Source organism: Streptomyces maremycinicus (genome assembly GCF_001184025.1).
Lineage (GTDB): Bacteria > Actinomycetota > Actinomycetes > Streptomycetales > Streptomycetaceae > Streptomyces > Streptomyces maremycinicus.
On sequence record NZ_BBYG01000020.1, the window covers coordinates 228,069 to 285,739 of the forward strand.

At 71.2% G+C, this 57,671-nt stretch carries 47 protein-coding genes (2 of these 47 cut by a window edge); 26 read left to right on the top strand and 21 right to left on the bottom strand.

Annotated features, from left to right (window positions below; all coding sequences use genetic code 11):
• Window positions 1-286 carry the 5' end (the start) of a helix-hairpin-helix domain-containing protein gene (locus tag AOQ37_RS31485; protein ID WP_062649380.1) on the bottom strand. The gene continues 752 nt to the left of window position 1, outside the view, so the window shows 286 of its 1,038 coding nt (coding positions 1-286); its start codon is at window positions 284-286; its stop codon lies beyond the left edge, outside the window.
• A 171-nt stretch (window positions 287-457) separates the two neighbouring features.
• Here AOQ37_RS31485 and AOQ37_RS31490 point away from each other — a divergent pair, with 171 nt between their 5' ends.
• A complete protein-coding gene (locus tag AOQ37_RS31490) occupies window positions 458-1,987 on the top strand; it encodes an Eco57I restriction-modification methylase domain-containing protein (RefSeq protein WP_063781198.1) in 1,530 nt (509 codons plus the stop codon).
• 66 nt (window positions 1,988-2,053) lie between these two features.
• Here the strand turns inward: AOQ37_RS31490 and AOQ37_RS31495 are convergent, their stop codons facing one another.
• Complete coding sequence (locus tag AOQ37_RS31495; RefSeq protein ID WP_062649382.1) at window positions 2,054-3,700, bottom strand: M4 family metallopeptidase; 1,647 nt, start codon at window positions 3,698-3,700, stop codon at window positions 2,054-2,056.
• Window positions 3,701-3,891: 191 nt separating this feature from the next.
• On the opposite strand from AOQ37_RS31495, the gene AOQ37_RS31500 reads away from it, so the two are divergent.
• The 7 genes from AOQ37_RS31500 (at window position 3,892) to nirD (ending at window position 13,983) form a co-directional block, all read left to right on the top strand.
• Window positions 3,892-4,326, top strand: a complete 435-nt coding sequence (locus AOQ37_RS31500; protein WP_062649384.1) for a gamma-glutamylcyclotransferase family protein — start codon at window positions 3,892-3,894, stop codon at window positions 4,324-4,326.
• 226 nt (window positions 4,327-4,552) lie between these two features.
• Window positions 4,553-5,134: a GVDTG sorting domain-containing protein gene (locus AOQ37_RS31505; RefSeq protein ID WP_062649386.1), complete on the top strand. Its 582-nt coding sequence runs from the start codon at window positions 4,553-4,555 to the stop codon at window positions 5,132-5,134.
• Window positions 5,135-5,314: 180 nt separating this feature from the next.
• Window positions 5,315-5,941 (top strand): class F sortase, encoded by a 627-nt coding sequence (locus AOQ37_RS31510; protein WP_062649388.1) that lies wholly within the window; start codon window positions 5,315-5,317, stop codon window positions 5,939-5,941.
• A 242-nt stretch (window positions 5,942-6,183) separates the two neighbouring features.
• Window positions 6,184-9,438: an eCIS core domain-containing protein gene (locus AOQ37_RS31515; RefSeq protein WP_234437060.1), complete on the top strand. Its 3,255-nt coding sequence runs from the start codon at window positions 6,184-6,186 to the stop codon at window positions 9,436-9,438.
• 380 nt (window positions 9,439-9,818) lie between these two features.
• The gene (locus AOQ37_RS31520) at window positions 9,819-11,033 is read left to right on the top strand and encodes an NAD(P)/FAD-dependent oxidoreductase (RefSeq protein WP_062649390.1); all 1,215 of its coding nucleotides are present in this window, start codon (window positions 9,819-9,821) and stop codon (window positions 11,031-11,033) included.
• A complete protein-coding gene (nirB, locus tag AOQ37_RS31525; RefSeq protein ID WP_062649392.1) occupies window positions 11,033-13,636 on the top strand; it encodes a nitrite reductase large subunit NirB in 2,604 nt (867 codons plus the stop codon). Before AOQ37_RS31520 ends, nirB begins: the two co-directional genes overlap by 1 nt.
• Complete coding sequence (gene nirD / locus AOQ37_RS31530; RefSeq protein ID WP_062649394.1) at window positions 13,633-13,983, top strand: nitrite reductase small subunit NirD; 351 nt, start codon at window positions 13,633-13,635, stop codon at window positions 13,981-13,983. Before nirB ends, nirD begins: the two co-directional genes overlap by 4 nt.
• A gap of 285 nt (window positions 13,984-14,268) precedes the next feature.
• Here the strand turns inward: nirD and AOQ37_RS31535 are convergent, their stop codons facing one another.
• The gene (locus AOQ37_RS31535) at window positions 14,269-15,207 is read right to left on the bottom strand and encodes an oxidoreductase (RefSeq protein ID WP_062649396.1); all 939 of its coding nucleotides are present in this window, start codon (window positions 15,205-15,207) and stop codon (window positions 14,269-14,271) included.
• 238 nt (window positions 15,208-15,445) lie between these two features.
• On the opposite strand from AOQ37_RS31535, the gene AOQ37_RS31540 reads away from it, so the two are divergent.
• The 4 genes from AOQ37_RS31540 (at window position 15,446) to AOQ37_RS31555 (ending at window position 19,546) form a co-directional block, all read left to right on the top strand.
• Window positions 15,446-16,603 carry an alkaline phosphatase PhoX gene (locus AOQ37_RS31540; RefSeq protein WP_062649399.1) on the top strand — a complete coding sequence of 386 codons (1,158 nt, stop codon included), beginning with the start codon at window positions 15,446-15,448 and terminating at the stop codon, window positions 16,601-16,603.
• Between the two features lie 187 nt (window positions 16,604-16,790).
• Window positions 16,791-17,759 carry an SMP-30/gluconolactonase/LRE family protein gene (locus tag AOQ37_RS31545; protein ID WP_062649401.1) on the top strand — a complete coding sequence of 323 codons (969 nt, stop codon included), beginning with the start codon at window positions 16,791-16,793 and terminating at the stop codon, window positions 17,757-17,759.
• Window positions 17,760-17,939: 180 nt separating this feature from the next.
• Entirely contained in the window at window positions 17,940-18,404 is a 465-nt protein-coding gene (locus tag AOQ37_RS31550; protein ID WP_062649403.1) for an excalibur calcium-binding domain-containing protein, read from the top strand.
• Window positions 18,405-18,541: 137 nt separating this feature from the next.
• Window positions 18,542-19,546, top strand: a complete 1,005-nt coding sequence (locus AOQ37_RS31555) for an alpha/beta fold hydrolase (protein ID WP_062649405.1) — start codon at window positions 18,542-18,544, stop codon at window positions 19,544-19,546.
• A gap of 61 nt (window positions 19,547-19,607) precedes the next feature.
• Here AOQ37_RS31555 and AOQ37_RS31560 read toward each other — a convergent pair whose 3' ends face one another.
• The 5 genes from AOQ37_RS31560 to AOQ37_RS31575 all read right to left on the bottom strand — a co-directional run bounded on the left by AOQ37_RS31560 (window position 19,608) and on the right by AOQ37_RS31575 (window position 27,841).
• Window positions 19,608-21,908, bottom strand: a complete 2,301-nt coding sequence (locus tag AOQ37_RS31560; RefSeq protein ID WP_062649407.1) for an FtsX-like permease family protein — start codon at window positions 21,906-21,908, stop codon at window positions 19,608-19,610.
• Window positions 21,905-22,591 (bottom strand): ABC transporter ATP-binding protein, encoded by a 687-nt coding sequence (locus AOQ37_RS31565; RefSeq protein ID WP_062649544.1) that lies wholly within the window; start codon window positions 22,589-22,591, stop codon window positions 21,905-21,907. The genes AOQ37_RS31560 and AOQ37_RS31565 overlap by 4 nt, the downstream gene beginning before the upstream one ends.
• 64 nt (window positions 22,592-22,655) lie before the next feature.
• Window positions 22,656-23,084, bottom strand: coding sequence for a hypothetical protein (locus tag AOQ37_RS41530; RefSeq protein ID WP_078890445.1), 429 nt, complete (start codon window positions 23,082-23,084; stop codon window positions 22,656-22,658).
• A gap of 277 nt (window positions 23,085-23,361) precedes the next feature.
• On the bottom strand, window positions 23,362-26,109 hold the full coding sequence (gene ppdK, locus AOQ37_RS31570) for a pyruvate, phosphate dikinase (protein WP_062649409.1): 2,748 nt from the start codon (window positions 26,107-26,109) through the stop codon (window positions 23,362-23,364).
• Between the two features lie 508 nt (window positions 26,110-26,617).
• Window positions 26,618-27,841 carry an ROK family protein gene (locus AOQ37_RS31575; RefSeq protein ID WP_107085345.1) on the bottom strand — a complete coding sequence of 408 codons (1,224 nt, stop codon included), beginning with the start codon at window positions 27,839-27,841 and terminating at the stop codon, window positions 26,618-26,620.
• Window positions 27,842-27,961: 120 nt separating this feature from the next.
• On the opposite strand from AOQ37_RS31575, the gene AOQ37_RS31580 reads away from it, so the two are divergent.
• The 3 genes from AOQ37_RS31580 (at window position 27,962) to AOQ37_RS31590 (ending at window position 34,117) form a co-directional block, all read left to right on the top strand.
• Complete coding sequence (locus tag AOQ37_RS31580; protein WP_062649413.1) at window positions 27,962-29,710, top strand: MGH1-like glycoside hydrolase domain-containing protein; 1,749 nt, start codon at window positions 27,962-27,964, stop codon at window positions 29,708-29,710.
• Window positions 29,707-31,656: an amylo-alpha-1,6-glucosidase gene (locus AOQ37_RS31585; protein WP_062649415.1), complete on the top strand. Its 1,950-nt coding sequence runs from the start codon at window positions 29,707-29,709 to the stop codon at window positions 31,654-31,656. Before AOQ37_RS31580 ends, AOQ37_RS31585 begins: the two co-directional genes overlap by 4 nt.
• 724 nt (window positions 31,657-32,380) lie before the next feature.
• Entirely contained in the window at window positions 32,381-34,117 is a 1,737-nt protein-coding gene (locus AOQ37_RS31590) for an alkaline phosphatase family protein (RefSeq protein ID WP_062649546.1), read from the top strand.
• Window positions 34,118-34,227: 110 nt separating this feature from the next.
• On the opposite strand, the gene dusB is transcribed toward AOQ37_RS31590, so the two are convergent.
• Complete coding sequence (dusB, locus tag AOQ37_RS31595; RefSeq protein ID WP_062649417.1) at window positions 34,228-35,382, bottom strand: tRNA dihydrouridine synthase DusB; 1,155 nt, start codon at window positions 35,380-35,382, stop codon at window positions 34,228-34,230.
• Between the two features lie 108 nt (window positions 35,383-35,490).
• On the opposite strand from dusB, the gene AOQ37_RS31600 reads away from it, so the two are divergent.
• The gene (locus AOQ37_RS31600) at window positions 35,491-36,936 is read left to right on the top strand and encodes an MFS transporter (protein WP_062649420.1); all 1,446 of its coding nucleotides are present in this window, start codon (window positions 35,491-35,493) and stop codon (window positions 36,934-36,936) included.
• A gap of 43 nt (window positions 36,937-36,979) precedes the next feature.
• Here AOQ37_RS31600 and AOQ37_RS31605 read toward each other — a convergent pair whose 3' ends face one another.
• Window positions 36,980-37,864, bottom strand: a complete 885-nt coding sequence (locus AOQ37_RS31605; protein ID WP_062649548.1) for a helix-turn-helix transcriptional regulator — start codon at window positions 37,862-37,864, stop codon at window positions 36,980-36,982.
• A gap of 344 nt (window positions 37,865-38,208) precedes the next feature.
• On the opposite strand from AOQ37_RS31605, the gene AOQ37_RS31610 reads away from it, so the two are divergent.
• From AOQ37_RS31610 to AOQ37_RS31620, 3 genes are all read left to right on the top strand, one after another.
• On the top strand, window positions 38,209-39,639 hold the full coding sequence (locus AOQ37_RS31610) for an MFS transporter (protein WP_062649422.1): 1,431 nt from the start codon (window positions 38,209-38,211) through the stop codon (window positions 39,637-39,639).
• A 114-nt stretch (window positions 39,640-39,753) separates the two neighbouring features.
• Window positions 39,754-39,972 (top strand): hypothetical protein, encoded by a 219-nt coding sequence (locus tag AOQ37_RS31615; protein WP_062649426.1) that lies wholly within the window; start codon window positions 39,754-39,756, stop codon window positions 39,970-39,972.
• 64 nt (window positions 39,973-40,036) lie between these two features.
• Window positions 40,037-41,179 (top strand): serine hydrolase domain-containing protein, encoded by a 1,143-nt coding sequence (locus AOQ37_RS31620; RefSeq protein WP_062649428.1) that lies wholly within the window; start codon window positions 40,037-40,039, stop codon window positions 41,177-41,179.
• 54 nt (window positions 41,180-41,233) lie between these two features.
• On the opposite strand, the gene AOQ37_RS31625 is transcribed toward AOQ37_RS31620, so the two are convergent.
• Entirely contained in the window at window positions 41,234-41,839 is a 606-nt protein-coding gene (locus AOQ37_RS31625; RefSeq protein ID WP_062649429.1) for a TetR/AcrR family transcriptional regulator, read from the bottom strand.
• 25 nt (window positions 41,840-41,864) lie between these two features.
• Window positions 41,865-42,875, bottom strand: coding sequence for an aldo/keto reductase (locus AOQ37_RS31630; RefSeq protein ID WP_062649430.1), 1,011 nt, complete (start codon window positions 42,873-42,875; stop codon window positions 41,865-41,867).
• A gap of 237 nt (window positions 42,876-43,112) precedes the next feature.
• Here AOQ37_RS31630 and AOQ37_RS31635 point away from each other — a divergent pair, with 237 nt between their 5' ends.
• Window positions 43,113-44,225 (top strand): endonuclease/exonuclease/phosphatase family protein, encoded by a 1,113-nt coding sequence (locus AOQ37_RS31635; RefSeq protein WP_062649431.1) that lies wholly within the window; start codon window positions 43,113-43,115, stop codon window positions 44,223-44,225.
• On the opposite strand, the gene AOQ37_RS31640 is transcribed toward AOQ37_RS31635, so the two are convergent.
• The gene (locus tag AOQ37_RS31640) at window positions 44,204-44,407 is read right to left on the bottom strand and encodes a DUF397 domain-containing protein (RefSeq protein WP_062649432.1); all 204 of its coding nucleotides are present in this window, start codon (window positions 44,405-44,407) and stop codon (window positions 44,204-44,206) included. The genes AOQ37_RS31635 and AOQ37_RS31640 overlap by 22 nt on opposite strands.
• On the bottom strand, window positions 44,389-45,231 hold the full coding sequence (locus AOQ37_RS31645) for a helix-turn-helix domain-containing protein (protein WP_062649433.1): 843 nt from the start codon (window positions 45,229-45,231) through the stop codon (window positions 44,389-44,391). The genes AOQ37_RS31640 and AOQ37_RS31645 overlap by 19 nt, the downstream gene beginning before the upstream one ends.
• Window positions 45,232-45,395: 164 nt before the next feature.
• Here AOQ37_RS31645 and AOQ37_RS31650 point away from each other — a divergent pair, with 164 nt between their 5' ends.
• Window positions 45,396-45,788, top strand: a complete 393-nt coding sequence (locus AOQ37_RS31650; protein ID WP_062649435.1) for a hypothetical protein — start codon at window positions 45,396-45,398, stop codon at window positions 45,786-45,788.
• Window positions 45,789-45,942: 154 nt separating this feature from the next.
• Here AOQ37_RS31650 and AOQ37_RS31655 read toward each other — a convergent pair whose 3' ends face one another.
• Window positions 45,943-47,325, bottom strand: coding sequence for a glycine--tRNA ligase (locus AOQ37_RS31655; RefSeq protein ID WP_062649437.1), 1,383 nt, complete (start codon window positions 47,323-47,325; stop codon window positions 45,943-45,945).
• Window positions 47,326-47,496: 171 nt separating this feature from the next.
• Between AOQ37_RS31655 and AOQ37_RS31660 the strand changes: the two genes are divergently transcribed.
• From AOQ37_RS31660 to AOQ37_RS31675, 4 genes are read left to right on the top strand one after another with little or no spacing between them, the layout of a single operon-like run.
• Window positions 47,497-48,456, top strand: a complete 960-nt coding sequence (locus AOQ37_RS31660; protein WP_062649439.1) for a metal ABC transporter substrate-binding protein — start codon at window positions 47,497-47,499, stop codon at window positions 48,454-48,456.
• A gap of 28 nt (window positions 48,457-48,484) precedes the next feature.
• Window positions 48,485-49,276 carry a metal ABC transporter ATP-binding protein gene (locus AOQ37_RS31665; protein WP_062649441.1) on the top strand — a complete coding sequence of 264 codons (792 nt, stop codon included), beginning with the start codon at window positions 48,485-48,487 and terminating at the stop codon, window positions 49,274-49,276.
• Window positions 49,276-50,178: a metal ABC transporter permease gene (locus AOQ37_RS31670; RefSeq protein ID WP_062649443.1), complete on the top strand. Its 903-nt coding sequence runs from the start codon at window positions 49,276-49,278 to the stop codon at window positions 50,176-50,178. Before AOQ37_RS31665 ends, AOQ37_RS31670 begins: the two co-directional genes overlap by 1 nt.
• Window positions 50,179-50,237: 59 nt before the next feature.
• Window positions 50,238-50,657, top strand: coding sequence for a Fur family transcriptional regulator (locus AOQ37_RS31675; RefSeq protein WP_028806487.1), 420 nt, complete (start codon window positions 50,238-50,240; stop codon window positions 50,655-50,657).
• Between the two features lie 106 nt (window positions 50,658-50,763).
• Here the strand turns inward: AOQ37_RS31675 and AOQ37_RS31680 are convergent, their stop codons facing one another.
• The 3 genes from AOQ37_RS31680 to recO form a co-directional block, all read right to left on the bottom strand.
• Window positions 50,764-52,119 carry a histidine-type phosphatase gene (locus AOQ37_RS31680; protein ID WP_062649445.1) on the bottom strand — a complete coding sequence of 452 codons (1,356 nt, stop codon included), beginning with the start codon at window positions 52,117-52,119 and terminating at the stop codon, window positions 50,764-50,766.
• Between the two features lie 80 nt (window positions 52,120-52,199).
• Window positions 52,200-53,051 (bottom strand): isoprenyl transferase, encoded by an 852-nt coding sequence (locus AOQ37_RS31685; RefSeq protein ID WP_062649447.1) that lies wholly within the window; start codon window positions 53,049-53,051, stop codon window positions 52,200-52,202.
• 31 nt (window positions 53,052-53,082) lie between these two features.
• Window positions 53,083-53,832: a DNA repair protein RecO gene (recO, locus tag AOQ37_RS31690; protein ID WP_062649449.1), complete on the bottom strand. Its 750-nt coding sequence runs from the start codon at window positions 53,830-53,832 to the stop codon at window positions 53,083-53,085.
• A 253-nt stretch (window positions 53,833-54,085) separates the two neighbouring features.
• Here recO and bla point away from each other — a divergent pair, with 253 nt between their 5' ends.
• Complete coding sequence (gene bla / locus AOQ37_RS31695) at window positions 54,086-55,003, top strand: class A beta-lactamase (RefSeq protein WP_062649550.1); 918 nt, start codon at window positions 54,086-54,088, stop codon at window positions 55,001-55,003.
• On the opposite strand, the gene AOQ37_RS31700 is transcribed toward bla, so the two are convergent.
• The 3 genes in view from AOQ37_RS31700 to AOQ37_RS31710 are tightly spaced (at most 49 nt apart) and all read right to left on the bottom strand, a layout consistent with a single transcriptional unit that may run on beyond the window.
• On the bottom strand, window positions 55,000-55,968 hold the full coding sequence (locus AOQ37_RS31700; RefSeq protein WP_062649451.1) for a hypothetical protein: 969 nt from the start codon (window positions 55,966-55,968) through the stop codon (window positions 55,000-55,002). The genes bla and AOQ37_RS31700 overlap by 4 nt on opposite strands.
• A 49-nt stretch (window positions 55,969-56,017) precedes the next feature.
• Window positions 56,018-56,983, bottom strand: coding sequence for an SCO2521 family protein (locus tag AOQ37_RS31705; RefSeq protein WP_062649453.1), 966 nt, complete (start codon window positions 56,981-56,983; stop codon window positions 56,018-56,020).
• Between the two features lies 1 nt (window position 56,984).
• Window positions 56,985-57,671 carry the 3' portion of an SCO2522 family protein gene (locus AOQ37_RS31710; protein WP_062649455.1) on the bottom strand. It continues 312 nt past the right edge of the window, so only the last 687 of its 999 coding nucleotides appear in the window; its start codon lies off the right edge, out of view — the gene reads right to left on this strand; its stop codon occupies window positions 56,985-56,987.

A 57,671-nucleotide genomic window follows, 5' to 3' on the forward strand; every position in this document is an offset into this window, starting at 1 on the left:
CGTCCCTGCACGCGTCGCACAGGAAGTAGGACCGCAGTTCCGCGTCCCGGGCCGTTTCGGAATGGCGGGCGCATTCGTAGGCGCCGTAGGGATCGGCGGCCAGCGACAGCCCGGCTTTCGCCAGCGCTCCCATGATTCTGTCGAAAGTGGCCGCCCCGATTCCGGGCAGCGACCGGAGTTCCCGCGCGTTCAGCTTGAGCAACTGCTCGATATCGGCGATCTCGGCTCCCAGCAGCCGCTGCTCCACCGAGCGCTCGAACGACACCTCCGTACCGCTGAACTGCACGACTCCCCCTGCCTGTTGACCCGACCGGGCGGACAACCTAACAAGGAAAGGGCCGCGGGATCGAATGGGATCAGACAGGAGTCCGGGGCCATTTCGTGAGGTATCGCCGCAAATATGGGACATGGGGACGGAAGTGCGTACGTCGGTCCGCCGGCTGCTTAGGCTATGGGCATGGCAACGGAAGCACCCGCACTGACGACCGACCTCGTTCTCCGCACGGAGAGCAGGCGGAAGGAGTCGTCGGCCGCCCTCGATGCCGGACGACGCGGCGAGCTCGGCCAGTTCTTCACTCCGGCGCCCGCCGCCGATTTCATCGCTTCCCTCATCAAGCTGCCCCGCGGCGGCAGCGTACGCATCCTGGATCCGGGGGCCGGAGCCGGTTCGCTGACGGCATCGCTGGTCGCGCGGCTCATCGAGGAGAGCCCCGAGCTGAAGATCAGCGTCACGGCCTGCGAGGTCGATCCACAGCTGCACACCGCGCTGCAAGCCACACTCGACGACTGTGTCGACACCGCGGCCCGTCTCGGCGCCCACGTGGACGTGCGTCTCGTACGGGGTGACTTCATCGCGTGGGCCACCGGGACGGACAGAATGTCCGGTCAGCCGCCCGAGCCCTTCGATTTCGTCATCATGAACCCGCCGTACAAGAAGCTCGCGGCGAATTCGCGCGAGCGGAAGAGTGTCGCCGCGGTCAGTACCGAGACGAGCAATCTGTACTCGGCTTTCATGGCTCTGGGGGTCCACCTCCTGAGCGACGGCGGCCAGCTCATGGCCATCACTCCCCGCAGTTTCACCAACGGCCCGTACTTCCGCCCCTTCCGTAAGTACTTCCTGGAGCGCATGCACCTCGACCGGGTGCATGTGTTCGAGGCACGCAACCGGGTGTTCGCCGACACCGACGTCCTGCAGGAGAACGTCATCTTCGCGGCCACCCGGACGGACGGTGCCGAGCGAGGACCGGTCGTGGTGTCGACCAGCCGAAGCTACTCCGAAGCAGTCCGCCAGCGCTCCGCGCCGTACGCGGAGGTGGTGCACCCCGAGGACCGTGAGCACTTCATCCACATCAGTGCCGACGAAGAGGACACGGCGCTCGCCGCTTCCCACGCGAGCCTGCCCTGCGCACTCCCCGATCTGGACCTTCAGGTGTCGACAGGGCGCGTGGTCGACTTCCGCAGCCGGGAACATCTCCGGCCCGACGACATGCCCGGAGCCGTCCCGCTGATCTATCCCCTCCACATGGGGCAGGGCGTCATCAGATGGCCGGTCCGGGGAGCGAGGAAGAACAACGCCATCATGCTCAACCCGCAGACGGAGAAGCTCACTTTTCCGTTGGGCCACTACGTGGTGGTCAAGCGTCTGTCCTCGAAGGAGGAGAAGCGTCGCGTCGTCGCCGTGGTGTTCGACCCCGAGCAGATTCCCTGCGAACGTATCGGCTTCGAGAATCACGTCAACGTCTTCCACTCGAACGGCTCCGGGCTCCCCGGTGAGGTGGCCCGAGGACTGTGCCTCTGGCTCAATTCCACGATCCTCGACCGCTATGTCCGCCGCTTCAGCGGACATACCCAGGTGAACGCCACCGACCTGCGGAACCTGCGGTACCCGAACATGGCGCAGCTCTCGGCCATGGGACGTTCCTGGCGCAGCGGGAGCTGGCCGGCGCAGGAGGAGATCGACGAGGTCGTCCGGCGGAACGTCGACTGAACCGTTCGGGGAAAGGGCGAAAGGGCCCGCCCCGTGACGTGCAGGGCGGGCCCTCTTCACGGTTGGTCAGTTGACGTTGACCGCGGTCCAGGCCGCTGCCACCGCGTTGTATTCCGTGGTGCCCGTGCCGTAGAGGTCGCGGGCCGCGTTCAGGGTGGCTGTTCTCGCCGCCGCGTAGTTCGTCGAGGACGTCATGTAGACGGTCAGGGCGCGGTACCAGATCGCGCCGAGCTTCTCGCGGCCGATGCCGGTGAGCGTCGAGCCGTTGTACGTCGGGGAGTTGTAGGTGACGCCGTTGACGGTCTTCGTGCCGCTGCCCTCCGCGAGGAGGTAGGCGAAGTGGTTGGCGACCCCGGAGGAGTAGTGGACGTCGAGGTTGCCGACCGAACTGCTCCAGTAGTCGGCGGAGTTGCCGTCCTTGCTCGGCTTGTCCATGTAGCGCAGGGCGTCCCGGCCGAAGCCGGAGCGGACGATCTTCTCGCCGATGAGGTAGTCGCCGGTGTCCGAGGAGTTCCCGGCGTAGAACTCGACCAGGCTGCCGAAGATGTCGGACGTCGCCTCGTTCAGGCCACCGGACTCGCCCGAGTAGGTCAGCTTGGCCGTCTTCGAGGTCACGCCGTGGGACATCTCGTGACCGGCCACGTCCAGCGCGACCAGCGGGCCCAGTTGGGTGCCGTCACCGTCGCCGTAGGTCATGCAGAAGCAACTGTCGTCCCAGAAGGCGTTGTTGTAGCTGTTGCCGTAGTGGACGCGGTTGTAGGAGCCCTTGCCGTCGTTGCCGATGCCGTTCCGGCCATGCACGTTCTTGTAGTAGTCCCAGGTCACGTCGGTGCCGTACTGGGCGTCGACCGCGGCCGTGGAGCGGTCCGCCGTGGCGCCGGTGCCCCAGTGGTTGTCGGCGTCCGTGAAGAGGGTCGCCGGGGCGCGGCTGATGCAGATCCCGAAGATGCACAGGTCGGTCTTGTTGGCCGCGTCGCCGGTGTAGGTGTTGCCGCGTGTCGGGTCCTTGAGCTGGTACGTCGATCCCGAGAGGGTCGTCTCCAGCGGGACCGTGCCGCCGTACAGGGACCTGCCGTCTCCCGAGGCGGTCTCGATGGTGTCCCAGGCGTCGATCTGGGCGCCGGTGCGCGCGTCGGTCAGCACCGCGCGGGCGACCGGGTTGCCGAGGGTGTCCAGGGCGACGACGTCGGTGCGCCAGGCCAGTCTCGGGGCGCCGTGCAGCGCGTCGACGACCAGCTGCGGCTTGGCCTTCGGCTGCTTCAGCGTCTCCCCGAGGTGGGCGGCGCGCAGGGCGTTCACGGCGACGTCGGCGGCCTCCGGGGCGGACACCTCCGGGGTGATGCCGGACAGCGAGATCACCCTCCCCGTCGCCCGGTCGGCGCTGCGGTACGCGCCGTCGGGGGCCAGGTGGACGACGAAGTCGCCGCCCAGGACCGGCAGTCGGCGGTAGGTGCGGTCGTAGCGGACGTGCTGGGTGCCGTCCTTGTCGATGACCACGTCACGGACGGTGGTGTCCTGCACGGAGGTGAGGCCGAGAGCGGCCGCGCGGTCGGCGAGGACCGCCGCGGCGTTGTCGAGCGCCGTCGCCCGGGTCGGTCTGTCGGCCGCGTCGGCGACCGGGGAGAGCACGGCGGCCAGGAGCGTGGCCGTGGTCGCGGCGATACCGGCGGTGGCGAGACGGGAACCTCGGACGTGCTGCCGTATCCGACTCATCAGTGTCTTCGGTCTCCTCGGAAAGGCGCCGTGGGGGGCGCGTGTGGGGGTGGCCTGGGGAGGTCGGTCTGTGGGTGGCCTGTGAGGTGGCGCTGATGTCGTCCTGGCATTTAAGAGGGCATGACATGTCATGTCCATAGCGCATGCGCGGTGGACCGGTGAGGGGGCGGTGAGGGGAGAGAATCGTTTCCGTGAGCGCCCCGGAACTCCCCTTCTTCGTCTACGGCACCCTCCGCCCCGGCGAGGTCAACCACGACCTCCTCCTGCGCGGTCGCACCCTCCGCGAGGAACCGGCCCGGCTGGCCGGGGCGGTGCTGTACCGGGGGCCCGGCTACCCCTACGCGGTGGAGGAGCCGGGCGGGACGGTGGCCGGCGAACTCGTCACACCCCGCCCGGAGGCGTACGCGCGGCTGCTCGCCGAGCTCGACCGGCTGGAGGAGTACGTGCCGGGCGACCCGCGCAACCTGTACGAGCGGGTCGAGCGCGAGGTGCGGGTCCGAGGGGCCGACCGCCTCACCGTGTCCACCGTGCGCGCCTGGGTGTACGTCGCCGCACCCGGCGTCGCCGACCGGCTGCGGGCCCGGGGCGAGCTGATCGAGAGCGGTGACTGGCTCGTGCGGCCGTGACCCGCACGGCGGGGACGGTCACCCGTTCACCCGCCCTGCGGGCGGTTTTCCGCGCGGCGCCGTCCACACGGCGGTGACCTGGTGAAACGCGGGCAGCCGCCACCCTCCCGGCCGGGAATCTGACACCCATTCATCCCATTACTGACACTCCCTCAGGAAGCGCGCTCGGCCCGCTGCGACTTACCTCGGAAGGGCAGGCAGACTCGAAGAGCTCGAAGGAGCACCGATGCGACGCACCGCCCGTCGTACCGCACGCCGCACCGCCCGTCGTGGCGCCCGTCGTACCGCGCACCTGCTGGCCGGTGCCGCGCTCGCCGTCGTCGCCACGGCCGGGTCCGCGGCGCCCGCCCAGGGCGCCGGTACCGGTACCCGTGCCGGGAGCCTGGAGGTGTATCCCTCCACCGCGGTGCCGGGCGGACAGGTCTCGGTGAACACGGCGGCGTGCGGGGACGGCGGAGCGGCGACGGGCGACGCCGGGGCGGTGGGCGCAGGTCGCTTCCCGCTCGCGCCCAGCGCGCACGAGGGCGAGGCGATCGGGCAGTTCCGGGTACCGCCGAGCGCGCAGCCGGGGACGTACGAGATCGTCGCGGAGTGCGCCACGGGCGGGCGGCGCGTCACCGGGGACCTGGTGGTCGTGCTGGCGTCCGACCGGCAGCCGTTGCATCCGCGAGGAAGTGTGAAGACGGGGGTCGGCGGCGCACTGGGCCCCGACCCCGTACAGACCGCGGCCGGTGTGGCGGCTCTCGCCGTCGCCGCCGCGGGCGGTACCTGGCTCCTGCATCGCCGGGCGAGAGGCGACGGGATCTGACGGACACCCTCCGCTGTCCGTCCGCCGGTACCGCATGTCCCCTCCCCCTCCGGGTCCGACGCCCCTCGCGGCCCGGAGGGGGAACGGGGTTCCCCCTGGTCAGTACGGGGTGCCCCTGATACAGGGAGGGGTTCCCCCCTGGTGCGGGTGGGGGTTCCCCTGATGCAGGAAGGGTCCGGTATGCGCAGGGTCGGCAACACCGCCATAGCGGCCGTCACCGTGATCGCTCTGGGCAGCGGTGCCTGGCTGCTGCACAGCGGCGCCGAGACACACGCCCCGCCGCAGCCCTCCGCGGCACAGCGTCACTCGGCCGGCCCCGACGCGGAGGCCCGTTCCGCCCCACCGCTGCCGGCCTCCCCGCCCGACCGGGTCCGCATCCCCGCGATCCATGTGGACGCCCCGTTGACGGGCCTCGCCCTCACCCCGTCCGGCAGCCTCGACGTCCCGCCCGCCGAGAAGAAGAACCTGGCCGGCTGGTACGAGGCCGGCACCACCCCCGGCGAGACGGGCACGGCGATCGTCGCCGGCCATGTGGACAACGCCGACGGCCCCGCCGTCTTCTACGACCTGGGCGCCCTGCGCAAGGGCAGCGCGATCGAGGTGGACCGGCGGGACGGAAGCGTGGCGGTGTTCACCGTGGACGCCGTCGAGGTCTACCAGGCACGCGACTTCCCCGACGAGAAGGTGTACGGGGCGGCGAGCAGACCGGAGCTGCGGGTGATCACCTGCGGCGGGGGCTACACGAAGTCGACCGGCTATCAGGGGAACATCGTCGTCTTCGCCCACCTCACGTCCTCACACGCCTAGCCGAGTCGCGTCGCCTCTCCCGACGCCGACACCCCCGCACCCCCGCACCCCCGCACCCCCGCACCCCCGCACCCCCGCACCCCGACTATCCGTGTCCTCGGACATCTGTGTCCTCGCGGCTTCCCAGGTCGGCTGGAGCCGGGCGCCCAGGTCGCCGTCCGCGCCACCCGGCGATTGCTTCGGACGTGTCGCGAATCTGTTAACTCCCCGCGTTTCAGGGGGAGATGGCCGATGATCGGAGCATGCGTTCACAGGACCAGCAGGACACCGCCGCTCGTCCCGCCCGCACCACACCGGCCGCGGCGCGCTCGACCGACGCCGCCGGTGCGGGCCGTTCCGCCGGTCCGGCCGGACCGGCGGGACCGGTCGGTCCGGCCGGACCCGTCGGCCTGAGCGGGCCGGCCGGACCCGCCGGCCTCGCCGGGCCGATCGGACTCGCCGGACAGATCGGCCTCGCCGGACCGGACGTACCGGCGGGACCGCTCGGAACGTCCGGACCGGCCGGGGCCGGAGTCGCGCCGTCCGCCGGGCAGTTGCTGGCGCTACAGCGCACGGCCGGCAACGCCGCCGTCGTCCAGGCACTGGAGCGGCAGCGGCAGGCCGGGCGCCACACCCACGGTCCCTCCTGCGGTCACCTCGACCCCGCACCCGTACAACGCCGGGCGCCGGAGAACTCCCCCGGCCAGGACGCCACCACCGCCGTACAGCGCCATGTGCACGGCCCCTCCTGCGGTCACCGCGACTCCCTCCCCGTGCAGCGTCACGCGCACGGCCCTTCCTGCGGGCATGACGGCTCAGCGCCCGTGCAGCGTTCGTCCGTGCCGGATGTGCTGCGCACCGCCGGACAGCCGCTGGACGGGGCGGTCCGCACGGAGATGGAGGCGCGGCTGGGCGCCGACTTCTCCGACGTGCGGCTGCACACCGGGCCGACCGCCCAGCGCTCGGCGGACGAGGTGGGCGCCCGGGCCTACACCTCCGGCAGCCATGTCGTCATCGGCGCCGGGGGTGCCGACCGGCACACCCTGGCCCATGAGCTGACGCACGTCATCCAGCAGCGTCAGGGGCCGGTCGCCGGTACCGACAACGGCTCGGGGCTCAGCGTCTCGGACCCCTCCGACCGCTTCGAACGCGCGGCGGAGGACAACGCCCGCCGTGTGCTGGCCGGTCCCGCGCCCACCGCGGCCCCCGTACAGCGGGCGGAAGCCGCCCCCACCGACAAGGCTCCCGTACAGCGCACGGAGGCCGCGCCCACCGAGGAGCCGCCCGTGCGGCACGCGGAGGCCACGCCCACCGAGGAGGCAGCGCCCGTGCAGCGGACGGCGGCCGCTCCCGTGCGCACCGCGGGCGGCGAGATCGCCGTCCAGCGCATGCACGGCGGCGAAGCGCCCTTCGATCACGCCCAGTACTACGCGAAGACCGGCTGGCAGGAGGCGGCCGAGGAGTTCGAGAAGCGGCTCGGCGCGTACTCGTTCGGGCATCCGAGGGCGCTCGCCGCGGCCCGCAAGACCGTGTCCCGGCTCAAGCAGCTGCTCATCGCCTACGCCCGCACCGAGCACAAGGACGTCGCCCTCGCCAACAAGTCGTTCTTCAAGGACGACAAGACGAGCGCCGGACAGGTGGGCGAGGGCATGACCACCGCCCAGATCAACGAGTTCTTCGCCCGCGACGGCAACGTCCGCGAGCTGATCACGGCCGTCTACAACGCCGCCTACTACAACAAGGGCGCGGAGCTCTCCCTCAAGGACATCCTCAACGGGATCATCGGGCCCAAGCCGCAGCTCGCCTCCACCCTCGGGATGAACCAGGAGGAGCTGAAGAAACACTCCGCGTTCCTCAACAGCTACTCCCGTACGGCCCTGTACGCGACGGCGAGCCTGAAGGGCAAGGGCTACAACTACGAGAAGGACCCGTACGCGCTCGGCAACCTGCTGTGGCAGTCGGAACCGGAGACCTTCGCCGGCGACACCCTGGAAATGATCAACAGCCAGGGCCCGCGGACGGAGCGCAGCGAGGCCGACAAGGAGGCCCACCGCAAGACCCCCCGCGACTACGCGGACCGAGGCGCCCCGCTCAGCAGCCGCGAGCTGGACTTCGTGGGCAAGCCCGGCATGGACGACAAGCTCCCGTGGAACGAGGGCACCGCCTACTGGGAGATCCAGCAGAACGAGTCCTGGCCCAAGACGAACGCCGCGCGCGGCATCCCGGTCGTCGCCGGAATGTCAGGCACCACCACCCGGATGCTCAAGACCTTCCAGTGGATCAAGGTGTCCGGGGTGGACGTCTTCGACTACCGGATGGCCGTGATGGGCTGGATGCTGCCGTCCTGGGACCACTCCCTCTACGAGATCCTGCGCGGTTCCTGGGCGGCCGGGGTCAAGGGGCCGGGCGAGTCCGCGGCCAAGGCGGGCAAGGGCGCCGCGCTGATGTACCAGCACATCGCGCCCTTCACGGAAGAGGAGCTGCGGCAGAACGTCTGCCGCGACGGCCAGTTCCCGCACGAGCTGATGTACCTCGCCGAGGCCAACAAGCCCCGGGCGGTCGACCCCGCGGCCAGCGGTTTCACGGAACCCGGCCAGGCCGCGGCGGGCCGGGCGACGGCCAAGTACAACGCCTTCGAGCAGGGCGACACCGCGCCGACCGCGCGGATCGCCCAGTGGAAGGCGGACAACGGCGGGGCCTCCACCACGGCCGTCACCCAGAAGTTCAAGCCCGCCCACGCGACGGCCCTGATGACGTACACCGGCGGGGCCCACCAGATGATCAACTCGGTGGTGCGCAGCCGGCTGCTGCCCGAGGGGTACGCGCCCTACGGCACCGGCGCCCTGGCCACCGCGGGCGCCGAGGCCCTGTCGCTGCGGCAGATCAAGGGTCAGCTCCGCTGGGCCGCCCAGGACCCGGCCCACGAGAAGATACCCACGCTCGACGAGGACCCGGTGATCGCGCCGCAGCTGCCGGCCGCCCGGGGCGCGGACCCGGTGGCCAAGGAGGCGGCGATGGCCGTCATCGACGCGCGGATCGAGATCCTCGCCCCCGGTCTCTTCGAGGAGCTCAAGGCGCACGCCGACATGACGATGGAGGCGCTGAACCGGCTGCCTCCGGTCACCGGCACGGTCTACCGCGGCGACTGGAACGCCGGTGGCGACGAGTCGGTGTACCGGCTCGGCAAGCAGGCCGCGCTGAACTACCGGCCGGGCTCGATCTTCACGTCCTCCTTCGACAGCACCAGCAGGGTGGAGTCCGTGGGGCTGGGCTTCATGCGCGACCAGCGGGTCAGCGGCACGAAGACGCACCGGATCCTGCTGGAGCTGACCCTCGTCGGGAAGTACGGCCGTGACATCGACCCCTTCCACCAGTACCAGGGCCACGAGGCGGAGGTGCTGCTCATGCCGGGCGCGAACTTCAAGGTGGACCGGAGCGAGTGGGTGCAGGACCCGGGTCACAAACCGGCGAACGGCGGCAGCGACTGGTACGAGCACGTCTACGCGACGGAGGTGTAGGGCCCGGCGCGAGGGGCCGCCGGGCGCGGGAGGGCCGCCGGGAGCGAGCGAGGGCACGCGGGCCGGCCCGGCGGGCGGCCCCGGCAGAAGCGAGCGAGAGCACACGGGAGGGCACGCCAGGCGGGCCCGCCCGGAGCGAGCGAGAGCACGCGGGCCGGCCCGGCGGGCGGCCCCGGCGGCAGCGTGCGAGAGCCCGGCGGGCGGCCTCGGCGGGAGCGTGCGAGAGCCCGGCGGGCGGCCTCGGCGGGAGCGTGCGAGGCATCGGCGGGAGCGCGGGGCGCAACCCTCACACCCCCGCCCCCGCCCCGCTGAGGGCAGCGTTCCTCGCGGGAAACAACGGTGATGCGGTCGGGTAACGTCGGCAACGCACGCTCCTGGACATGACCTCGAATTCGCGTGTGGTGGTGATCGGCGCCGGCCTCGCGGGCGTCCGACTCGCCCGCCGGCTCGGCGAGCTGGGCACGCCCGCGCTGCTCATCGGCGAGGAGGAGCACCGGCCCTACAACCGGGTCCTGCTCGCCGAGGTGCTGGCCGGCCGGTACGCCCCCGAGGTGATCGCGCTGCCCACGCCCGCCGGACTGCTCCGGGGCCGGGTCACCGGCATCGACCGCGACCGGCGGACCGTGGCCTGCGCGGACGGCTCGGAGATCGCATACGGCACGCTGGTCCTGGCCACCGGCTCCAACCCGGTGCTGCCGCCGCTGCGCGGTCTGTTCACGCCCGACCACGTCCTGCCGGAGGGCGTCCACGCCTTCCGCACCATGGACGACTGCCTCGGACTGTCGAAGGCGGTACGGCCGGGTGTGCGGGCGGTCGTCATCGGCGGCGGGCTCCTCGGCGTCTCCGCGGCCCGCGCACTCGCGGTACGCGGCGCCCAGGTCGTCCTCGCGCAGCAGGCCGAGCGGCTCATGGAGCGTCAGCTCGACCCGAACGCGTCCAAGCTGGTGCTGCGGCACCTCAGGGACCTCGGCGTCGAGGTCCACACCGAGTGCCGGGTCCGCGACGTGCGCTGCGTCGGCGGCGCCGTCCGCTCGGTCGAGATGGCCGACGGGTACGCCCTCGACGCCGACCTGGTGGTGCTGGCCTGCGGGGTCTCCCCGCGCGCCGGACTCGCCAAGGCGGCCGGGATCGCCGTGCACAAGGGAATCCTGGTCGACGACGAACTCCGCACGTCCGACCCGCACATCCGGGCGATCGGCGACTGCGCCCAGCACGACGGGAACGTGTACGGGCTGGCCGCACCGGCGCTGGAACAGGCGGACGTGCTGGCCGAGTCGCTCGCCGGGGACGCGGGCTCCCGCTACGGCGGCACCCGCGCCCTGACCCGGCTCACCCTCGCCGGGCACACCGCCTTCGACCTCGCCGCGTTCGGCGAGACGGAACCGCGCCCCGGCGACGACGTCGTGCAGCTCGCCGACGCCACCCGGGGCACCTACCGCAAGGTCGTCGTCCGCGACGACCGCCTGGTCGGCGGGGTCCTCGTCGGCGAACTCGGCACCGTCGGCGCGCTGGCGCGCGCCTGGGAGGGAGCAGAGCCGCTCCCCTCCGACGGCGGCCCCCTGCTCCACCTGCTCACCAACGACGGAGGCTCCTGATGACCGCCACCCCCGGGGGCACCCCCACGATCGTGCTCGTCGGCCACGGCATGGTCGGCCAGCGCTTCCTCGAGGCGCTCGCCGAGCGCGGCCTGACCGCCACGCACCGCGTGGTCGTGCTCTGTGAGGAGCCGCGTCCCGCCTACGACCGCGTGCAGCTCACCTCGTACTTCTCGGGCAGGACGCCCGAGGACCTGTCGATGACCGACATGCGGTTCATCGCCGACCACGGCATCGAGCTGTACGTCGGCGACCCCGCGGAGACGGTCGACCGCGAGGCCCGCAAGGTGACGGCCCGCTCGGGACTGGTGGTCGACTACGACATCCTGGTCCTGGCCACCGGCTCCTACCCCTTCGTACCGCCCGTCCCGAACAAGGACGCCGAGGGCTGCTTCGTCTACCGCACGATCGAGGACCTCCTCGCGATCGAGGAGTACGCCAGGACGCGGACGACGGGTGCGGTGGTCGGCGGCGGTCTGCTCGGGCTCGAGGCGGCCGGTGCGCTGAAGGGCCTCGGACTCACCTCGCACATCGTGGAGTTCGCGCCCCGGCTGATGCCGGTCCAGGTCGACGACGGCGGCGGCGCCGCGCTGCTGCGCACCATCGAGGACATGGGGCTGTCCGTCCACACGGGTGTGGGCACCCAGGAGATCGTCGTCGACGAGTCCGGCGCCGTCACCGGGATGAAGCTCTCGGACGGCTCCGAACTCGCCACCGACCTGGTGGTGTTCAGCGCCGGGGTCCGTCCCCGTGACCAGCTGGCCCGTGAGTGCGGTCTGGCGGTCGGCGAGCGCGGCGGCATCGCCGTCGACGAGCAGTGCCGCACGGTGAACGACCCGCACGTGTTCGCGATCGGTGAGTGCGCGCTGGCCGCCGACGGCCGGGTCTACGGCCTGGTGGCCCCCGGTTACGAGCAGGCCGTCACGGTCGCCGCGACCATCGCCGACGACGAGTCCGAGCAGCTGTCCTTCACCGGCGCCGACCTCTCCACCAAGCTGAAGCTGCTCGGCGTGGACGTGGCGTCCTTCGGCGACGCGCACGGCACCGCCGAGGACTGTCTCGACGTCGTCTACTCCGACTCCCGCTCGGGCCTGTACAAGAAGCTGGTCATCGGCCGGGACGGCACCCTGCTCGGCGGCATCCTGGTCGGTGACGCGGAGGCGTACGGCACCCTGCGCGCGTTCACCGGGTCCGTGCCGCCCGTCTCCCCCGAGTCGCTGGTCCTGCCGGCCGGCGCCGGGGAGTCCGTCCAGCTCGGCCCGTCCGCGCTGCCGGACGAGGCGATCGTCTGCTCCTGTCACAACGTGTCGAAGGGCACGATCCGCGGCGCGGTGACGGAGCACTCCTGCACGACCGTGCCCGAGGTGAAGAAGTGCACCAAGGCCGGTACGGGTTGCGGCAGTTGCGTCAAGGTGCTCGGCCAGCTGGTCACCGCCGAGCTGGAGGCGAGCGGCGTCGAGGTCGACAAGGGCCTGTGCGGCTGCTTCGCCCAGACCCGCGAGGAGCTGTACGAGATCGTCCTCGCGCTGCGCATCAACACCTACCAGGACCTCCTCGACCGCTACGGCCGGGACGGCGCCCGGGGCGGTGAGGGCTGCGAGGTCTGCAAGCCGACCGTCGGCTCGATCATCGCCTCCCTCGCCCCGACGATCGGCGCGAGCGGCTATGTCCTGGACGGTGAGCAGGCGGCCCTCCAGGACAGCAACGACCACTTCCTCGCCAACCTCCAGAAGAACGGCTCCTACTCGGTCGTCCCGCGCATCCCCGGCGGTGAGATCACCCCCGAGGGGCTGATCGTGATCGGTCAGATCGCCCGCGACTTCGGCCTCTACACGAAGATCACCGGCGGCCAGCGGATCGACATGTTCGGCGCCCGCGTCGAACAACTCCCTTTGATCTGGACGCGGTTGGTGGACGCCGGCTTCGAGTCCGGCCACGCCTACGGCAAGTCGCTGCGCACGGTGAAGTCCTGCGTCGGCCAGACCTGGTGCCGCTACGGCGTCCAGGACTCCGTCCGCATGGCGATCGACCTGGAGCTGCGCTACCGGGGGCTGCGCTCCCCGCACAAGCTCAAGTCGGCGGTGTCGGGCTGCGCCCGCGAGTGCGCCGAGGCCCAGTCGAAGGACTTCGGCATCATCGCCACCTCCAACGGCTGGAACCTGTACGTCGGCGGCAACGGCGGCGCCACCCCGCGCCACGCCGACCTGCTCGCCCAGGACCTCAGCGACACCGAACTGGTGCGTCTCATCGACCGGTTCCTGATGTTCTACATCCGCACCGCCGACCGTCTGGAGCGCACCTCGACCTGGCTGGACCGGATCCCGGGCGGCCTGGACCACGTACGGGACGTGGTGGTGGAGGACTCGCTCGGCATCTGCGAGGAGCTGGAGTCCCTGATGACCGACCACGTCGCGCACTACGCCGACGAGTGGGCGACCACGATCAACGACCCGGAGAAGCTGGCCCGGTTCGTGTCCTTCGTCAACGCGCCCGACACCCCCGACCCGGTCGTCGGCTTCGTCCCGGAGCGCGACCAGATCAAGCCCGACCTGCCGTTGCTGTCCATCGGCCACCGTCCCCTGGAAGGGAGCGCCCAGCGATGACCCTGGCACTCGAGACGACCGACCTCAAGGTCCAACTGCGTTTGGACGACCAGTGGTTCACGGTCTGTGACCTGAGCCGGCTGATCCCCGGCCGGGGGGTGGCCGCGCTGCTGCCCGACGGCCGCCAGGTCGCCCTGTTCCGGGACCGGGCGGGTGAGCTGTACGCCGTCGACAACCGCGACCCGTTCGGCGGCGCCGCCGTCCTCTCCCGCGGACTGACCGGGACCCATGAGGGCCGCACGTTCGTCGCCTCCCCGCTGCTCAAGCAGCGTTTCGACCTGCTGAGCGGCGAGTGCCTGGACGACGACACGGTACGCATCACGACCTACGAGGTGCGCACGGCCTGACGACCGCCCGCCGCCCACCCCGACCCCAGGGGTCCGCGATCGAGTTCACCCAGGGGTTCGCGCCCGGCGGGCACAGTGCGCGGCGGGCACAACCGGGAGGCCCAGTGCGCGGCGGGCACAACCGGGAGGCCCAGTGCGCGGCGGGCACAACCGGGAGGCCCAATGCGCGGCGGGCACAACCGGGAGGCCCAGTGCGCGGCGGGCACAACCGGGAAGCCCAGTGCGCGGCGGGGCCAGTCAGGTAGGGACGGTGGCCGCGGTGGGCGGCGGAGGAGTTGCCGGGGCTCAGCCCTTGAGCGCCTCGTAGGAGACCCCGGTCAGCTGCTCGGAGGCGGTCCACAGCCGCTCCCCCGCCCGGTCGTCCAGGGTCCAGGGCGCTCGCCGTGACGGCGCGGGCGCCCCGCGCCACATCGCGAGGGACGGCCCGGTGAACGAGTCCGGGCGGACCCCGGGTGCGGTCGCCGCGTACAGGGCGGGCAGCGCACCGGCCTCGGCGGACTGGGCGAAGACCCGGTTGCCGAGCGCCATCAGCCGCTCGGCGACCGGGCGGCCCTCCGCGCGCGGTCCCGCCGTCTGGAGGTTGGTCGCCGCGTACCCCGGATGCGCGGCCGCAGCGACGACCTCGGCCCCGGCCGCCGCGAGTCGGCGCGCCAGCTCGTGCGTGAAGAGCAGGTTGGCGGTCTTCGTACGTCCATAGGCGATCCAACGGCGGTACCCGCGCTCGGAGTTGAGATCGTCCGGGTCGATGTTGCCGAGCAGGTGGGCCATGCTCGACACGGTCACGATCCGCGCCTCGGGAGAGCGGCCCCGCGCGGCGAGCAGCGCGGGCAGCAGCAGTCCGGTGAGGGCGAAGTGCCCGAGGTGATTCACCCCGAACTGCGTCTCGAACCCGTCGGCGGTGGTGCCGTACGGCATCGCCATCACGCCCGCGTTGTTGACGAGCAGGTCGAGCCGGTCGTACGGCAGCGCGTCCGCGAACTCCCGTACGGAGGCGAGGTCCCCGAGGTCGAGCAGTCGCAGCTCGGCCTCCGCGGCCGGCACTTCGTCGCGCAGCCGTCGCACGGCCGCCCGCCCGCGCGGCTCGCTCCGGCAGGCGAGCACCACCCGGGCCCCCTTGCGGGCCAGCTCGCGCGCGGTGACGAGTCCGAGCCCGCTGTTGGCGCCGGTGACGACAGCGGTGCGACCACGCTGGTCGGGGATGTCGTGCGCGCTCCAGCCGGACATGGCCGTCCTCTCCTCGCGGTGTGCCTGGGCAGCCTACGACGCTCCCGGTCACCCACCCCGCATCTCCCCGTTACGACATGTCCACGGCATGGCTACCCTGCGCTTCTAGCGTTCGGCAGCGCACGACCCTCGAACGACCCGTGAACGAGCACTGCGCGACCACTGAACGACCACGGAACGACCCTGTCGCCGGGACCGGCGTACGGGCAGGTTCACCACACCACCCCCAGGAGTGAGCGTGGAACGTCGTACCTTCCTGCGTGCGGCCGCGATCGGCGGCTCCACCGCCGTACTCGGCGGAACCCTCTGGCGCGGCGCCGCCCACGCCGCCCCGGCCCAGCCCGGCACCGGCCCGTACGGGGCACTGGGCACGGCCGACGCCAACGGCATCCGGCTCCCGAGCGGCTTCACCAGCCGGGTGATCGCCCGCTCCGGCCAGACGGTGTCCGGGACGTCGTACACCTGGCACAGCGCCCCCGACGGCGGCGCCTGCTACGCGGACGGCACGGGCTGGATCTACGTCTCCAACTCGGAGATCAACCCGTCGGGCGGCGCGAGCGCGGTGAAGTTCTCGGCGACGGGGACGATCACGGCCGCGTACCGCATCCTGTCCTCCACCCGGCAGAACTGCGCGGGCGGCAAGACCCCGTGGAACACCTGGCTGTCCTGCGAGGAGGTCGACCGGGGGTACGTCTACGAGACCGACCCCTGGGGCACGAAGGCGGCGGTCCGCCGGGACGCGATGGGCCGCTTCAAGCACGAGGCGGCGGCCACCGACCCGGTCCGCAAGGTGATCTATCTGACCGAGGACGTGACCGACGGCTGCTTCTACCGGTTCCGGCCCACGAGCTGGGGCGACCTGTCCTCGGGGACGCTGGAGGTCCTCGTGGCCGGCACGGCCACGAGCGGCCCCGTCACCTGGTCGCCGGTGCCCGACCCGACCGGTGCCACCGCCACCCGCAACCAGGTCTCCGGCGCCAAGCGCTTCAACGGCGGCGAGGGCTGTCACTACGCGAACGACACCTGCTGGTTCACCACGAAGGGCGACAACCGCGTCTGGCAGTACAACGCGGCCGCCCAGACGCTCGAACTCGCCTACGACGACTCGCTGGTGACGTCCGGGACGGCTCCCCTCACCGGGGTGGACAACGTCACGGGCTCCGCCTCCGGCGACCTGTTCGTGGCGGAGGACGGCGGCAACCTGGAGATCTGCCTCATCGCCCCCGACGACGTGGTCGCACCCTTCCTGCGCGTCGAGGGCCAGTCGGCCTCCGAGATCACGGGCCCGGCCTTCTCGCCCGACGGCACCCACCTGTACTTCTCCAGCCAGCGCGGCACCAGCGGCAGCTCGTCGGGCGGGATCACCTACGAGGTGAAGGGCCCCTTCCGGAGCTAGGGGCACCCTCGAACAGGCCCTTCGGGATTGACAGGAACTCGACAGCGGAACGGAGGAACGCGGTCGGGCGGCGGCTCGTTACCCGCCAAGGAAGTCCCCGGCGGATCCGGCGCCACGCCCGGCGCCGGCACCACCGGCAGTGTTACGCCGTTCGCCGCCCGCACCCCACTCACGGAGGCACGTAACCATGACCCCCGCTCCCCCGCCGGCCCCCACCCCGTCCCGCCGCACCGTACTCGGCGGCGCGGCCCTGGCCGCCCTCACCCTGACGGCCACCCCGACCCCCGCCACCGCGGCCGACAACTCCTCTTCCTCCAAAGCAAGTTGGCCGACCGAATACGCCCTCCCCGACGGCTGGCTCCCCGAGGGCATCGCCATCGGCGGCAAGCCGTACGCCTACCAGGGCTCCCGCGCCGACGGCGGCATCCTCCGCACCGACCTGCGCACCGGCGAGGGCACGGTCCTCCACCCGGGCGGCACCGGCCAGGTGGCGGTCGGCCTGAAGCTCGACCACGACGGCCTGCTGTACGTGGCGGGCAGCACGGGGGTCGCGCGGGTGATCGACTCCCGTACCGGCGAACTGCTGACCACCCACCAACTCACGTCTGCCACTGGCCACTTCATCAACGACGTGACGCTGCTCGGCGACCGCGCATGGTTCACCGACTCCCGGGACGCCGTGCTGTACGGCGTCCCGCGCGGCCGTACCGCCGGCGGGATCCGCGCCCTTCCGCTCACCGGCGACTGGGTCCAGCTGCCCGGCGTGAACAACGCCAACGGGATCGTCGGCACACCGGACGGCCGGGGGCTGATCGTCGTCAAGAGCACCCCGGGCGAGCTGTACCGGGTGAACCTCAGGACCGGCCACGCCACGAGGATCACGCTGGTCGGCGCGTCGGACGTGGTGAACGGCGACGGCCTGTACCGCATCGGCCGCACGCTGTACGTGGTCCAGAACCGCCTGAACCTGATCAGCGTCTGGGCCCTGGACCGCACGGCGACCACCGCCACCCTCACCCGCACGATCACCGACCCCCGCTTCGACGTCCCCACCACGGCCGCCCGCTACGGCAACCGCCTGTACCTGGTCAACGCGCGCTTCACCAGCCCACAGGTCCCGGAGACGACGTTCACCGCGGTAGCGGTATCGATCTGACACACCGTCCACCCCTTGCGGAGGGCGGCTCTCGTTCGCCGACGAGTGCCGCCCGCTCCCCCTCCCTCCCTCCCTCCCTCCCTCCCGGGCACAGAAAGTAACAGAACGGCCACACCTCTCACACCGCACGGAAAACGTCCATACCGTCGTCCCCTCACACCACAGCTCGGGGGGACGCACATGAGCAACCCGTACACCACCGCACCCACCCGGAACCCCGGTCCCCGGTGGGCCAGGAAGCGGTACGTACTGCCCGCCCTCGCCCTGGCCCTGTTCATCGGCGTGGGCATCGGCGGAGCCGACGGCGACAAGACGGACGACGCCGAGCCGGCCTCCGCCGCCCCGCGCCCCACGGTCACCGTGACCGCCACGACGACGGAGACCGCCGTCCCCGAACCCGCGGGCACGGTGACCGCCACGGCGACGGAGACGGTGAAGGTGAAGGTGACGGTCACGGCGAAGCCGGCGGCGGACCAGAACGACTCCGGCACCACGGACGACTCGGCCGACTCGGCCGACTCCGCGGGCGTCTACTACGACAACTGCACGGCCGCCCGCGCCGCCGGCGCCGCCCCGGTCCGCGTGGGCGACCCGGGCTACGGCCGCCACCTGGACCGCGACGGCGACGGTGTCGCCTGCGAATAGGACGCGGATGAGCTGAGAAACGGAGAACGCGGCACACCCCCGTCGATTTGCCGAAGCGGCAACAGAACTCGCGACGTGAGCGCCCGGCCCGCATGCTCGACCTCGTCCTCGGAACGATCCCGAGTCATGGAGGGGCGATGCACCGGCAGACCGCGAACGAGGCGAAGCACCGCTCGGTCCCCGCGCCCGCGGGCCGGATCCACGTGGTGGAACAGGGCGAGGGCCCGCTGGTCCTGCTCGTGCACGGATTCCCCGAATCCTGGTACTCCTGGCGGCACCAGTTGCCTGCACTGGCCGCGGCCGGGTACCGCGCGGCCGCCATCGACGTCCGCGGCTACGGCCGCTCCTCCAAGCCCAGCGCCCCGGACGCGTACCGCATGCGGGAACTGGTGGCGGACAACGCGGCGGTCGTGCATGCCCTGGGCGAGGAGTCGGCGACGGTCGTCGGCCACGACTGGGGCGCGACGATCGCGGCCCACTCCGCCCTGCTGCGCCCGGACGTCTTCCACGCGGTGGGTCTGCTGAGCGTCCCCTACACCCCACCCGGCGGCCCGCTGCCGAGCGAGGTCTTCGCACAGCTGGGCGGGGCGGACGCGACGGGCGGGGAGGAGGAGTTCTACGTCTCCTACTTCCAGGAACCCGGCCGCGCCGAGGCGGAGATCGAACCCGACGTACGGGGCTGGCTCGCGGGCTTCTACGCCGCCCTGTCCGCGGACACCATGCCGGCGGCGGGGTCCCCGGACCCCCACTTCGTCACCCGGGGCGGAGAGCTGCGTGACCGCTTCCCCTCCGGGAAACTCCCCTCCTGGCTCACCGAGGCCGATCTCGACTTCTACGCCGCGGAGTTCGAGCGGACCGGCCTGACCGGCGCCCTGAACCGCTACCGCAACCTGGACCGCGACTGGGCGGACCTCACGCCCTTCAACGGCGCCCCGATCACCCAGCCGTCCCTGTTCGTCGGCGGTGCACTCGACGCCTCCACCACCTGGCTGGCCGCCGCGATCGAGGCGTTCCCCAGCACCCTCCCCGGCCTCTCCGCCGCCCACATCCTCGAAGACTGCGGCCACTGGCTCCAACAGGAACGCCCCGAGGAGACCACCCACCTCCTGACCACCTGGCTCTCCACCCTCCCGCCCCCCTGACCCCGCCAAGGGGCGCCGCCCTCCCCCAGGACGCCGCCCCTCCACCCACCCCCTCCGAAAATCAATCGCGCCGAATCAACTCAGGATCAATACGACGCCCCACCAGCGGCAGCGCACCGAGCGCGGCGACCACCACGACGCCGAGCGCGGAAGCAACGAGCAAGGGCAGCCCCGCACCGTCCCAGAAGACGGCCCCGCCGCCGGTCACCAGGTAACTGGACTCCGCCATCTTCCCGGTCACCACCGCGAGCACGAGCCCGACCACCAGCGGCAGCACGACCTGCGCGACCTGAACCGCCCGCAGCGTCCGAGGCCTCGCACCGAGCAACGACAGGGCGGTGACCTGCGGTCTGCGCTCCACGGCCCGGTCGGTGGCGGCGACCAGATAGGCCGCCACGCCGATGATCAGCCCCAGGACCATGCCTACGCCGAGAAGCGTCTTGATGACGGTGATCTGCTGGAGAGCGGCGGCATCCACGCCGTCCGTCTCCACCTCGATGGTCGGGTCGACCCCCGCGATGCCTTCGAGTACAGAGCGCACGGTCTGCGGTGCGGAGCTGCTGAGAAGCCTGAGAGTCGCCCGCTCCTCGGGACGGAAACCGGCGGGGAAGTACGAGGGCGGGATCAGAACGGCGCCGTTGCCGACCATCTGCGCCGCGGTGTCGTCGTGGTACTTGATCGTCTGAAGCGGCACCCGCACCTTGACGACCCGACGCTTGCCCTCGGCGTCGCGCAGACGGAAGGGGAAGCTGCTTCCCGGCTCGCTGGCCTCGTCGTAGACGTGCCCCGAGACCAGCAGCCGTGCCGGACGTCCCTCGACGCAGTTCTCGACCCCGGACGCCATCCCGCGCAACTGACCGCAGGTGGCGATCACGGCACTGATGCTCGTCTGGTCCTCGCTGTCGGCGTCCGTCCACGACGGCGCCTCGATCATGTGACTGCGGACGCCCGGAACCTCGGTGAGAGCCCGCTCCTTGTGCCGGGGAACGTCATCGAGCGCCATGCTGTAGGGCTGGACGGGCGAGGTGTTCTTGGACACCTGATCCAGCTCGATGAGCACTCCCTGCGTGAGAGACGCCGCGTAGACCAGCAGCACCAGGCCGGTCGCCACGCGGAGAGCACCGCCCGGTTCCACTTCGTTGCGCCGCATGGCGAGCCCCAGGGACAGCGAACTCGTGGCACGGGCAACCGTCCGGGCCAGGGCGCGCGAGAGGATCGGCAACGACAGCACGAGGCCGGTACCGACCAGCACGACGGCGAGCGGCATCAGGATCGCGGAGAACGACGTGTCCGTGGGCACGTTCCCCGTCGCGCCGGCCACGCAGTATCCGATGACGATGCCCAGTCCGGGAACGAGCGGAAGCAGGCCCCACAGGCGCGGCGGCTTCTCCACGGCGCTGCGCCGCACGGCCAGCGGGTCGGCCGCGGCCTTCTTCGCCCCGACCCGGCCCACGAACCAGGCAAGCGCCGGACAACCCACCAGACAGACGAGCAGTGCCGTCCCGGACAACGCGCCATCGGCCGGGTACCACTTGAACCCGGGCAGTCCCGTCCGCGCGACCAGTTGGTTGACGACCCAGTAGGCACCCAGGCCGAGGACGGCACCCAGCAATGCGGCAGCGACGGTCTCGGCCGCGTTGACGCGCTGCGTTCCCTTTCTGCTCAAGCCGAGCAGCCGCAGCGCGGCCAACCGCCTCATACGGGAGGCGGCGGACAGCCGGGCGCACACGGAAAGGAACACCGCCAGCGGCAGCAGTACGACACCGGCCAGGGTGAAGCGCAGAATGTCGAGCGTGGAGGGTTCCACGGTGGGAAAGCGCGCCCACTTCCCACCGAACTCCGACAGGTGACCGCCCCCCTTGAGCTGGTCGGGTCTGGCGCCGACGTACGCGTAGAGCTCATCGGGTTGGGCCAGCCCCTGTGCCGAGATGAGGCCGACCTCTTTGCCCGGCACCAGTTGAGCAAGCCCGGGATCTCTGCCCATCATCTCGTGCAACCGAGGAGATACGAACACCTGACCCGGCCCGGGAAGTTGAGGCAGGCCCGGTGGCGGAGCGATCGGCCCGCCTGTCTGAGCGACAAAGATCCGCGTCAGGGGTTCGGAACCGTAGGGGTCCAGTCGGGTGAGGGCCAGACCAGGTGTCTTCCTCGCTGATGACGGACAGCCGCCCCGCCCATTCGAGCAGTCCGGCTCGCGAGCCGCCTTGCGGGCATCTTGTGCAGACAGAATGCCTGGAATAGCCAATACGACGGCCAGACAACAAACACCAATCGCGCTTCCGACCGTCATGAGCAGAAAGCGCACACGGTTGCCGCGACCGCTACCCAACAGCAACCGCAAGCCCAGCAGAAGTTCCTTCACGATGCTTCCCGAACCTGAGCCGTGAGCACACCATCGCACATGATGTAGCGGTGGTCGGCTCGAGCCGCTACTTGCGTGTCATGCGTCACGAGAACCACAGCTGTGCCCTGAGACCGCGCCAGGCTGAGGAATTCGTCCAGTACAGCCGCGGCATTGCCGCTGTCGAGCGAACCCGTGGGTTCATCGGCGAACACAATGGCAGGCCGGTGCACCAGCGCCCGTGCGACGGCCACTCTTTGGCTCTGCCCGCCGGACACTTGCGAAGGCCGTCGTTGCCGAAGTTCGGCAAGCCCTAGCCGTCCCAGCACCTCGCCAGCAGCGGTCAAGGCCTCCGACTTGCGCTGCCCAGCCAGGCGCAGCGGCAGGGCGGCGTTCTCCTCGACAGTTAGCTCCGGGAGGAGTTCACCATACTGGAATACGAATCCGAAGCGCTCCCTGCGAATGGCACTGAGTTCCTCGTCATTTAGGGAGCTGAACGAGCGCCCTTCGAAGCAGATTTCACCACGGGCCGCCGGCAACACTCCGGCCAGGCAGTACAGTAGTGACGATTTACCTGAACCGCTTTGACCGGTGATTGCCACGATGTCTCCCCGACCCAAGGAGATATCTGCGTTTAGGACAGCCGGTGTCTCACCGTAAAAGAGGTCGACTGCCTTGGCGGATAGAACTTCTGACGTATTGATCTCATTCCCCAATCAGAAGCCCGAGCCCAGGTGGATACACCTGGGCTCGGGGAGCCGGACAAGCTCAGCCACGGTCCCAGTCGTGTGTATAAATACGCGTCGGTGCACAGTTGTTCGGGCGGAGGGCGCCGCGGTCTCGACAAACTCGGAAACCCGCCTTTGCCGTGTACCGCTGCGCCCCATCCCAATTGGACTCGTGCAGTCGAACAGCGCGCCCCTGTTTGCCGTAATAGCGGACCCAGTCGTGGCCTTGGACCTTGACCTCGGCGTAGACGTTGTGACCGTCAACGGAAGACGTGTCCTTGAGCTGTCCCCGCCACTCAAAGGCGCCATGATTGACCCCGGGCCGGTTGAACTTGTACTTCCCCCCGCTGAACTCGACCCCTGTTGACGCAAAGGCTGGGAGTGTTCCTTCCACCGGCGAATGCGATGCCGCCACCGCCCCGCCCAACATGAGACCAACCGCAGCCAAGCCGAGCGCTACCCGCTTCATCCACGCCTCCGTAACCATCGGCGATGCCCTCATCGCCCTGAGTAACGGACTGTAGCGGCGCGTAAGTTGACAGAAACGATCAATCGCCCCACAACCATCACATCAGGCGGTCGACTTCCGGCCACGTCGCCGTAAAGGGGCCACTCCTCCCACCACGGAGGCGGGGAACGCAAGAGGACGGCACCCCCGCACAGGGTGCCGTCCTCCTTGGTGCGCCGGGGCCGTCGCCGATCGGTGAGGGTCGGGGACCGGCGGCGGCTCCGGGGCTTCCGGGGCGTCAGCGGTGGTCGCTGCCCGCCGACTGCGAAGCCGCCCGGCCCGCCTCCAGCCGCGCCACCGGGATCCGGAACGGCGAGCAGGAGACGTAGTCGAGTCCGACCTCGTGGAAGAAGTGGACGGACTCCGGGTCGCCGCCGTGCTCGCCGCAGACGCCGAGCTTCAGGTCGGGGCGGGTGGCGCGGCCGGCCTCGACGGCCAGCTTCACCAGGGAGCCCACGCCGTCCCGGTCGATCGTCTCGAAGGGGCTGACGCCGAAGATGCCCTTCTCCAGGTAGGCCGTGAAGAACGAGGCCTCGACGTCGTCGCGGCTGAAGCCCCACACGGTCTGGGTCAGGTCGTTCGTGCCGAAGGAGAAGAACTGCGCCGCCTCGGCGATCTGGCCGGCGGTCAGCGCGGCGCGCGGCAGCTCGATCATCGTGCCGATGGAGAGCTTCAGCTGGACGCCGGTCGCCGCCTCGACCTCCGCGATGACGGCGTCGGCCTCCTCGCGGACGATCTCCAGCTCCTGGACCGTGCCGACGAGCGGGATCATGATCTCCGCGCGCGGGTCGCCCTTCGCCGCCTTGCGCTCGGCCGCGGCCTCGGCGATCGCCCGTACCTGCATCGTGAACAGGCCGGGGATGACCAGCCCGAGGCGTACGCCGCGCAGGCCCAGCATCGGGTTCTGCTCGTGCAGGCGGTGGACGGCCTGGAGGAGCCGGAGTTCGTTCTCGTGGGGCTCCTGGCGGGACTCCGCGAGGGCCACGCGGACCGACAGCTCGGTGATGTCGGGCAGGAACTCGTGCAGCGGCGGGTCCAGGAGGCGGACCGTGACCGGGAGGCCGTCCATCGCCGAGAACAGCTCCACGAAGTCCTGCTTCTGGAGCGGCAGAAGGGCCTTGAGCGACTCGTCGCGCTCGGCCTCCGTGTCCGCGAGGATCAGGCGCTCGACCAGCTCACGGCGGTCGCCGAGGAACATGTGCTCCGTGCGGCACAGGCCGATGCCCTGGGCTCCGAAGCGGCGGGCGCGCAGCGCGTCCTCGGCGTTGTCCGCGTTGGCGCGTACCCACAGCCGGCGCTTGCGGTCGGCGAACGCCATGATCCGGTGCACGGCCTCGACCAGTTCGTCGGCGTCGTTGGCGCCCGCGTGCATGCGGCCCTCGAAGTACTCCACGACGGGGGACGGGACCACCGGGACCTCGCCCAGGTAGACCTTGCCGCTCGAACCGTCGATGGAGATCAGGTCGCCTTCCTCGACGACGTGACCGCCCGGCACCGTCATCCGGCGGCGCTTGGTGTCGACCTCGAGCTCCTCGGCGCCGCAGACACAGGTCTTGCCCATGCCGCGGGCCACCACGGCCGCGTGGGAGGTCTTGCCGCCGCGCGAGGTCAGGATGCCCTCGGCCGCGATCATGCCGTCCAGGTCGTCGGGGTTAGTCTCCCGGCGGACGAGGATGACCTTCTCGCCCGAGCGGGACCACTTGACGGCCGTGTACGAGTCGAAGACCGCCTTGCCGACCGCCGCGCCGGGCGAGGCCGCGATGCCCCGGCCGACCTTCTCCACCTTCGCGTCCTCGTCGAAGCGCGGGAACATCAGCTGGGCCAGCTGGGCGCCGGTCACCCGCTGGAGCGCCTCGGCCTCGTCGATCAGGCCCTGGTCGACGAGCTGGGTGGCGATGCGGAAGGCCGCGCCCGCCGTGCGCTTGCCGACGCGGGTCTGGAGCATCCACAGCTGACCGCGCTCGATGGTGAACTCGATGTCGCAGAGGTCCTTGTAGTGGTTCTCCAGCGTCTCCATGATCTGCATCAGCTGGTCGTACGACTTCTTGTCGATCGACTCCAGCTCGGCGAGCGGGACGGTGTTGCGGATGCCCGCCACCACGTCCTCGCCCTGGGCGTTCTGGAGGTAGTCGCCGTAGACGCCCTGGTGGCCGGAGGCGGGGTCGCGGGTGAACGCCACGCCCGTGCCCGAGTCGGGGCCGAGGTTGCCGAAGACCATCGAACAGACGTTGACGGCCGTGCCCAGGTCGCCGGGGATGCGCTCCTGGCGGCGGTAGAGCTTCGCGCGGTCCGTGTTCCAGGAGTCGAAGACCGCGTGGATGGCGAGGTCCATCTGCTCGCGCGGGTCCTGCGGGAAGTCGCGGCCGGCCTCGGTCCTGACGATCTTCTTGAAGCGGGTGACCAGCTTCTTGAGGTCCGCGGCCTCCAGCTCGGTGTCGACCGTGACCTTCTTGGCGGTCTTCGCGGCCTCCAGCGCGTCCTCGAAGAGGTCGCCCTCGACGCCGAGGACCGTCTTGCCGAACATCTGGATCAGCCGGCGGTAGGAGTCCCAGGCGAAGCGGTCGTCGCCGGCCTGCTTGGCGAGGCCCTGCACGGACTTGTCGGAGAGACCGATGTTGAGGACGGTGTCCATCATGCCGGGCATGGAGAACTTGGCGCCGGAGCGGACCGAGACCAGCAGCGGGTCGTCGGCCTGGCCGAGCTTCTTGCCCATGCGCTGCTCCAGCGCGTCGAGGTGCGCACTCACCTCGTCACGCAGTGCCGCCGGCTCCTCGCCGCTGTCGAGGTAGACCTTGCACGCATCGGTGGTGATGGTGAATCCCGGAGGGACGGGAAGGCCCAGGTTGGTCATCTCGGCGAGGTTCGCGCCCTTGCCGCCGAGGAGGTCCTTGAGGTCCTTGTTGCCCTCGGTGAAGTCGTAGACGAACTTCACGCCCTCAACGGTCGCGGCCTGCTCGGCTACCTGGAGATCTTTGTTTTCCGACACGGGTCTCGACTCCTCGAGGACGCGGTGGCTGCCCTGACGGCCAGGAACATACCCAGATCGAAGGCTCCTGGGTACGTCCACTCGCGCGTCATGTGCCCGTAACCAACCGTCCGCCAGCGGATCGAAAGTCAAGGCTTGGCAAGCGCACGCTCACGAATGTTTTCACTTCTTGAACGCAAGCACCTCCCGAACGCCTCTCACATGCCCCACATTACGCTCAGATGAGCACTGTGCGGCACGATTGATTTCGATCGATGAACGATCAAGGGGTGGCACTGAGTGCCACCCCTTGGAGAAGTGCAGTCGCTCTTGAAACGCTCATCTGAGCACTGAGCCCCTCAGGGGTGGCGAGAATCACGCTGGAATCAGCCTTGTGCGAGCGCCCCGATTTCACCATGCGGACGCTCTCGATGACCTGTCCCGGAGTGGAAACCTGCTCGTCACACGACCATGAGCGGGGATTCCGGGCATCCGGCGGGTCCCGGGGTCCCGTCACAACGAGCGTGCCTCACACCCCGAGCGCCAGCAACCGCTCCTCGGCCCGCTCCGGCGCGTACAGGTGCTCCACGACCAGCGCACCCGCCCCCACCAGGCCCGCCCGCTCCCCGAGCCGCGAGGTGACCACGTCCAGATGAGCGGTGGAGCGGGGCAGCGCGCGCTGGTAGAGCAGTTCGCGCACGCCCGTGAGGAAGGCGGTTCCGGCCAGATCTCCGGCGATCATGAGAACCCCGGGGTTCAGCAGGGTCACGACGGTCGCCAGGACGTCCCCGACCCGACGGCCCGCCTCACGGGCGAATGCGGCCGCCTCAGGGTGACCGGCCGCGAGCAGATCGCGCACATCTGAGCCGGACGACGCCGCGACACCCGCCTCCGCCAGTCTGCGCGCCACGGCGCCGCCGCTGGCGACCGCCGCGAGACAGCCGTAGGAACCGCAGCGGCACAGCGCCTCCGCGCCCACCCGGATGTGCCCGATGTCGCCGGCGCCGCCGTCGATGCCGCGGAAGATCGAGCCGTCGACCACGACCCCCGCGCCTATCCCGGTCGACACCTTGACCAGCACGAACGCCGAGCAGTCGGCGTATCCGGTGCGCTGTTCGCCGTACGCCATGAGGTTCGCGTCGTTGTCGACGAGGACGGGGACCGACACCGTGCCCCCGAATCCGCCCGCGGTCCCGCCCGCCGTCCGTTCGGTGAAGGCGCGGGACAGCCGGCCCCTTATGTCGTAGCCGTCCCAGCCGGGCATGATCGGCGGCTGGACGACCCGGCCGGTCTCGCTGTCGACCGGGCCGGGCACGGCGAGCCCGATGCCGCACACCTCGTCCGGCCGGTGACCCGCCTTCTCCAGCAGCTCGGCGAACCAGCCGCCCAGCTCGCCGAGCACCGCGTCCGGCCCGTCCTCGATGACCAGCGTGCCGCCGTGCTCGGCCAGGATCTCCCCGGTCAGCGTCAGCACGGCCGCCCGCGCGTGGCGGGTGTCCAGGTCCGCCGCGAGGACGACGGCGTGGGCGTCGTCGAACTCCAGGGTGATCGAGGGCCGGCCGCCCAGCGGGGAGTCGACCGGGCCGCCGGCCCCCTCGCGCAGCCAGCCCGCGCGGAACAGGCGGTCCAGCCGCTGGCCGACGGTGGCGCGGGAGAGGCCGGTGGCCTGCTGGAGGGCACCACGTGTCGTCGCCCGTCCCTTGCGCACCAGTTCGAGCAGATCTCCGGCGCTGGCCTGACCTCGTCCCGTCATGCGCACCCCCTTGTGTTTCTCAAGCCTGCATTACATATTGAGTTTTGCGTGTTAAATAGACGTAACCCTACGGTAGCCGTTGCCGAACCGGTCGGCCTTGTCGTCTTCGGGGAGCCCCGAGTGGATCGCACCGCCCAGCTCATCGCCCGCCCGGCGGAGTACGCCGTTGCATACGATCCGGCGGCTCCGCCGGGTACGCCGCAGCTCGGAGCCCCGGCACCGGGGGCCCCGCACCTCGCGGCTCTGCGCCGCAGGGCGGCGGACGTACTGGCGGGCAACTGGACGGGGACGTCGACGGTTCCCTCCCCCGGTCTGTACCCGCACCAGTGGTCCTGGGACTCGGCCTTCGTCGCCATCGGCCTGCGGCACGTCTCGCCGCGCCGGGCGCAGACGGAGCTGGAGACGCTGCTGGACGCCCAGTGGGGCGACGGGCGCGTCCCGCACATCGTGTTCAACCCCTCCGTACCGCTCGACGCGTACTTCCCGAGCCCGGACTTCTGGCGCTCCTCGACCGCGGGGCGCGCTGCGGGCGCCCCGCGCACCGTACAGACCTCCGGCATCGTGCAGCCACCGGTGCACGCGCTCGCGGCCTGGCTGGTGCACTGCGCCGACCCGGGACTCTCGCGCGCCCGCGGCTTCCTCACCCGGGTGTACCCGAGGCTCGCCGCCTGGCACCGCTATCTGCTGCACCGCCGCGACCTGGGCGGGGGCGGGCTGGTGTCCGTCGTCCATCCGTGGGAGCAGGGCATGGACAACGCGCCGAGCTGGGACGCGCCGCTCGCCCGGGTCACCCCGGCCCCGGCCCGCTCCTTCCGGCGCGCCGACCTGGACCACGGGGCGCCGGAGGACCGTCCGACGGACCTGGACTACGGCCGGTACGTGCGGCTGGCCACGGAGTACCGGGACGGCGGATACCGCGACGGCGCCGTGCGGGACGGCGACGAGACGCCGGAATCCGTGGATATGACATGGCGGGACGGCAGCGGGCAGGACGCCGGAGCGCGGGACGCGGGAGTACGGGACGCGGGAGTACGGGACGCGAGAGTACGGGACGCGGGAGTACGGGGAGGCGGAGCGCGGGACGGAAGCGGGCGGGGCGGAGGAGTACGGGGAGGCGGGGCCGGGTCGGGGGGACAGGGCGTCGGGGGCGTGGAGTTCGCCGTAGAGGATCCCGCCTTCAACGCGCTGCTCATCGCCTCCGAGCACGCCCTCGCGCGCATCGCGGTCGAGCTGGGCGCGACCGGCACGGCCCGGCACGCGCGCGCGGAGCGGCTCACGGCGGCGCTCGTCGAGCGGCTGTGGGACCCGGCGGAGGGCATGTTCTTCTGCCGTGACCTGCGCGGCGGGGACCCGGACCCGGGCCGGCGCCCGCTCACCGGCGCCCTGATCCCCGAGCGGGGGGTCTCCGGGCTCGTCCCCCTCCTCCTGCCCGGCCTGCCGCGCGAGGTGGCCGCCGCGCTCGTCCGCACGCTGCGCGGCCCGCACTTCGGCCTGGGCGCCACCACCGGCCTCGTGCCCAGTTACGACCTGCTGGGCGAGGCCTTCGACCCGCACCGCTACTGGCGCGGCCCGGCCTGGTTCAACACGAGCTGGCTGCTCGAACGGGGCCTCAGGCTGCACGGCGACCAGGCCGACGCGGACGCGCTGCGCCGGGCCGTGCTGGACACCGCGGACACCTCCGACTTCGCGGAGTACGTCGACCCGTACACCGGCGAGGCCTGCGGCGCGACCGGCTTCAGCTGGACCGCCGCGCTCACGCTCGACCTGCTGCACGACGACACCACGTCAGGCACTGGTGTCATGGCCGGCCCGGGAACCCCGGCAGCCGGCACGGCTATCACGGCTCTCAAGGGAGGGGACCGGGGATGACGGACCGGCATCATCTGCTCGTGTACGGCGGGACGTTCGCCGCCGTGGGCGACCGCGGGGACATCAGTGGCGTACGGGGCTCCGGGGTGGCCGACGGATCCCCCGAGGGGTTGTTCGTACGGGACGCCCGGCACCTCAGCCGCTGGCAGCTGACGGTCGACGGCGCCGTACCGGAGGTGCTCTCGCCGGTCGCGGACGGGGACACCACACGGTGTGTGCTCGTCCCGCGCGGCGGCCGCAACGAGCCGCCGTCCTGCACGCTGTTCCGTGAACAGGCCGTCGGCGACAGCTCGTTCGTGGAATCGCTGCGGGTCGTCAGCAACCGGCCGGTGCCGACGACGGTCCGCCTCGCGGTCACCGCCGACGCCGACTTCACCGACCAGTTCGAACTGCGCTCGGACCACCGGACGTACGCGAAGACCGGCGTCGTCCGCCGCCGCCAGGTCCTCGACGACGGCGTGGAGTTCACCTACCGGCGCGGCGAGTGGAAGTCCTGTACGACGGTGACGGCCGAGCCCGTGCCGGACGGCGTCGAGGAGACCGGCACCGGCGCCCGTCGGCTGGTGTGGAAGCTGGAACTGGAACCGCACGGCTCCGCCGAGCTGACCCTGCGGGTGATGGCCCGGCCGCACGGTGAGAAACGGACCTTGCGGGTGCCCCGCTCCCCGGCCTCCGTCACCGGGCAACTTCTCGCGCGCGAGGGCGAGTTCGTGGAGGGCGTGGCCTTCCCGACCGGCTGGCCCGAGCTGGCCGCGGCCTGTGCGCGCGGTCTCGCGGACCTGGCCTCGCTCCAGGTCCAGGCGACCGGCCCGGACGGCGAGGAACTGCGCGTCCCGGCGGCGGGCGCCCCCTGGTTCCTCACCCTGCTGGGCCGTGACGCCCTGCTCACCTCGCTGTTCGCCCTCCCCTACCGGACCCGCCCGGCCGCCGCCACGCTGCTCGCGCTCGCCGCGGCCCAGGCCACCGAGACCGGCGCGCGGACGGTGTCCCAGCCCGGCAAGATCGTGCACGAGGTGCGGCACGGCGAGCTCGCCCACTTCGGGCAGGTCCCGTACGGCCGCTACTACGGCTCGGTGGACGCGACCCCGCTGTTCCTCGTACTGCTCGGCGCGTATGTCGAGCGGACCCGGGACGTGACGCTGGCCCGCCGGCTGGAGTCGCACGCCCGCGCGGCGGTCGGCTGGATGCTGGACCACGGCGGGCTCACCTCCCGCGGCTACCTGGTGTACCGGGCCGACCAGGGCGGTCTGGCCAACCAGAACTGGAAGGACTCCCCCGGCGCCATCTGCTCCGCGGACGGCACCCGCGCGACCGGGGCGGTGATGGCGGCGGGGGCCCAGGGCTACGCGTACGACGCGCTGCGCCGCACGGCGTGGGTGGCGCGCACGGTGTGGGAGGACGAGAAGTACGCGGCCCTGCTGGAACAGGCGGCCGCCGACCTGCGGGACCGGTTCCAGCGGGACTTCTGGATGCGCGAGCGTTCCTTCCCGGCGCTCGCCCTGGACGGCGAGGGCCGGCAGGTCGACGCGCTCGCCTCGGACGCCGGACATCTGCTCTGGTCGGGTCTGCTGGACAAGGAGTACGGGGAGCTCGTCGGCCGGCGGCTGCTCGAACCGGACTTCTTCTCCGGCTGGGGCGTCCGCACGCTGGCGTCCGGACAGCCGGCGTACCACCCGCTCTCCTATCACCGCGGCTCGGTCTGGCCGCACGACAACGCGCTGATCACGCTGGGTCTGGCCCGCTACGGTCTGCACGACGAGGCCCGTACGGTCGCGCACGCGCTGGTCGACGCGGCGACGGCGACCGGGCACCGTCTTCCCGAGGTGCTCGCGGGCTACGGCCGTGACACGCACGCGGAGCCGGTACCGTACCCGCACGCGTGTGTACGGGAGTCCCGTTCGGCGGCGGCCCCGTTGGCGCTGCTCACGGCGGTCGGGGGCGCGTAACCTCCCCTGGTCCGGCCCCGGTCCGGTCGCTTGGCGTGACGTTTGCGTGGTGTTTGCCGAGCGCTGGCCGAGGGGGACTGAACGCGAGCCGACGGCAGGCCGTACGAAACTGTGGCGGATCCGGCCCCATGCCGGATCCCCCGAACCGCCGGGCTTCGTACGGAAGGACCCTCGGGTGCCTGTCACCACTCGCTCATCCCAGCTGCCCACCCCGCAGGACCCCGAGGACGACACCCCGACGCCCGCGGAACCGCCGACCCGGCCGACGTCTCCTTCGCAGAACTCCCCCACGCCGGAGTCCTCTTCGTCGGAGACCGGCTCGGCGGAAGCCCGGCCGGCGGACGATCCGTCGGCGGAGATCCGCTCGGCGGAAGCCCCGTCGGCGGACGATGCGTCGGCGGAGACCGTCCCGCCCGAGGGCCGGTCGCAGCATCCGGACGCCGAGGGCAAGCCCGGCGAACCCGTCCAGGCCGACGACCCCTCGCCCGCCGACGCCACCGAACTCACCGAGGCGGGCAAACCCGAACCCACCGGCCCCGCCGGACCGGCCGAGCCCACCGAACTCACCGAGGTCGGCAAACCCGACCCCACCGAACCCACCGAGGCGGGCGAGCCCGAGGCCAGCGAACCCACCGACCCCGCCGGACCGGCCGGGGCCAACGCGCCCACCGACCCCGCCGGACCGGCCGAGGACGCCGGCCTCACCGATCCCGCCGCCCCAGGTGTGTCCGACGACGCCGGTCGGGCCGACGGCGTCGCGCGTCCCGCTCCCCGGGGATTCCGGGCGCGGGTCGCCCACTGGCGTGCGTGGCGGGAGCGGTATCCGCGGGTCGCCCGGGTGGTGTGGTGGACCGTGACCGTCGTCTCGCTGGTGCTCGTCTTCGGGGCGTTGTCGCTGCCGAATCGTCTCTTCGCGGTGCAGCCGAGCCGGTTCGTGCGGCTGCCGGGTGAGGCGATCATCGGCGCGGCCGCGCTGCTGGCACTGCCGCGCAGGCCCCGGGTGGCGCTGGCGGCGCTGGCCGGCGCGGCTCTCGGCGCGCTGACCGTGCTGAACGTGCTCGACATGCAGTTCGTGGAGTACCTGGGCCGTGACTTCGACCTGGTCCTGGACTGGACGCTGCTGGACGACGCGCGGTCGTACGTGGCGGACTCGATGGGCGGGACCGTCGCGCTGGCCGCGTCGATCGGGCTCGTCCTGCTCATCGTGCTGATCCTGGCCGTCATGGCGCTGGCGACGGTCCGGCTGAGCGACATCCTGACGCGCGACACCCGGCGGGCGACCCGGGGCACGCTGATCGCGGGCACCGTCTGGATCACCTGCTCCGTCCTCGGTGTCCAGTTCGCCGGTCTGCCGGTCGCCTCCGACCAGGTCGTGAACACGCTCACCTCCGAGGCCAGGCGGGTGCGGGCGACCCTCCAGGACGAGGCGACGTTCGGGAAGGTGGCCCGCAGCGACACGTTCGGCGCCACCCCGGCCGCCCAGCTCGTGCCGGATCTGCGCGGCAAGGACGTGATCTTCGCCTTCATCGAGAGCTACGGCCGCAGCGCCGTCGAGGATGCCGGCATCGCGCCGGGCGTCGACGCGACCCTCGACACCAGCACGGCGGCGCTGGCCAAGGCCGGTTTCAGCGCGAAGAGCGGCTGGCTGACCTCGGCGACGTACGGCGGCAGCAGCTGGCTCGGCCACTCGACGACTCTGTCCGGCCTGTGGGTCGACACCCAGCAGCGGTACCGGACGGCGATGAACAGCGACCACCTGTCCCTGACGAAGGCGTTCCAGAAGACCGGCGCCTGGGACACGGTCGGCATCATGCCGGGCGTGCAGAAGGGCTGGCCCGAGCAGAGGTTCTACGGCCTGGACAAGGTCTACAACGCCTTCCAGATGGGCTACCAGGGGCCGAAGTTCAGCTGGTCGACCATGCCCGACCAGTACGCCCTGGAGGCGTTCCAGCGGCTGGAGCACGGCCGCGCCGACCGCGACAAGCCGCTGATGTCGGAGATCATCCTGACCTCCAGCCACCAGCCCTGGGCGCCGATCCCGAAGATGGTCAGCTGGGACGAGCTCGGCGACGGCTCGGTGTTCGAGGGCATCGAGGCGGACGGCGAGAAGGCGTCCGACGTCATCGCGGACTCCGACCGGTCCAAGAAGGAGTACGGCAGGTCGATCCAGTACTCGGTGACCGCGCTGACCCAGTGGATGGAGCGCTACGGCACCGACGACACCGTCCTGGTGTTCCTCGGCGACCACCAGCCGATAAGCCGGGTCAGCGGCAACCACGCCAGCCGGGACGTGCCGGTCTCGATCGTCGCCAAGGACCCGAAGGTCCTCGACAAGATCGCCGCCTGGAACTGGACGGACGGACTGAAGCCGGCCCACGACGCCCCGGTGTGGAAGATGAGTTCCTTCCGCGACAAGTTCCTGACGGCGTACGGCTCGACCCCGCACCCGACGACGGGCTGAGACGCCGCCGGGCCGCGGGCCGGGCGTCCTCCGACAGCCCGGCGTCCCGCGGCCGCCCGGCGTCCCGCGGCCGCCCGGCGTCCTCCGGTGGCTCGCCGCCCTCGGGGGCGTCAGCCGCCGGAGGTGTCCAGTTCGGCGTCCTCGCTGATGCCCGCGCAGTCGTAGGGGTCCTTCAACCAGCCGTCCGGCAGCACGACCCTGTTGTTGCCGGAGGTGCGGCCCCGGGGGCCGTCGGCGCCGGTGGGCCAGGGCTGGTCGAGGTCCAGTTCGTCGAGACCGGCCCGGAGTTCGGCGAGGGTCGAGGTGATGGCCAGCCGCTTGCGCATCTCGGAGCCGACCGCGAAGCCCTTGAGGTACCAGGCGACGTGCTTGCGGAAGTCGATGACGCCGCGCGGCTCGTCGCCGATCCACTCGCCGAGGAGGGTGGCGTGCCGGACCATCACGTCGGCCACCTCGCGCAGGGACGGGCGGGCGATGGCCTCGGTGCGGCCCTCGAATGCGGCCACGAGGTCGGCGAACAGCCACGGCCGGCCGAGGCAGCCGCGGCCGACGACCACGCCGTCGCAGCCGGTCTCGCGCACCATGCGCAGCGCGTCCTCGGCCGACCAGATGTCGCCGTTGCCGAGGACGGGGATCTCCGGGACGTGTTCCTTCAGGCGGGCGATGGCTTCCCAGTCGGCGGTGCCGCCGTAGTGCTGGGCGGCGGTGCGGCCGTGCAGCGCGATCGCGGTGACGCCCTCCTCGACGGCGATCCGGCCGGCGTCGAGATAGGTGATGTGGTCGTCGTCGATGCCCTTGCGCATCTTCATCGTCACCGGGAGGTCGCCGGCCCCGCTCACCGCCTCCCGCAGGATCGCCCGCAGCAGGGGGCGCTTGAAGGGGAGTGCGGAGCCGCCGCCCTTGCGGGTCACCTTGGGGACCGGGCAGCCGAAGTTCAGGTCGATGTGGTCGGCGAGGCCCTCTTCGGCGATCATGCGGACGGCCTTGCCGACGGTGGCCGGGTCGACGCCGTACAGCTGGATCGAGCGCGGCTTCTCGGTCGCGTCGAAGTGGATCAGCTGCATGGTCTTCTCGTTGCGCTCGACCAGCGCCCGGGTCGTGATCATCTCGCTCACGAACAGGCCCTTGCCGCCGCTGAACTCCCGGCACAGGGTCCGGAAGGGAGCGTTGGTGATCCCGGCCATGGGGGCCAGGACGACCGGCGGGGTGACGGTGTGCGGGCCGATCCGGAGGGTCGCGTTCTGCGCGGGCGCGGTCGTGGGCATCCACCCATTGTCACGCATGGGACGGCGTGCCCCGCCTCCCGCTCCTCTTTACTTCATGTAGAGACCATTAGTTAGGCGCACTATCAATATCGGCGTACGATGGTCCGCATGCCCGAGCTCAGCCCTCGCCGTCGTCTTCTCGTCCTCGCCATCTGCTGCATGAGCCTGCTGATCGTGAGCCTCGACGTCACCGTCCTCAACGTCGCCCTGCCCGCGATGCAGAGCGACCTGCACGCCTCCACCGCCGGCCTCCAGTGGACGATCGACGCGTACACGCTGGTCCTGGCCGTGCTGCTGATGCTCGCGGGATCGACGGCCGACCGGATCGGCCGCAAGAAGGTGTTCATGGCCGGGCTGGTCGTGTTCACGCTCGGCTCGCTGCTGTGCTCGCTCGCCCCGAACCTGGAGCTGCTGATCGCGGCCCGGATGGTGCAGGCGGTCGGCGGTTCGATGCTGAACCCGGTGGCCATGTCGATCATCACCAACACGTTCACCGATCCGCGCGAGCGGGCCCGGGCGATCGGGGTGTGGGGCGCGGTCGTGGGCATCTCGATGGCCGCCGGCCCGCTGCTGGGCGGACTCCTGGTGGAGTCCGTCGGCTGGCGGTCGATCTTCTGGCTGAACCTGCCGATCGGCCTGGTCGCCCTGCTGGCCACCCTGCGGTACGTCCCCGAGTCCCGCGCGCCGAAGGCCCGCCGCCCCGACCCGGTCGGCCAGCTGCTGGTCATCGCCCTCTTCGGCCCCCTCACCTACGCGATCATCGAGGCGCCGGAGGCGGGCGTCTCGACCAGCCTGCCGTTCGCCGCGGTGGCGCTCGCCGCACTGATCGGCCTGCTCCGGTACGAGCCGCGCCGCGACGAACCCCTCGTCGACCTGCGCTTCTTCCGTTCGGTGCCGTTCAGCGGGGCGACCGTGGTCGCGGTCGGCGCGTTCGCCGCGCTGGGCGGCTTCCTCTTCCTGTCCACGCTGTACCTCCAGAACGTCCGGGGCCTGGACGCCCTGCACGCCGGGCTGTGGATGCTGCCCATGGCGGTGCCGATGTTCCTGTGCGCCCCGCTGTCCGGACGGCTGGTCGGCAGCCGGGGGCCGCGGCTGCCGCTGCTGATCTCGGGCGCCGCGATCACGACGAGCGGACTGCTGTTCGCCGTCTTCGAGGCCGAGACCTCCGACGTCACGCTGTTCCTCGGGTACGTGCTGTTCGGGGTGGGCTTCGGGTTCGTGAACGCGCCGATCACGAACACCGCGGTGTCGGGCATGCCGCGCGGTCAGGCGGGGGTCGCCGCGGCGGTCGCCTCCACCAGCCGCCAGCTGGGCCAGACGCTGGGCGTCGCGGTGATCGGCGCGGTCCTGGCGGCGGGCGTGAACACCGCGCGGTACCGCGACACCTTCGTCTCGGCCGCCCTGCCCGGCTGGTGGATCCTCGCCGGCTGCGGTGCCGTCGTCCTCGTCCTGGGCGCCGTGACCACCGGACCGTGGGCGCGGCGGACGGCGGAGCGGACCGCGCGACGGCTGGAGTCGCCGGAGGTCCGCGAGACGGCGAGCCTCGGCGTCTGACCCCGCTCCGGACAGTGACGGCGGTACCGGCGGCTCGGGCGGCTCAGGTGGTCCGCGTCGCCCGAGTGGTCCGCGCGAACGTGTACAGCTTCTCCAGCCGCTCGCGGGTCGCCTCGTCCACCGGCGCGTACGTCACCAGCCGCGCCCCGAGTTCCGGGCTCAGCCAGAGGTCGGTGTGGGTGAGGTCGAGGAGGCCGACGTGCGGGTTGCGGAACTGTTTGGTCTTGCCGCGGGTCGCGATGACCTCGTAGCGCTCCCAGTTCTCGCGGAACTCCGGTGACTCCGACTGGAGACGCCTGACCAGCATCTTCCAGGCGGGCTCGGTGAGATGGCCGGCCATGGAGGCGCGGAGCCTCGCCGCCATCAGGCGCATGGTCTCGTCGAGGTGGACGATCGACTCGCGCCACTGCGGGTGGGTGTGCACGAGGACCATGCAGTTGCGGTCCTCGGGCGGGATCGCGTCGAGGTCGCAGAGCAGATGGGCGTAGGTGCGGTTGTAGGCCAGGATGTCGTAGCGGCTGTTCTGGACGCAGGCGGGCAGCGGGTCGAGCTGGTCGAGCACCTCGCGCACGGCGTCGGTGACCCCGGCGCAGGACGAGGCGGGCGTCGGGTCGGTCGCGGCGGCCAGCTGGAAGAGGTGGGCCCGTTCGCTCGGGTCGAGCAGCAGCGTGCGGGCGAGGGCGTCCAGGACCTGGACCGAGACCTGGATGTCCCGGGACTGTTCGAGCCAGGTGTACCAGGTGACGCCGACCGCCGAGAGATGGGCGACCTCCTCGCGGCGCAGCCCCGGGGTCCGGCGGCGTGCTCCGCGCGGGAGGCCCACCTGCTCGGGTGTGATCCGCTCGCGGCGGCTGCGCAGGAAGGCGGCCAGCTCGTGGCGCCGGATCTCCGAGCCGCCGGCCCCGCGCGCCTCGCGGGCCTTCTGCACCTCGCGGGCCGCATCCGCCGCACGGGCTTCCTCCGCCGCACGGGCCGCCTGCGCCGCACGACCCGCCTGCGCCGCCTGCGCCGCACGGGCTTCCCGGGGCTCCTGAGCCTCCCGGGGCTCCGAAGCCTCCCGGGGCTCCTGAGCCTCCTGGGCTTCCTGGGGCTCCTGGGGCTCGCGGGTCCCCGTCCGGCGGCGGCTCGCCCGGGCCTCGCGCGCGTGTGCCTCCTGGGCCATCGTCGTCATGCCTCCAGCGTGCGGCCGCCCGGACCCTGTTGCCAGGTACTCCTTCTACCAGGATAAGAAGCATCTGGTACCCGGCTGGGCGGCGGCGCAGGCTCGGGAGCGTGACTGAAACCCTCACCACCCCGGCCGCCGTACGGACGAGCGCGGCACCCCGTGCGCTCGGTTCGCTCGGGTTGTTCACCGTGCTGCTCGGAGCGGCACTTCCGCTGATCGACTTCTTCATCGTCAACGTCGCCCTGCCCACGATGGGCCGGGATCTCGCGGCGAGCGAGTCCGTCCTCGAACTCGTCGTGGCCGGGTACGGGCTCGCGTACGCCGTCCTGCTCGTGCTGGGCGGCCGGCTCGGAGACCTGTTCGGCCGTCGCCGGCTCTTCCTGGGCGGTATGGCCGCCTTCGGCCTGACCTCGCTGGCCTGCGGGCTCGCGCCCGACGCGTGGTCACTGGTCGCGGCACGGGTCGCCCAGGGAGCGTCGGCCGCCGCGATGGTCCCGCAGGTGCTCGCCACCATCCAGTCGTCGACCGAGGGGCCGCGGCGCGCCAAGGCGATGAGCCTGTACGGCGCGACCGCCGGGCTCGCCATGGTCGCGGGCCAGATCCTGGGCGGCGTACTGGTCGCGGCGGACCTCGCCGGCAGCGGCTGGCGCTCGGTGTTCCTGGTGAACGTGCCCGTGGTGGTCGTCGGGCTCGTCCTCGCCGTCCGTGCCGTCCCGGAGACGCGTTCACCGCGTCCGGAGCCGGTGGACGGACCCGGCACCGTGCTCCTCGCCGCCGCCCTGCTGACACTGCTCGCCCCGCTCACCGAGGGCAGGGCTGCGGGCTGGCCGCTGTGGACGTGGCTGTCGCTGGCCGCGTTCCCGCTGGTGACGGGCGCGTTCCTGGCGGTGGAGCGGCGTGCCGACCGGCAGGGCCGTACCCCGCTGGTGCCGCCGAGCCTGTTCGCGCTCACTCCGCTGCGCCGGGGCCTGACGATCATGGTGCCGTTCGCGATCGGCTTCAGCGGGTTCATGTTCGTCATCGCCGTCGCGCTCCAGAGCGGGGCGGGACTGGGTCCGGTGCGGGCCGGTCTGGCGCTCGCGCCGATGGCGCTGGCGTTCTTCCTCGTCTCGCTGGCCGGGCCACGGCTGGTGACGCGGTTCGGGGCCCGGGTGGTGACGGCGGGTGCGGTGGTCCAGGCCGTGGGGGTCGTCCTCATCCTGCTGGCGGTGCGTGCCGACTGGCCGGACGTGGGTTTCGTCGCGCTGCTGCCGGGCGCGGCGGTCGCCGGTGCGGGACAGGCGCTCCAACTGCCCGTCGTCATGCGGATCGTGATGTCCGAGGTGCCGCCGGCCCGCGCGGGCGTCGGCAGCGGGGTGATGGTGACCACCCAACAGGCCTCGCTGGCGCTGGGGGTGGCCACCCTGGGCACCCTGTTCCTCTCCCTGGTCCCGGGGATGGGCATGCGCAACGCCCTGGTCACCACGCTGGTCGTGCAGTTGGGCGGGATCGTGGTGACGGGTCTGCTGAGCCTGCGGCTGCCGCGCCGGGTGGGGTGACCCGGGCCTCCCGGTCCGGGCCGGGGCACGACTCGGCTAACTCGACCGGGTGAAACCCCTGTTGATGTTGTTCTTGCTGCACACTCCTTGCTGGCCGAGATTTCGGGAGGCGTGGTGCTGGAGATCAACACGAGCAAGGTGAGCCGCTGGGACCAGCACGGTCGGGAGCATGTCGTCAGAGTGCGGCGCACCGGAGTGCAGCGCACGATCAGATGTGACACCTGCGGCTGGCGCAAGGGGGCGCAGTTCCTGCCCTGGCTGAAGGCCGAGGAGCACCTCGCCGAGGCGCATCAGGCGACGGTGGATCCCGCGGAGGGCCGCGAGCAGCGATGACTTCCGGCCGCCCCGGGGGTCATCAGGGGCGAAGAGAGTCGATCGCGCACCGGAAGGCCGGCCCATGAGCGCTCTGCACGAGACACTGCGACGGTACGTCGACGACGGCACCGTACCCGGAGCGGTGGGTCTGGTGGCCCGCGGCGACTCGGTGCAGGTGGTGACCGCCGGTGCGCGGGACGCCGAGGGCACCGCCCCGATGGACCGCGGGTCCCTGTTCCGGATCGCCTCGATCACCAAGCCGGTCACGGCGGCGGCGCTGCTGATGCTGGTGGAGGAGGGGCGGCTGGCCCTGGACTCGCCGGTGACCGAGTGGCTGCCCGAGCTGGCGGACCCGGTCGTGGTCCGCACGCCGTCCGCTCCCGTCGACGACGTGGTCCCGGCGGCCCGCCCGATCACGGTCGAGGACCTGCTGAGCTCCCGCCCCGGCTGGGGCTTCCCGGCCGACTTCTCCCTTCCCGCCGTCCAGGCCCTGTTCGGTGTGCAGAAGGACGGCCGGGCGCCGCAGGCCTACCCGGACCCGGACACCTGGCTGACGGACCTGGCCCGCGTCCCCCTGCTGCACCAGCCGGGCGAGGCCTGGCTGTACGGCACGGCCTCCGACCTCCAGGGCATCCTGATCGCGCGGGCGTCCGGCCGCCCGCTGCCCGAGTTCCTCGCGGAAAGGATCTTCGCGCCGCTGGGCATGAAGGACACGGCGTTCGAGGTCCCGAAGGAGCGGAGGGACCGCTTCACCACCGCCTACCGGCCCGACGGCGCGGGCGGGCTGGAGGTGGCGGACACCCCGGACGGCGAATGGAGCAGCGTTGCGGCCTTCCCGTCGGGCGGCGGCGGGCTGGTGTCCACGGCCGACGACTGGCTGGCGTTCGCGCGTCTCCTCCTGAACGGCGGCGCGGCGGGCGGCCGCACCCTCCTCTCCCCCACGTCGGTCGGCCGCATGACGACCGATCACCTGACGGCGGCGCAGCGGGAGACGGGGGCACTCTTCCTGGAGGGCCAGGGCTGGGGCTACGGCGGCTCGGTCGACGTCTCCCCCGTCGATCCCTGGAACGTCCCCGGCCGCTACGGCTGGGTCGGCGGCACCGGCACGGCGGCCCACATCGTCCCGAGTACGGGCACGGTGACGATCCTCCTCACCCAGGTGGCGATGGAGAACCCGACACCCACTCCCCTGATGCGGGACTTCTGGCGGTGTACGGCGCAGTGACCCGGCAGGCGGTCGTCCTGCCGTCCGGGAAGGCATCCGGGTGCGGCTCGTCGCTCAGGCGGACGCCGACTGGGCCCGCAGCCCCCGCAGCAGCAGGTCCACCAGGGCCGTGAAGTCCTGCTGGGCGCCCGGGCGCTCCCACACCCGGCTGTAGCCGGGGTCGTGGAAGCGGCCGGTGGCGTGGAAGACGGCGACGGCGGAGGTCCTAGGGTCGGGGGCCGTGAAGGCGCCGGAGGCGACTCCCGCCTCGATGATCCGGGTCAGCTGACCGGTCAGGTCGGCGAGGTGTTCCTCGACGACCTCGCCGGTCTCCCCGGTCAGCACCATGTAGGTGGCGAACAGCTCGGGGTCGTCGCCCGCCTTGCGCCGCTTGGCCTCGAAGAGCGCCGCGAGCCAGTCCCGCAGCCGGGTCTCCGGCGTGCGGGTCTCGTCGGCGGTGATGCCGGCGAGGGTCTCGGACGTACGGTCCAGCCACCGCTTCGTGACCGCCGCGCGCAGCGCCGCCTTCGTCCGGAAGTGCCGGTAGACACTGCCGTGACTGACCCCGAGCGCGCGCGCCACGTCGACCACGGTGGCCTTGGCGGGCCCGTGGCGGCGCAGCACTTCCTCGGTCGCCTCGAGGATGCGCTCGGCGGTCAGGGTCTCGGTGGTCGGTGACATGCTCAGACCGTACCCGGAGGTCGGGTCAGCGCTCGCTGTCGAGGTGGGCCATCGCGGCGGCCGAGTAGCGGTCACCGGCGGCGGCGTCGGCCGGGACGGCGTCCTCGATCGCGGCGAGGTCGGCGGCCTCCAGGACGACGTCCAGCGCGCCCAGCGACTCCGCCAGCCGCTCCCTGGTCCGGGCGCCGACCAGCGGCACGATGTCCTCGCCCTGGGCCAGCACCCAGGCGATCGCGATCTGCGCGACGGAGACGCCCTTCTGCTCGGCGATCTTCCGCAGGGCCTCGACCAGGTTCAGGTTGTGCTGGAGGTTGTCGCCCTGGAAGCGGGGCGAGTAGGCCCGGAAGTCGTTCGCGGCGAGCTTGCGGTCCGCGGTGAAGTGCCCGGAGATCAGCCCGCGCGACAGCACGCCGTACGCGGTGATGGAGATCCCCAGCTCACGGGTGACCGGCAGGATCGACCTCTCGATGCCGCGCGAGATCAGCGCGTACTCGATCTGGAGGTCGGCGATCGGCGCGGTGGCGGCGGCCCTGCGGATGGTCTCGGCGCCGACCTCGCTGAGGCCGATGTGCCGGACGTGCCCCTTCTCGACCAGCTCGGCGATCGCGCCGACCGTCTCCTCGATCGGGACGTCCGGGTCGAGCCGGGCGATGCGGTAGACGTCGATGTGATCGACCCCCAGGCGCTGGAGGGAGTAGGCGGCGAAGTTCCGCACGGCCGCCGGACGGCCGTCGTAGCCGCTCCAGCCGCCGTCCGGGTCCCTCAGGGCGCCGAACTTCACGCTGACCTGAGCCTGTTCACGGCGGGCGGCGGGAGCGGTGCGCAGCGCTTCGCCGATCAGCAGTTCGTTGTGGCCCATGCCGTAGAAGTCGCCGGTGTCCAGCAGGGTCACGCCGGCCTCGAGGGCGGCGTGGATCGTCGCGATCCCCTCGGCCCGGTCCGCGTCGCCGTACAGCGCGGACATGCCCATGCAGCCGAGGCCGAGGGCGGAGACCTGGGGACCGGTGGTGCCGAGGGAACGGGTTCGCATCGTCATGGGTACCAGCCTCGCATGACGACTGACAGATTTCAATATCTGTCAGTCGTCATCCGTCAGCTGTCACTTGTTGCCCGTTATGCGACACCCGTTACCTGTCATTCCATATCTGCCATCCGGCTGCCGTCCGGTCGACGGGCCGGGCACACCGAGGACAATGAGAGATGTCGGTGCGCAGTCACCCCGGCGGCGCCTGCCGCCGACCGAGCGGCCCTCCGCGCCGCCATGGAGGCTGCCATGAGCATCCGCATCGCCACCTTCAACATGGAGAACCTCTTCCGCCGGCCCACGGCCTTCCGCATCGAGGACCCGGCGAAGCGCAAGGAGATCCTGGACGACTTCGCGACGCTGGCCGAGCTGCTCGACCTGCCCGTGTACACGGCCGACGACCGGACGAAGATCGCCGGGCTCATCGAGAAGCACCGGGCGTACGAGATCGACCCGAAGAACCCGCCGCCGATCTACGTGAACCAGTCACGTCCGGGCAAGGACTCCGGGCTGTTCAAGACCACGGGGTCGGGAAAGAGCACCCACGTCGAGGTCACTGCCAAGGGCCGTTCCGCGTGGGCCGGTTGGGCCGAGCTGGGGCAGGACGACTTCGAGCTGACCGTGGTGCGCAACACCGGCCGGGTGGTCTCGGAGGTCGACGCCGACATCCTGCTCACCGTGGAGGTCGAGGACCGTCTCACCCTGGAGCGCTTCAACACGCAGGTGCTCGCGGGAGCACTCGGCAGGCGGCCGTATCCCTACGCCCTGCTGGTCGACGGCAACGATCCCCGGGGCATCGACATCGGGATCCTCAGCCGGCACCCGATCACGTCCCTGCGAACCCATATCTTCGACACCGGCCCCGAACGTCCCGACCTGCGACTCTTCAGCCGCGACTGCCCCGAGTTCGAGATCCAGCTCAACGGGACGCCCCTGGTGGTCCTCGGCAACCACCTGAAGAGCAAGTTCCAGGACAACCCCGACCTGCGCCTGGCCCAGGCGAAGCGGGTCGCGGAGATCTACCGGGCCGCTCTGGAGCGCACCCCGCACGTCGTCGTCGCCGGGGACATGAACGACGATCCGGACAGCGCCCCGGTCACCGTCCTGCGCGACACCGGGATGCGGGACGTGATGAGCCACCGCTCCTATCACGGGCTGCCCGGCACCCACGGGACCTGCAAGAGCGAGGCGAACAAGCTCGACTATCTCCTGCTCTCCCCCGAGCTGTGGCCGGAGGTCCAGCACGTCGGGCTGGAGACCCGTGGCATCTTCGCGAAGGACATCAAGTCCTTCGACACGGTGACCTCGAAGGGCACCGCGGCCTCCGACCACGCGGCGCTCTACGTGGACGTCGACCTGTAGACACGGACGAAGTGGCCCCAGGCCTCCGACCCGAACGCCAGCACACCCCGTCCGGGATCCTTGCTGTCCCGGACGGGGACGAGGGAGGTCACACCGTCGGCGACTTCGAGGCAGGCGCCGCCTTCCGAGTTGCTGTAGCTGCTCTTGCGCCATGTCACGTTGCTCAGGTCGACGGCTCGCACGGCACTTCCTCCAAGATGCGCAAGATGAACGTCCGCGACTCAGCAGGACTCAATGCCAGGTCACGAATCCCATCGTATCTGCGCTGCAATCCCTCAACCTTGCCGATTTCCTCGACCAGTTCACCCCTGACAACGTTCTCGGTGTGGGCCACGGTCCGGCCGTCCGGCAGCCGCAGGAACGTCACCGGGGTGTCCATCAGACCGTGCAGTCCGGTGCCGTGCGGCAGCACATACAGAGTGATGTTCGGCTGCTCCGACGCCTCCAACAGATACTCCAGCTGCCCCCGCCACTCCTGACGGTCGCGCAGTGAATTGCGCAGCACCGCCTCGGACAGGATGATGCGGAACGGCGGCGCTTCATCCCCCTCAAGCACCTTTCGCCGCCCGATGCGCGCTTCGATCTGCTGATCCAGCTCTTCACCCTTGAGGCCGCCCTCGGCGAGCAACTCGCTTGCGTACGCAGGCGTTTGCAGCAACCCGTGAATCGTGCCGCCCCCGTAGTGCCAGAGACTGATCGCCTCGGCCTCCAGCAACATGTACCGCCGATACTGCTCCTTGAACTGCGACGGGTCCGCCACCGCCAGCTCCCACAGCGTGAGCAGCATCGGGGTCGTCCCGTAGTGCTGGTCCAGCGCTTCGACGATCTCCGGGCTGCCCAGGCTCTGACCGCCCTCCATCTTCCCGAACGTCGAGGCGTTCCAGCCGAGCACGACCTCCAACTGCCGCAGGCTGTCACCCTTCTCGGTCCGCAGGAGGCGCAGTTCCTCCGCGAAGCGTCGCCGGGGTTCCTGGCTACGGCCCGTGATCACCCGCCTGGACGGCATCCGTTCCTCCGGAATTTGTGGAATATGCGCTGTCCGACGACGCCCCGCCCCACGTCAGCGGCGTGCCGATGCCGATCGAAGGCCATCCTGACAACGACCCCCACTACCCAGAGTAGCCCAACTGTCGCATTTAGTATGTAAGTTGGGTGAAAGGAGCGAAAGACATGCGCGACACGCAGCACGAGCCGGGTGCCCTGCTCTACGACCCGGCGACGGACAAGGTCGGGGAGTACCAGGACCGGTCCGGCCCTTACGCGATGCTCCGGCCGGTCGGCGGCGGCCGGGAGTGGCAGGCAGACCCGGCGGCGCTGCGGCCGGCGACCACCGAGGAGCGGCTGAGCGCGGGTGTGCGGGCGGCGAACCGGCGCGCCCGGACCGACGCGCCGTTCATGGTCGGCATCGGCACACCCCGGCCGCCCGTACCGGCACCGGACTGCGACGAGTGCGACGACCTGGCGTCACGACGGGAGCACGCCCGCGCCACGCACGACCGCAGCGCGGAGACGGACGCCAATGTGCTGCTGCGCGGCCACCAGCGGCGGGACCACCGCGCTTGAGAGGTGTGCGAGGCGTGAGCGGACGACCCGACGACTCCCGGTCGGCGCCGCCGGGGGTCAGATCTGGTTCGGCCGGGTACGACGAACGCCGGTGCCGGGCCCCCGGAAGGGGCCCGGCACCGGCGTTCAGGAAGAAACCCGAAGGAACCCGGGATCAGCAGCCGATCAGGCGGCCGGCGAGGTAGCTCTCGATCTGGTCGAGGGACACCCGCTCCTGCTTCATCGAGTCACGCTCGCGGACGGTGACCGCGTTGTCGTCGAGGGTGTCGAAGTCGACGGTGACGCAGTACGGCGTGCCGATCTCGTCCTGGCGGCGGTAGCGGCGGCCGATGGCACCGGCGTCGTCGAACTCGATGTTCCAGTTCTGGCGCAGCGCGGCGGCGAGGCCCTTGGCCTTGGGCGACAGCTCCGGGTTGCGGGACAGCGGCAGGACCGCGACCTTCACCGGGGCCAGGCGGTGGTCCAGGCGCAGGACGGTCCGCTTCTCCAGCTTGCCCTTGGCGTTGGGCGCCTCGTCCTCGATGTAGGCGTCGAGGAGGAAGGCGAGCATCGCGCGGCCGACACCGGCGGCGGGCTCGATGACGTAGGGGGTCCAGCGCTCCTGGGCCTCCTGGTCGAAGTAGGAGAGGTCCTGGCCGGAGGCCTTGGCGTGGGCGGAGAGGTCGAAGTCGGTGCGGTTGGCGACACCCTCCAGCTCGCCCCACTCGTTGCCGCCGAACTGGAAGCGGTACTCGATGTCAGCGGTGCGCTTGGAGTAGTGGGAGAGCTTCTCCTTCGGGTGGTCGTACCACCGCATGTTCTCCTCGCGCAGGCCCAGGCCGGTGTACCAGTTCCAGCGCTGCTCCATCCAGTACTCCTGCCACTTCTCGTCCTCGCCCGGCTTGACGAAGAACTCCATCTCCATCTGCTCGAACTCGCGGGTGCGGAAGATGAAGTTGCCGGGCGTGATCTCGTTGCGGAAGGACTTGCCCATCTGCGCGATGCCGAACGGCGGCTTGCGGCGCGAAGTGGTCTGCACCTGGGCGAAGTTGGTGAAGATGCCCTGGGCGGTCTCGGGGCGCAGGTAGGCGATGGAGCCGGTGTCCTGCGTGGGGCCGAGGTGGGTGGAGAGCAGACCCGAGAACTGCTTGGGCTCGGTGAACTGGCCCTTGTTGCCGCAGTTGGGGCAGTTCACGTCCGCCAGGCCGTTCTCCGGCAGGCGGTTGTGCTTGGCCTCGTACGCCTCTTCCAGGTGGTCCGCGCGGAACCGCTTGTGGCAGGAGGTGCACTCGGTCAGCGGGTCGGAGAAAGTGGCGACGTGGCCGGAGGCCACCCAGACCTCGGGGGCCAGGATGACGGACGAGTCGATACCGACCACGTCCTCGCGCGACGTCACCATGTAGCGCCACCACTGGCGCTTCAGGTTCTCCTTGAGCTCGACACCCAGCGGTCCGTAGTCCCAGGCGGCCTTCTGGCCACCGTAGATCTCACTGCACGGGAATACGAAGCCACGGCGCTTGCTCAGGCTGACGATGGTGTCGATCTTGTCGGCGGCCACGGTGCTCTCTTCATAACGACGACGGGCGACGAAGCGAGATGCTTCCAGAGAAGACTTCAGGGTACCGGCGGGGACTCCCCCTCGACCAAATCGGATCCCTACCCAGACCCTTACCCAGCCGTTACCAGGCCTTGTTGACAACGGTTTCCATATTTGTTGAAAATGACTGTCATGAACGTACGACGACGCCTCATATCCGGCACCGCGGTCGCGGCGGCCACCGCCCTCGGCCTCTGCACCCTCTCCGCCTGCTCCTCCGACAGCGCGGCCGCGGCCAACACGGACAAGTTCGACGTCGTCGCGTCGTTCTACCCGATGGCCTTCCTCGCCGAGGAGATAGGCGGCGACCACGTGAACGTCACCAGCCTCACCACGCCCGGCCAGGAACCGCACGACCTGGAGATCAGCGCCCAGCAGACCGCCGCGCTCCAGGAGTCCGACGCGGTGCTCTACCTCAAGGACCTCCAGCCCTCCGTCGACCAGGCGGTGGCGCAGTCCGAGATCAAGACCAAGATCGACGCCGCCTCCCTGACCACGCTGGAGAAACACGGCAACGAGGTCGGCGGCCACGCGGCCGAGCACGACGACCACGAGGACGAGGAGTCGTCCGGCCTCGACCCGCACATCTGGCTCGACCCGGTGCGCTACGCCCAGGTCGCCGAGGGCGTGGGCAAGGCCTTCGAGAAGGCCGACCCGGACCACGCGGCCGACTACCGGACCAGCACCGCGGCCCTCGTGAAGAAGCTCGACGCCCTGAACACGAAGTTCGAGAACGGGCTCGCGAACACCAAGACCAAGGTCTTCGTCACCACCCACGCCGCCTTCGGCTACCTCGCCGAGCGCTACGGCCTGACCGAGGAGGCCATCAACGGCCTCGACCCCGAATCGGAGCCCAGCGCCGCCCGCGTGAGGGAGCTTGAGAAGATGGCGAAGGCCGACGGCGTCACGACCGTGTTCTACGAGACGCTCGTCAGCGACAAGACCGCGAAGACCATCGCCTCCGACGCGAACCTCAAGACCGACGTCCTCGACCCGATCGAGGGCATCACGAAGAAGTCCCGGGGCACGGACTACTTCTCGGTCCAGGAAGCGAACCTCGAGGCGCTGAAGACAGCCCTGGGAACGAAGTGAATCTCCAGTGATCTCTACGGAGGGCGTCATGGACGCGAGCGTCACCGACGCGAAGGCCGAGTCCGTCATCTCCCTGCGCGGGGTCCGCGCGGAGCTGGGCGCCCGCCCCGTCCTGCGGGGCGTCGACCTCACCGTGCGGCGCGGTGAGGTCGTCGCCCTGCTCGGCGCGAACGGCTCGGGCAAGTCGACCGCCGTACGCACCGTGATCGGGCAGGTCCAGGTCAGCGCGGGCGAGGTCGAGCTGTTCGGCACACCCCGGCGCAGGTTCCGGGACTGGGCGCGGATCGGCTACGTGCCCCAGCGCACGACGGCCGCCGGCGGGGTCCCCGCCACGGTGACGGAGGTCGTCTCCTCGGGCCGCCTCTCCCGCACCCGCTTCGGCGTCTTCCGCAAGGCCGACCGGGAGGCCGTCCGGCGCGCACTGGACCTCGTCGGCATGGCCGACCGGGCCCGGGACAACGTCGACGCCCTCTCCGGCGGCCAGCACCAGCGCGTGCTCATCGCCCGCGCGCTGGCCGCCGAACCCGAACTGCTGATCATGGACGAGCCCATGGCCGGCGTCGACCTGGCCAGCCAGGAGGTGCTGGCGCGGACCCTGAAGGACCAGGTCGCGGCCGGTACGACGGTCCTGCTCGTGCTGCACGAGCTGGGCCCGCTGGAGCCCCTGATCGACCGGGCGGTCGTCCTGCGCGACGGCTGCGTCCTGCACGACGGACCGCCCACACCGGCCGTCGGCCAGCACGCCCTGCCCGGTCACGACCACGTACACCCGCACGCACCCGCGGGCGCCGAACCGATCCGCACGGGACTGCTGAGCTGATGGACTTCCTGAACTACGCCTTCATGCAGCGGGCGCTGCTGGCCGCCGTCCTGGTCGGCATCACGGCCCCCGCCGTAGGCATCTACCTCGTCCAGCGCCGCCAGGCCCTCATGGGCGACGGCATCGGCCATGTCGCGATGACCGGCGTCGGCCTGGGCTTCCTGCTCTCCTGGTCCCCGGTGTGGATGGCCACCGCCATCTCCGTCCTGGGCGCGGTGACCATGGAACTGATCCGCTGGTACGGAAAGACCCGCGGCGACATCGCCCTCGCCATGCTCTTCTACGGCGGTATGGCGGGCGGCGTGATGTTCATCAACCTCGCGCCCGGCGGCTCGAACGCCAACCTGACGTCGTACCTGTTCGGATCGCTGTCGACCGTCTCCGAGTCGGACGTCACGGCGATCTGTCTGCTCGCGGCCTTCGTGGTCGTCGTCACGCTCGGCCTGCGCCGCCAGCTCTTCGCGGTCAGCCAGGACGAGGAGTTCGCCCGGGTGACCGGTCTGCCGGTCCGCGCGCTGAACCTGCTGACGGCGATCACGGCGGCGGTCACCGTGACGGTGGCGATGCGGGTGGTGGGGCTGCTCCTGGTGTCGGCCCTGATGGTGGTGCCGGTGGCCGCGGCCCAGCAGCTCAGCCGCAGCTTCGCCGCCACCTTCGCGATCGCGGTGGCGATCGGCGTGACGGTGGCCATCGGCGGCACGGTCACCTCGTACTACCAGGACGTGCCGCCCGGCGCGACGATCGTCCTGCTGACCATCGCCGCGTTCATCGCACTGAGCGTCCTGGCCGCTCCGCTGGCCCGGCGCCGCGCCCGCGCGCTGGCGGCGGCGCACCCCGGCGGCGACCCGGCGGAGTGCGCGATTCCGGCCACCCGGGCTGCCGGGGACGAGGTCGGCGTCTGACCGCGCACAGCCGGTGCTGGCACAATGGCCCGGCAAGCCGCAGACGTGAGGAGGCAACGGTGACAACCGCTGGACCGCCCGTGAAGGGCCGTTCCACCCGGCAGCGTGCCGCCGTGGCGGCGGCGCTCGACGAGGTCGACGAGTTCCGCAGTGCCCAGGATCTGCACGACATGCTCAAGCACAAGGGCGACTCGGTGGGCCTGACCACGGTCTACCGCACCCTCCAGTCGCTCGCCGACGCGGGCGAGGTCGACGTCCTGCGCACCTCGGACGGCGAGTCGGTGTACCGCCGCTGCTCCACCGGCGAGCACCACCACCACCTCGTCTGCCGGGTCTGCGGCAAGGCCGTGGAGGTGGAGGGCCCGGCGGTGGAGAAGTGGGCCGAGGCCATCGCCGCGGAGCACGGCTACGTCAATGTGGCCCACACGGTGGAGATCTTCGGCACGTGTTCCGACTGCGCGGGTGCCTCCGGCGGTTGAGCGGTTGTGGGTGCGGGTCGGGTTACCGGACCCTGGGGGCTGCCCCCCCAGACCCCCCTTCGGCCCTGAACGGGCCTCGTCCTCGAACGCCGGACGGGCTGAATGCTCAGCTGCGGCCGAAGCAGCGTTCCAGTTCGTCGAGGTCGTAGAACTTGCTGCCCTTGGCCATCGGGGCGCAGGCGGGCTTGAAGGACGTCTCCTGCTCGTTGTAGAGCATGCGGACCAGGAAGCGGCCGTTGTTCTCGTAGACGTCCCACTGGATGTTCGAGGCGAGGGGGGCCACCTCGGCGCCGCGCCACGGGTTCGAGGCGTAGGTGTACGGGCGGGCCGCGGTGACCGGCTCCGTGCTGCCGGGCAGGCCCATCAGGGCGGCCAGCGGGATGATCTCCTCGGCGTGGGTGAACCGGAGTTCGGCGCCCAGGGTGCCGGTGCCGGACCGCTCGGCCTCCGCCCGCTCGAAGAAGTCGTCGAGCAGGACGTCCGCCATCTTGTACGTGATGTCGCTGTCGGCGAAGCCGGGACCCTTCTCGTAGAAGTCCTCGGCGTCGCCGAGGTACCCGAACCAGGCGGCGTCGGAGGCGGAGATGTACCGCTGCATCCCCCAGCCCTTCCCGCCCGGGCTCTCCTGGCTCATCGCGGGGGCGATGGCGTACAGGGCGTGGACGGCCCGGGCGGCGTCGACCCGGGCGGCGCCGCCGAGCTGCTCGACGAAGGGGGCCGTGAACAGGCGCCGCAGGACGTCCGCCGCGGCCCGGTGGGTCTTCGGCTGGTCGGTGATCTTCGCCAGGGTGTCCGCGAGGCGCTGGTCGTTCGCGATGTAGTCGCGGTAGGCCGCGCCGCCGTCGGCCTTGTGGAAGTAGAGCAGGTCCTTGTCGGTGCGGGTCGTGCCGATCAGCGGCTTCAGGGCCGGGTAGGTGTCGGCGAGGGCGCCCGCGTACAGGTCGGCGCTGTCGGTGGCCCGGGTCTGCCCGGAGCTGACGACGTCGATCTTCTCGCCGTCGCGGGCGATCCCGGCGAAGAGGGACGGCAGACGCTCGGCCGTGCGGACGGCCGTGTCCTGGATCTCCTTCTTGCCGAGGCCGCTCAGGTCGCCGTAGCCGACCTTCGCCATGGCGGCCTGGAGGGCGCGCACCTTCGGGCCGAACTCCTTGCCTTTGCCGGTGAGTTGGCCCGCCGCCTCGGCCTTGTCCCAGAGCGCGAGGATCAGGTCGGCGTCTTCGCCGTCGGAGGCGGAACGCGAACCGTGCCGGGAGACGTTCTCCGTGAAGACGGGCGTGAAGCCGGCCGGCGGCCGCTGGTAGGAGCGGGCGCTCTGCCCGGGCGCGTAGGTGGCTTTCGTGCCGTAGCTGTCGCGGTGCGCCAGGTGCGCGCCGGAACCGCCGGTGTCGGCGGCGTGGGCGGGCAGTGCGGTGAGCACCAGCGCGCCGAGAGCGGTGGCGAGGGCGGGGGTGACGCGGTTCATGTGCGGGCCGTTTCAGCGAGCGGGAGACCGGGACGGACTGGTCTCCCGCAGCGTCGACGGGCCGGGTGAACGCACGGAGGCTACGAGGTGACCTCCGGGTCGGAAGTCTTCCCCTCCATGGCCAGGAGTTCCTCGTTCGTGACCGCGCCGCCGAAACGGCGGTCCCGGGACGCGAACTCGACGCAGGCGCGCCACAGGTCACGGCGGTCGAAGTCGGGCCACAGCACGTCCTGGAAGACCAGCTCCGCGTACGCGCTCTGCCAGAGCAGGTAGTTGGAGGTGCGCTGCTCGCCGCTCGGCCGCAGGAACAGGTCGACGTCCGGCATGTCCGGGTAGTACAGGTACTTGGCGAGGGTCTTCTCGGTGATCTTCGACGGGTCGAGCCGGCCCGCCTTCACGTCCTCGGCGAGCGCCTGCGCCGCGTCCGCGATCTCCGCCCGGCCGCCGTAGTTCATGCAGAAGTACAGGGTGAGACGGTCGTTGTCCTTGGTCTGCTCCTGGGCGACCTGGAGCTCCTTGGCGACCGACTTCCACAGCTTGGGCATGCGGCCCACCCAGCGCACCCGGATACCGAGCTCGTCGAGCTGGTCGCGGGTCTTGCGGATGAAGTCGCGGTTGAAGTTCATCAGGAAGCGGACCTCGTCGGGCGAGCGCTTCCAGTTCTCGGTGGAGAAGGCGTACAGCGAGATGTTGCGCACGCCCATCTCGACCGCGCCCTGGAGCACGTCGAGGACCTGCTCGGCGCCGACCTTGTGCCCCTCGGTGCGCGGCAGCCCGCGCTCCTTGGCCCAGCGGCCGTTGCCGTCCATGACGATCGCCACATGCTCGGGCACCAGCTCGCCCGGGAGCTTCGGCGGGCGCGCGCCGGACGGGTGCGGCTCCGGCGTCCTGTACTCGCGACGCTGCCGCCCCAGGAACCCGCGTACGACCATGTGCCTCTCGTCTCCTCTGACTTTCGCTTGCTTACTTCTCTACGTACCTGAGTGAGCGCAGCCCGCGCTCCAGGTGCCAGTGCAGGTAGGCGGACACCAGCCCGCTGCCCTCCCGGACGTGGCGTGCCTCGCACGCGTCCGCCGTCTCCCAGTCTCCCGTGAGCAGCGCACCCAGCAGAACCAGGGTCTGGGGCGAGGGTACGACGCTGCCGGCCACCCGGCAGTCGACGCAGACGGAGCCGCCGGCCGCCACGGAGAAGAAGCGGTTGGGGCCCGGCATTCCGCACTTGGCGCAGTCGCCGAAGCTCGGGGCGTATCCGTTGACGGCGAGCGACCGCAGCAGGAACGCGTCGAGGACGAGGTGCGGGGCGTGCTCGCCGCGGGCCAGGGTGCGCAGCGCCCCGACGAGCAGCAGGTACTGCTGGACGGCCGGCTCGCCCTCGTGGTCGGTGAACCGCTCGGCGGTCTCCAGCATGGCCGTGCCGGCGGTGTAGCGGGCGTAGTCGGTCACGATCCCGCCACCGTAGGGAGCGATGATCTCGCTCTGCGTGCACAGCGGCAGCCCGCGTCCGACCAGCTCGCTGCTGCCCCGCGCGAAGAACTGCACGTCGACGTGGGAGAAGGGTTCGAGGCGGGCCCCGAACTTGGACTTCGTCCGCCGTACGCCCCGCGCGACGGCGCGCACCCGTCCGTGGCCGCGGGTGAGCAGCGTGATGATGCGGTCGGCCTCGCCGAGTTTCTGGGTCCGCAGGACGATCCCGTCGTCCCGGAAGAGGCTCATCGGGCACCGCCCGGGGCGGCCTGCCGGGGGTGCGGCACCGGGCGGTCCGCCGCGCCCGGCTGCCGGGTGCGGGGTGCGATGCCGTCGTCGCGGAGCAGGCTCATGCGCCCATTCTCGCCTACGCCCGAGGAGCGGTGTGCCCGCCCGCCCCGATCCCCCGGACGGCGGGTGCGACCTGGGGCGGCGCAACCGGCGGGGGCGAAGTGACGTCCGTGACGGAGGAGACCATGATCCTCGACGGACGGAGAGAACGATCTCAGACTCGCGCCTTTCCCCTCTTCCCCCCGCTCCGGGGACCTCCCGCCGCACCCTGCTGACGGCCGGCGCGGCCACCACGGCCGTCCTGCTCACCGCGGGCCCCGCCACAGCCGCCACCGACCCGGTCACCGCCCGGCTGCGCGACCTGGAGGCCGCACACGGCGCCCGTCTCGGCGTGTTCGCGCACAACGTCCGCACCCGGCGGACGGTCCGCTACCGGGCCGACGAACGCTTCCCGGTGTGTTCCCTGTTCAAGACCCTGGCGGTGGCGGCCGTCCTGCGGGACCTGCCCGAGGGGACGCTGGACCGCCGCGTGTACTGGACGGCGGCGGACGTGGTGGAGAACTCCCCCGTCACCCAGGAGCACGTGGCCGACGGCCTGACGGTCGCCGAGCTGTGTGCGGCGGCCGTCCAGCGCAGCGACAACACGGCCGGCAACCTGCTCCTGCGCGAGATCGGCGGCCCCGCCGGACTCACCCGCTTCGCCCGCTCCGTCGGCGACCGTGTCACCCGCCTCGACCGCTGGGAGCCGGACCTCAACTCGGCCGAACCGGACCGGGTCACGGACACCACGAGCCCGGCCGCGATCGGCCGTACCTACGGCCGTCTCGTCCTCGGCGACGCCCTGGCCGCCCGTGACCGCCGGCGCCTGACCGACTGGATGCTCGGCACGGTCACCAGCGCCAACCGCTTCCGCGCCGGACTCCCCCCGACCTGGACGGTCGCCGACAAGACCGGCGGCGGCTGGTACGGCGCGAACAACGACGCCGGTGTCGCGTGGACCCCGGACGGCGCCCCCGTCGTCCTGGTCGTCCAGCTCACCAAGCCGGACCGGGAGGCGGCCTACGACCACGACCTGATCGTGGAGACGGCGAAGGTCCTGGCGGAGACGCTCGGCCCGCCCACGGCCTAGGATCCGTCGGGCCTCAGGCGGACGCTGTCGGGGACGCCGTTCGGGGACGTGCCCGGGGCGGCGGCCTCCCACAGCTGGTCGAACCGGCGGATCAGGGGCTGGACCTCGTCGGCCCGGGCGTTCACCGTCGTCGAGGTGTTCACGCTCAGCTGGTCGGCGTGGATCTCGTAGGACAGCACCCCGTCGAAGACGATGCAGTCGATCATCTTGCCGCGGCGCAGGTACAGCGGGAGTTCCTCCAGGGCCACCACCTGGACCTGGATGCCCATCTCCCGCTGCTCCGCGCAGATCGGTTCGAGGGCGGCCAGTTCCTCGGGCCGCTTCACGATGAACAGGCGCCGGACCGAGATGCGCCGCTCCAGGATCGCCTCGCGCTGGGCGGTCAGATAGCGTCCGGCCGGCTCGGTGTTCCAGAACCCGTCGTCGACGACGGTGGTGCTGATGGCGTCGATGCTCGTCCGCGCGCACTTGGTGAGGGTCAGCAGCCAGTCGTGGTTCTCGCCCGCGCACTCGGCGCTGAGGTTGGTGAAGTCCTCCATCTGCGCGGCGAGCCGGTCGATCTCCGCGTGCGCGAACTCGTGCAGGATGTCGGGCCCCATGGAGACGACCTTCGTGGCGTGCTCGGCGAGCCGGGGCACCCCGTCGCCGCGCAGCTTCTCCACCTCGGTGAAGAGCTTCGTCGCCTCGCCTATGTCGGCGAACCGCTTGTCCACGGACTCCCTGAGATCGCCCAGCTGGCCGACGAAGGACGCCAGGAACTGCACGATCAGCACGATGCCGCCGCACAGCACGGACAGCACGAGCTGCCACGGGCCGTCCTCCTCGGACGGTCCGACGACATTGGTGAGCAGGTAGACGACGCCGCCCGCCACCACGGTGATCAGGATCTTCTGCGTCACATGCCGGGCGCCCTCGCCGTCCCGGATGCGATCTCCCCTGAAGTACGAGTTCGTCGGTGCAGACACTCTCTTTCTCCCCCCGTCGGGATCGTGCGCGAGCAGTTGTGTGGTGCTGTCAGGACAGGGCGGGCACCTCGCCCCGGACGACGTTGCGCAGTGCCAGCTGGTCCCGGATGCGCTGTGCCATGGTGTTCCACTGTCTGCTGAAACCCGGGTGGCGCTCCAGTTCCTCCCAAGGCGGGCTCAAGGCCCGGTCCAGCCGCGCCTGAGGCATCCACAGATGCAGCAGATGGTCGACGAGCGGGCGCAGCACCTTCATCGCGGCCGCCTGGTTCTCGGAGCCGGGCGGCAGGCCGTCGAGCTTGTCGCCGACGGTCGTCAGCAGCCAGTCGTGCAGGGCGAGGTCCTCGCACAGGGTGGCCGCCGCCACCGGCGTGGTTCCCCGCGGCAGCCGCAGTTCGACGATCCGCAGCCCCGGGCCCAGCTCGGTGAACCGCGCCGAGGCGGGTTCGGCGTCGTCGGCCGGTGAGGCGGTCCAGCGCAGGCTGGTGTCGGTCGTGGTGAGCGGCGCGTCGTGGTCCAGCAGGTCGTGCCGCCGGGAGATCCTCGCCAGCAGGCTCTCGGCGATGGAGCCGACGTCCAGCTGGTCCTGCTGGTGTCCGGTCAGGAAGCCCTCGGTGACGGACTTACCGGGCAGCCGGCCGACCGGGACCAGCACACCGGGCCGGACCAGGTAGTACCCCCAGGGCCGGCGCCGGTCGGGCCCGGTGGCCGGGGTGGAGAAGTACGCCGTCGACTGGAGGACGCGGCCCTCGACGAGTGCCGCGTGCGCCGCCACCGTGCCGACCGCGCGGACCTTGGCGCCGGTGGCGGTGGGCAGCCGGCAGTCGACGCCGGTGAGGACGTCCGGGGAGAGGGCGTGCCGGTTGGGACGCCGGGAGGTCCGGACGGGTTCGTCGGCGCGCAGCCGCAGCAGCCGCACGGCGGTCGGCTCGTCCACCGCCCTGCGGTGGGGCAGCAGACAGGTCCGCACCTCACCGCAGACGAGGACGGGACCGGAGACCGTGCCCAGGCCGCTCATGTCACAGCCCCGGCGGGAACACGTAGGACGTGCGGTCCACGACGGCCGCGGGCACCGGGAAGCCCTCACCGGCGGACCGCTCGGCGACCTGTTCGAGCGCCTCGGCCGCGACGTGGACCTGGTCGAGGATGACGCGTACGGCGTGCTCGACGGGCAGGAACCGGGTCGGCAGGACGCTGCACGTGCGGTAGGCGGCGAAGGGCGTCGCGGAGGCGTTGAGCTGGAGGACGGGCGGCAGCGCGTCCCACTCGGCCGGGAACTTCTCGCCCTGCCACCGCGTGGGGGTGAGCACGGCCGCGCCGTTGTCCCGCAGCAGCCCGAGCCGGACCAGTTGCCAGACGGCGGCCAGGAAGGCACAGGACCAGGTGCGCGCGTCCTCGGACCCGTTCCACAGTTCGACGTCGAGGAACACGGAGTGGCCGCGCGCCTCGGTCTCGCTCGGCGGCTGCCAGACACCGGTGGTGTCCAGGGCGGCCGAGGTCCGCTGGGACGGGGCGCGGCGGCCGTTGGTGAGCCAGCCGGTGCGGCCGACGGGCGGACGGAAGCCGTTGCTGCCGGGCGGCGGTGACTCCACCAGCCGGTGCAGGACGGACTCGGCGAGGGCGGCCCGGTCGCGGTGGGCGGAGCCGCCCGCGGTCTGGGCGGGCCCGGCGCAGCCCGACTCGCGGGCCAGGTAGTCGATGGTCAG

Coding starts and splice junctions, on each gene's coding strand:
- AOQ37_RS31705 (WP_062649453.1), bottom strand. CDS start 56,983: ATGAGCGGCCTGGGCACGGTCTCCGGTCCCGTCCTCGTCTGCGGTGAG.
- AOQ37_RS31505 (WP_062649386.1), top strand. CDS start 4,553: ATGCGACGCACCGCCCGTCGTACCGCACGCCGCACCGCCCGTCGTGGC.
- AOQ37_RS41530 (WP_078890445.1), bottom strand. CDS start 23,084: ATGAAGCGGGTAGCGCTCGGCTTGGCTGCGGTTGGTCTCATGTTGGGC.
- AOQ37_RS31680 (WP_062649445.1), bottom strand. CDS start 52,119: ATGAACCGCGTCACCCCCGCCCTCGCCACCGCTCTCGGCGCGCTGGTG.
- AOQ37_RS31555 (WP_062649405.1), top strand. CDS start 18,542: ATGCACCGGCAGACCGCGAACGAGGCGAAGCACCGCTCGGTCCCCGCG.
- AOQ37_RS31495 (WP_062649382.1), bottom strand. CDS start 3,700: ATGAGTCGGATACGGCAGCACGTCCGAGGTTCCCGTCTCGCCACCGCC.
- AOQ37_RS31515 (WP_234437060.1), top strand. CDS start 6,184: ATGCGTTCACAGGACCAGCAGGACACCGCCGCTCGTCCCGCCCGCACC.
- nirD (WP_062649394.1), top strand. CDS start 13,633: ATGACCCTGGCACTCGAGACGACCGACCTCAAGGTCCAACTGCGTTTG.
- AOQ37_RS31600 (WP_062649420.1), top strand. CDS start 35,491: ATGCCCGAGCTCAGCCCTCGCCGTCGTCTTCTCGTCCTCGCCATCTGC.
- AOQ37_RS31490 (WP_063781198.1), top strand. CDS start 458: ATGGCAACGGAAGCACCCGCACTGACGACCGACCTCGTTCTCCGCACG.
- AOQ37_RS31620 (WP_062649428.1), top strand. CDS start 40,037: ATGAGCGCTCTGCACGAGACACTGCGACGGTACGTCGACGACGGCACC.
- AOQ37_RS31650 (WP_062649435.1), top strand. CDS start 45,396: ATGCGCGACACGCAGCACGAGCCGGGTGCCCTGCTCTACGACCCGGCG.
- recO (WP_062649449.1), bottom strand. CDS start 53,832: ATGAGCCTCTTCCGGGACGACGGGATCGTCCTGCGGACCCAGAAACTC.
- AOQ37_RS31545 (WP_062649401.1), top strand. CDS start 16,791: ATGACCCCCGCTCCCCCGCCGGCCCCCACCCCGTCCCGCCGCACCGTA.
- AOQ37_RS31635 (WP_062649431.1), top strand. CDS start 43,113: ATGAGCATCCGCATCGCCACCTTCAACATGGAGAACCTCTTCCGCCGG.
- AOQ37_RS31670 (WP_062649443.1), top strand. CDS start 49,276: ATGGACTTCCTGAACTACGCCTTCATGCAGCGGGCGCTGCTGGCCGCC.
- AOQ37_RS31645 (WP_062649433.1), bottom strand. CDS start 45,231: ATGCCGTCCAGGCGGGTGATCACGGGCCGTAGCCAGGAACCCCGGCGA.
- AOQ37_RS31660 (WP_062649439.1), top strand. CDS start 47,497: ATGAACGTACGACGACGCCTCATATCCGGCACCGCGGTCGCGGCGGCC.
- AOQ37_RS31625 (WP_062649429.1), bottom strand. CDS start 41,839: ATGTCACCGACCACCGAGACCCTGACCGCCGAGCGCATCCTCGAGGCG.
- AOQ37_RS31585 (WP_062649415.1), top strand. CDS start 29,707: ATGACGGACCGGCATCATCTGCTCGTGTACGGCGGGACGTTCGCCGCC.
- AOQ37_RS31575 (WP_107085345.1), bottom strand. CDS start 27,841: ATGACGGGACGAGGTCAGGCCAGCGCCGGAGATCTGCTCGAACTGGTG.
- AOQ37_RS31665 (WP_062649441.1), top strand. CDS start 48,485: ATGGACGCGAGCGTCACCGACGCGAAGGCCGAGTCCGTCATCTCCCTG.
- AOQ37_RS31685 (WP_062649447.1), bottom strand. CDS start 53,051: ATGGTCGTACGCGGGTTCCTGGGGCGGCAGCGTCGCGAGTACAGGACG.
- AOQ37_RS31520 (WP_062649390.1), top strand. CDS start 9,819: ATGACCTCGAATTCGCGTGTGGTGGTGATCGGCGCCGGCCTCGCGGGC.
- dusB (WP_062649417.1), bottom strand. CDS start 35,382: ATGCCCACGACCGCGCCCGCGCAGAACGCGACCCTCCGGATCGGCCCG.
- AOQ37_RS31550 (WP_062649403.1), top strand. CDS start 17,940: ATGAGCAACCCGTACACCACCGCACCCACCCGGAACCCCGGTCCCCGG.
- AOQ37_RS31510 (WP_062649388.1), top strand. CDS start 5,315: ATGCGCAGGGTCGGCAACACCGCCATAGCGGCCGTCACCGTGATCGCT.
- nirB (WP_062649392.1), top strand. CDS start 11,033: ATGACCGCCACCCCCGGGGGCACCCCCACGATCGTGCTCGTCGGCCAC.
- AOQ37_RS31535 (WP_062649396.1), bottom strand. CDS start 15,207: ATGTCCGGCTGGAGCGCGCACGACATCCCCGACCAGCGTGGTCGCACC.
- AOQ37_RS31630 (WP_062649430.1), bottom strand. CDS start 42,875: ATGACGATGCGAACCCGTTCCCTCGGCACCACCGGTCCCCAGGTCTCC.